The 55,293-nt window shown below is 70.4% G+C and carries 52 protein-coding genes and 1 tRNA gene (1 of these 53 only partly in view); 26 read left to right on the top strand and 27 right to left on the bottom strand.

The window, feature by feature from the left end; translation table 11 throughout:
• On the bottom strand, window positions 1–71 hold the beginning of the coding sequence (locus tag C1M51_RS00515) for a peroxiredoxin (protein WP_011829137.1). It extends 406 nt beyond the left edge of the window; 71 of the gene's 477 nt are visible here — the first part of the coding sequence; it begins with the start codon at window positions 69–71; its stop codon lies off the left edge, out of view.
• Window positions 72–190: 119 nt separating this feature from the next.
• Entirely contained in the window at window positions 191–568 is a 378-nt protein-coding gene (locus C1M51_RS00510; RefSeq protein ID WP_129447762.1) for an Mth938-like domain-containing protein, read from the bottom strand.
• 108 nt (window positions 569–676) lie between these two features.
• Here C1M51_RS00510 and C1M51_RS00505 point away from each other — a divergent pair, with 108 nt between their 5' ends.
• The 10 genes from C1M51_RS00505 (at window position 677) to clpB (ending at window position 12,286) form a co-directional block, all read left to right on the top strand.
• Window positions 677–1,906 (top strand): pyridoxal phosphate-dependent aminotransferase, encoded by a 1,230-nt coding sequence (locus C1M51_RS00505; protein WP_129447761.1) that lies wholly within the window; start codon window positions 677–679, stop codon window positions 1,904–1,906.
• 19 nt (window positions 1,907–1,925) lie between these two features.
• Window positions 1,926–3,242, top strand: coding sequence for a homoserine dehydrogenase (locus C1M51_RS00500; protein ID WP_129447760.1), 1,317 nt, complete (start codon window positions 1,926–1,928; stop codon window positions 3,240–3,242).
• A 49-nt stretch (window positions 3,243–3,291) separates the two neighbouring features.
• A complete protein-coding gene (gene thrC, locus C1M51_RS00495) occupies window positions 3,292–4,704 on the top strand; it encodes a threonine synthase (protein WP_129447759.1) in 1,413 nt (470 codons plus the stop codon).
• Between the two features lie 13 nt (window positions 4,705–4,717).
• A complete protein-coding gene (mobB, locus tag C1M51_RS00490) occupies window positions 4,718–5,341 on the top strand; it encodes a molybdopterin-guanine dinucleotide biosynthesis protein B (RefSeq protein WP_129447758.1) in 624 nt (207 codons plus the stop codon).
• Complete coding sequence (glp, locus tag C1M51_RS00485; RefSeq protein ID WP_207207783.1) at window positions 5,283–6,497, top strand: gephyrin-like molybdotransferase Glp; 1,215 nt, start codon at window positions 5,283–5,285, stop codon at window positions 6,495–6,497. The genes mobB and glp overlap by 59 nt, the downstream gene beginning before the upstream one ends.
• 10 nt (window positions 6,498–6,507) lie before the next feature.
• Complete coding sequence (locus C1M51_RS00480; protein WP_129447756.1) at window positions 6,508–6,762, top strand: MoaD/ThiS family protein; 255 nt, start codon at window positions 6,508–6,510, stop codon at window positions 6,760–6,762.
• Window positions 6,763–6,954: 192 nt separating this feature from the next.
• Window positions 6,955–8,670, top strand: a complete 1,716-nt coding sequence (locus C1M51_RS18935) for a hypothetical protein (RefSeq protein WP_165349620.1) — start codon at window positions 6,955–6,957, stop codon at window positions 8,668–8,670.
• A gap of 44 nt (window positions 8,671–8,714) precedes the next feature.
• Entirely contained in the window at window positions 8,715–9,194 is a 480-nt protein-coding gene (locus C1M51_RS00470) for a molybdenum cofactor biosynthesis protein MoaE (RefSeq protein WP_129447755.1), read from the top strand.
• Window positions 9,191–9,592, top strand: a complete 402-nt coding sequence (gene crcB, locus C1M51_RS00465; RefSeq protein WP_129447754.1) for a fluoride efflux transporter CrcB — start codon at window positions 9,191–9,193, stop codon at window positions 9,590–9,592. Before C1M51_RS00470 ends, crcB begins: the two co-directional genes overlap by 4 nt.
• A 90-nt stretch (window positions 9,593–9,682) precedes the next feature.
• The gene (gene clpB, locus C1M51_RS00460) at window positions 9,683–12,286 is read left to right on the top strand and encodes an ATP-dependent chaperone ClpB (RefSeq protein ID WP_129447753.1); all 2,604 of its coding nucleotides are present in this window, start codon (window positions 9,683–9,685) and stop codon (window positions 12,284–12,286) included.
• A 48-nt stretch (window positions 12,287–12,334) separates the two neighbouring features.
• On the opposite strand, the gene C1M51_RS00455 is transcribed toward clpB, so the two are convergent.
• Window positions 12,335–13,645, bottom strand: coding sequence for a hypothetical protein (locus tag C1M51_RS00455; protein ID WP_129447752.1), 1,311 nt, complete (start codon window positions 13,643–13,645; stop codon window positions 12,335–12,337).
• A gap of 169 nt (window positions 13,646–13,814) precedes the next feature.
• Between C1M51_RS00455 and nadB the strand changes: the two genes are divergently transcribed.
• Window positions 13,815–15,443, top strand: coding sequence for an L-aspartate oxidase (gene nadB / locus C1M51_RS00450; protein ID WP_036235481.1), 1,629 nt, complete (start codon window positions 13,815–13,817; stop codon window positions 15,441–15,443).
• A gap of 19 nt (window positions 15,444–15,462) precedes the next feature.
• Here nadB and C1M51_RS00445 read toward each other — a convergent pair whose 3' ends face one another.
• From C1M51_RS00445 to C1M51_RS00430, 4 genes are all read right to left on the bottom strand, one after another.
• Entirely contained in the window at window positions 15,463–15,747 is a 285-nt protein-coding gene (locus C1M51_RS00445; protein WP_011829151.1) for a late competence development ComFB family protein, read from the bottom strand.
• 85 nt (window positions 15,748–15,832) lie between these two features.
• Window positions 15,833–16,705, bottom strand: coding sequence for a carboxylating nicotinate-nucleotide diphosphorylase (gene nadC / locus C1M51_RS00440; protein WP_129447751.1), 873 nt, complete (start codon window positions 16,703–16,705; stop codon window positions 15,833–15,835).
• On the bottom strand, window positions 16,705–17,820 hold the full coding sequence (nadA, locus tag C1M51_RS00435; protein WP_207207782.1) for a quinolinate synthase NadA: 1,116 nt from the start codon (window positions 17,818–17,820) through the stop codon (window positions 16,705–16,707). Before nadA ends, nadC begins: the two co-directional genes overlap by 1 nt.
• 37 nt (window positions 17,821–17,857) lie before the next feature.
• Window positions 17,858–18,739 carry a helix-turn-helix domain-containing protein gene (locus C1M51_RS00430; protein ID WP_129447749.1) on the bottom strand — a complete coding sequence of 294 codons (882 nt, stop codon included), beginning with the start codon at window positions 18,737–18,739 and terminating at the stop codon, window positions 17,858–17,860.
• Between the two features lie 64 nt (window positions 18,740–18,803).
• On the opposite strand from C1M51_RS00430, the gene C1M51_RS00425 reads away from it, so the two are divergent.
• From C1M51_RS00425 to C1M51_RS00415, 3 genes are all read left to right on the top strand, one after another.
• Window positions 18,804–20,072 carry an MFS transporter gene (locus C1M51_RS00425; protein ID WP_129447748.1) on the top strand — a complete coding sequence of 423 codons (1,269 nt, stop codon included), beginning with the start codon at window positions 18,804–18,806 and terminating at the stop codon, window positions 20,070–20,072.
• Window positions 20,073–20,142: 70 nt separating this feature from the next.
• The gene (locus C1M51_RS00420; protein ID WP_129447747.1) at window positions 20,143–21,837 is read left to right on the top strand and encodes a thiamine pyrophosphate-binding protein; all 1,695 of its coding nucleotides are present in this window, start codon (window positions 20,143–20,145) and stop codon (window positions 21,835–21,837) included.
• Window positions 21,838–22,005: 168 nt separating this feature from the next.
• Window positions 22,006–22,368, top strand: a complete 363-nt coding sequence (locus C1M51_RS00415) for an META domain-containing protein (RefSeq protein ID WP_051495913.1) — start codon at window positions 22,006–22,008, stop codon at window positions 22,366–22,368.
• A 15-nt stretch (window positions 22,369–22,383) separates the two neighbouring features.
• Here the strand turns inward: C1M51_RS00415 and C1M51_RS00410 are convergent, their stop codons facing one another.
• Window positions 22,384–23,307: an EamA family transporter gene (locus C1M51_RS00410; RefSeq protein ID WP_036250315.1), complete on the bottom strand. Its 924-nt coding sequence runs from the start codon at window positions 23,305–23,307 to the stop codon at window positions 22,384–22,386.
• A 103-nt stretch (window positions 23,308–23,410) separates the two neighbouring features.
• Here C1M51_RS00410 and C1M51_RS00405 point away from each other — a divergent pair, with 103 nt between their 5' ends.
• The 4 genes from C1M51_RS00405 to C1M51_RS00390 are packed head-to-tail and all read left to right on the top strand — an operon-like array spanning window position 23,411 to window position 28,524.
• Entirely contained in the window at window positions 23,411–23,902 is a 492-nt protein-coding gene (locus tag C1M51_RS00405; protein ID WP_036235574.1) for an Lrp/AsnC family transcriptional regulator, read from the top strand.
• Complete coding sequence (rraA, locus tag C1M51_RS00400; RefSeq protein WP_129447745.1) at window positions 23,899–24,405, top strand: ribonuclease E activity regulator RraA; 507 nt, start codon at window positions 23,899–23,901, stop codon at window positions 24,403–24,405. Before C1M51_RS00405 ends, rraA begins: the two co-directional genes overlap by 4 nt.
• Window positions 24,406–24,436: 31 nt before the next feature.
• On the top strand, window positions 24,437–27,037 hold the full coding sequence (gene mprF, locus C1M51_RS00395; RefSeq protein WP_129447744.1) for a bifunctional lysylphosphatidylglycerol flippase/synthetase MprF: 2,601 nt from the start codon (window positions 24,437–24,439) through the stop codon (window positions 27,035–27,037).
• Window positions 27,034–28,524, top strand: coding sequence for a virulence factor family protein (locus C1M51_RS00390; RefSeq protein ID WP_129447743.1), 1,491 nt, complete (start codon window positions 27,034–27,036; stop codon window positions 28,522–28,524). The genes mprF and C1M51_RS00390 overlap by 4 nt, the downstream gene beginning before the upstream one ends.
• A 33-nt stretch (window positions 28,525–28,557) precedes the next feature.
• Here the strand turns inward: C1M51_RS00390 and C1M51_RS00385 are convergent, their stop codons facing one another.
• The 3 genes from C1M51_RS00385 to C1M51_RS00375 all read right to left on the bottom strand — a co-directional run bounded on the left by C1M51_RS00385 (window position 28,558) and on the right by C1M51_RS00375 (window position 31,000).
• A complete protein-coding gene (locus tag C1M51_RS00385) occupies window positions 28,558–28,989 on the bottom strand; it encodes a YciI family protein (protein WP_129447742.1) in 432 nt (143 codons plus the stop codon).
• A gap of 93 nt (window positions 28,990–29,082) precedes the next feature.
• Complete coding sequence (locus C1M51_RS00380) at window positions 29,083–29,721, bottom strand: DsbA family oxidoreductase (protein ID WP_129447741.1); 639 nt, start codon at window positions 29,719–29,721, stop codon at window positions 29,083–29,085.
• Between the two features lie 58 nt (window positions 29,722–29,779).
• Window positions 29,780–31,000: a polyhydroxyalkanoate depolymerase gene (locus tag C1M51_RS00375; protein WP_129447740.1), complete on the bottom strand. Its 1,221-nt coding sequence runs from the start codon at window positions 30,998–31,000 to the stop codon at window positions 29,780–29,782.
• 132 nt (window positions 31,001–31,132) lie between these two features.
• Here C1M51_RS00375 and C1M51_RS00370 point away from each other — a divergent pair, with 132 nt between their 5' ends.
• Entirely contained in the window at window positions 31,133–31,792 is a 660-nt protein-coding gene (locus tag C1M51_RS00370) for a glutathione S-transferase family protein (RefSeq protein ID WP_129447739.1), read from the top strand.
• A gap of 63 nt (window positions 31,793–31,855) precedes the next feature.
• Here the strand turns inward: C1M51_RS00370 and C1M51_RS00365 are convergent, their stop codons facing one another.
• The 3 genes from C1M51_RS00365 to mfd form a co-directional block, all read right to left on the bottom strand.
• The gene (locus C1M51_RS00365; RefSeq protein WP_011829166.1) at window positions 31,856–32,278 is read right to left on the bottom strand and encodes a cupin domain-containing protein; all 423 of its coding nucleotides are present in this window, start codon (window positions 32,276–32,278) and stop codon (window positions 31,856–31,858) included.
• 91 nt (window positions 32,279–32,369) lie between these two features.
• Window positions 32,370–33,089, bottom strand: coding sequence for a phosphoserine phosphatase SerB (gene serB / locus C1M51_RS00360; RefSeq protein WP_129452044.1), 720 nt, complete (start codon window positions 33,087–33,089; stop codon window positions 32,370–32,372).
• Between the two features lie 2 nt (window positions 33,090–33,091).
• Window positions 33,092–36,565 carry a transcription-repair coupling factor gene (gene mfd / locus C1M51_RS00355; protein WP_129447738.1) on the bottom strand — a complete coding sequence of 1,158 codons (3,474 nt, stop codon included), beginning with the start codon at window positions 36,563–36,565 and terminating at the stop codon, window positions 33,092–33,094.
• 84 nt (window positions 36,566–36,649) lie between these two features.
• On the opposite strand from mfd, the gene ispD reads away from it, so the two are divergent.
• Together ispD and ispF are read left to right on the top strand one after the other, a co-directional pair.
• Window positions 36,650–37,366, top strand: a complete 717-nt coding sequence (gene ispD, locus C1M51_RS00350; RefSeq protein ID WP_129447737.1) for a 2-C-methyl-D-erythritol 4-phosphate cytidylyltransferase — start codon at window positions 36,650–36,652, stop codon at window positions 37,364–37,366.
• Window positions 37,363–37,851, top strand: a complete 489-nt coding sequence (gene ispF, locus C1M51_RS00345; protein WP_129447736.1) for a 2-C-methyl-D-erythritol 2,4-cyclodiphosphate synthase — start codon at window positions 37,363–37,365, stop codon at window positions 37,849–37,851. Before ispD ends, ispF begins: the two co-directional genes overlap by 4 nt.
• Before the next feature lie 12 nt (window positions 37,852–37,863).
• On the opposite strand, the gene ppk2 is transcribed toward ispF, so the two are convergent.
• The 3 genes from ppk2 to ompR form a co-directional block, all read right to left on the bottom strand.
• The gene (gene ppk2, locus C1M51_RS00340) at window positions 37,864–38,799 is read right to left on the bottom strand and encodes a polyphosphate kinase 2 (RefSeq protein ID WP_129447735.1); all 936 of its coding nucleotides are present in this window, start codon (window positions 38,797–38,799) and stop codon (window positions 37,864–37,866) included.
• An 84-nt stretch (window positions 38,800–38,883) separates the two neighbouring features.
• Window positions 38,884–40,188, bottom strand: coding sequence for a sensor histidine kinase (locus C1M51_RS00335; RefSeq protein WP_011829172.1), 1,305 nt, complete (start codon window positions 40,186–40,188; stop codon window positions 38,884–38,886).
• Window positions 40,189–40,383: 195 nt separating this feature from the next.
• Window positions 40,384–41,121, bottom strand: a complete 738-nt coding sequence (ompR, locus tag C1M51_RS00330; RefSeq protein WP_036235230.1) for a two-component system response regulator OmpR — start codon at window positions 41,119–41,121, stop codon at window positions 40,384–40,386.
• A gap of 209 nt (window positions 41,122–41,330) precedes the next feature.
• Here ompR and C1M51_RS00325 point away from each other — a divergent pair, with 209 nt between their 5' ends.
• Window positions 41,331–42,065, top strand: coding sequence for an SIMPL domain-containing protein (locus C1M51_RS00325; protein WP_310733940.1), 735 nt, complete (start codon window positions 41,331–41,333; stop codon window positions 42,063–42,065).
• A 54-nt stretch (window positions 42,066–42,119) separates the two neighbouring features.
• On the opposite strand, the gene C1M51_RS00320 is transcribed toward C1M51_RS00325, so the two are convergent.
• On the bottom strand, window positions 42,120–42,902 hold the full coding sequence (locus C1M51_RS00320; RefSeq protein ID WP_129447734.1) for a 3-hydroxybutyrate dehydrogenase: 783 nt from the start codon (window positions 42,900–42,902) through the stop codon (window positions 42,120–42,122).
• Window positions 42,903–42,952: 50 nt separating this feature from the next.
• Here C1M51_RS00320 and C1M51_RS00315 point away from each other — a divergent pair, with 50 nt between their 5' ends.
• From C1M51_RS00315 to C1M51_RS00305, 3 genes are all read left to right on the top strand, one after another.
• Window positions 42,953–43,843 (top strand): alpha/beta fold hydrolase, encoded by an 891-nt coding sequence (locus C1M51_RS00315; RefSeq protein ID WP_129447733.1) that lies wholly within the window; start codon window positions 42,953–42,955, stop codon window positions 43,841–43,843.
• The gene (locus tag C1M51_RS00310) at window positions 43,840–46,128 is read left to right on the top strand and encodes a bifunctional (p)ppGpp synthetase/guanosine-3',5'-bis(diphosphate) 3'-pyrophosphohydrolase (RefSeq protein WP_129447732.1); all 2,289 of its coding nucleotides are present in this window, start codon (window positions 43,840–43,842) and stop codon (window positions 46,126–46,128) included. The genes C1M51_RS00315 and C1M51_RS00310 overlap by 4 nt, the downstream gene beginning before the upstream one ends.
• Window positions 46,129–46,187: 59 nt before the next feature.
• Window positions 46,188–46,264 (top strand) — tRNA-Val (locus C1M51_RS00305).
• 85 nt (window positions 46,265–46,349) lie between these two features.
• Here the strand turns inward: C1M51_RS00305 and arsH are convergent.
• From arsH to C1M51_RS18930, 5 genes are all read right to left on the bottom strand, one after another.
• The gene (gene arsH / locus C1M51_RS00300) at window positions 46,350–47,084 is read right to left on the bottom strand and encodes an arsenical resistance protein ArsH (protein WP_129447731.1); all 735 of its coding nucleotides are present in this window, start codon (window positions 47,082–47,084) and stop codon (window positions 46,350–46,352) included.
• The gene (gene arsB / locus C1M51_RS00295) at window positions 47,081–48,154 is read right to left on the bottom strand and encodes an ACR3 family arsenite efflux transporter (RefSeq protein WP_129447730.1); all 1,074 of its coding nucleotides are present in this window, start codon (window positions 48,152–48,154) and stop codon (window positions 47,081–47,083) included. The genes arsH and arsB overlap by 4 nt, the downstream gene beginning before the upstream one ends.
• 7 nt (window positions 48,155–48,161) lie before the next feature.
• Window positions 48,162–48,656 (bottom strand): arsenate reductase ArsC, encoded by a 495-nt coding sequence (locus C1M51_RS00290; RefSeq protein ID WP_129447729.1) that lies wholly within the window; start codon window positions 48,654–48,656, stop codon window positions 48,162–48,164.
• A 35-nt stretch (window positions 48,657–48,691) separates the two neighbouring features.
• Window positions 48,692–49,018, bottom strand: a complete 327-nt coding sequence (locus C1M51_RS00285) for a helix-turn-helix transcriptional regulator (RefSeq protein ID WP_129447728.1) — start codon at window positions 49,016–49,018, stop codon at window positions 48,692–48,694.
• Window positions 49,019–49,247: 229 nt separating this feature from the next.
• The gene (locus C1M51_RS18930) at window positions 49,248–49,388 is read right to left on the bottom strand and encodes a hypothetical protein (protein ID WP_165349619.1); all 141 of its coding nucleotides are present in this window, start codon (window positions 49,386–49,388) and stop codon (window positions 49,248–49,250) included.
• 387 nt (window positions 49,389–49,775) lie between these two features.
• Between C1M51_RS18930 and C1M51_RS00280 the strand changes: the two genes are divergently transcribed.
• Window positions 49,776–50,279, top strand: a complete 504-nt coding sequence (locus C1M51_RS00280) for a heme-binding protein (RefSeq protein ID WP_165349618.1) — start codon at window positions 49,776–49,778, stop codon at window positions 50,277–50,279.
• 51 nt (window positions 50,280–50,330) lie between these two features.
• Here the strand turns inward: C1M51_RS00280 and C1M51_RS00275 are convergent, their stop codons facing one another.
• The 4 genes from C1M51_RS00275 to C1M51_RS00260 all read right to left on the bottom strand — a co-directional run bounded on the left by C1M51_RS00275 (window position 50,331) and on the right by C1M51_RS00260 (window position 54,722).
• On the bottom strand, window positions 50,331–50,819 hold the full coding sequence (locus C1M51_RS00275) for a cytochrome c (protein WP_207207781.1): 489 nt from the start codon (window positions 50,817–50,819) through the stop codon (window positions 50,331–50,333).
• Window positions 50,820–50,836: 17 nt separating this feature from the next.
• The gene (locus C1M51_RS00270) at window positions 50,837–51,625 is read right to left on the bottom strand and encodes an ABC transporter substrate-binding protein (RefSeq protein WP_129447726.1); all 789 of its coding nucleotides are present in this window, start codon (window positions 51,623–51,625) and stop codon (window positions 50,837–50,839) included.
• Between the two features lie 49 nt (window positions 51,626–51,674).
• A complete protein-coding gene (locus tag C1M51_RS00265; RefSeq protein ID WP_129447725.1) occupies window positions 51,675–53,432 on the bottom strand; it encodes a methanol/ethanol family PQQ-dependent dehydrogenase in 1,758 nt (585 codons plus the stop codon).
• A 138-nt stretch (window positions 53,433–53,570) separates the two neighbouring features.
• Complete coding sequence (locus C1M51_RS00260) at window positions 53,571–54,722, bottom strand: porin (protein ID WP_129447724.1); 1,152 nt, start codon at window positions 54,720–54,722, stop codon at window positions 53,571–53,573.
• Window positions 54,723–55,293 lie beyond the last annotated feature (571 nt).

The raw sequence follows: 55,293 nt of genomic DNA, 5'->3' as shown, positions 1-55,293 counted from the left end.
GGCGTGAACTTCACGCCACCGGTGGCCTGCGCTTCAAATTCCGGGAGGGCTTTATTGAGGGCGGGCGTCATGAAGGGTGCTGCTGAGTGAGGCGCCTTGAGTAAGGCTAACTATTGATTATAAAGGCGCTGTCAAGCGATGCCGCCACCCCAAACACTGCGGTTGCCGCGCCGCGGCGGCGCGATCGGGCTCACGGCGGATCGATCAGCAAGGCGGCGATCACGCTGCGTCCCTCGGCCGCCAGCAGGTTGTAAGTGCGACAGGCGGCGGCAGTGTCCATGGTCTCGAAGCCGATGCGCCGCTCGATCAGCGGGCGCAGCCATTCGGGGCGCGGGAATCGCAGCGCGTTGCCGCTGCCGAACAGCACCAGCTCCGGGCCGAGGACCGCGAGCGCCTCGAAATGCTGGGGGCCCAGCGTGTCGAAGCGGGCGTCCTGCCAGGGCGTCACCTCACCTTGCCAGGGCAGCACCACACTGTCGCGCCAGGTGCGCTCGCCGATCTGGACGCTGCTGCGTGTGTAGCCGCTGATCACGTTGGCGACGGCGATGCGATCGGGCTGCAGTTTCATGGGGCGCGGGAGAGGGGCGGGGCCGGCTCGGAGGCGAGCGCTGTGGTCTAATTTTAGGCTCTGCGCCCAGCGCAGCCGCGGTCATTCCATTGAGATCCAGGAGTTCTCGTGCCCAAGCCCATCGCCAAGTCCAGCAAGCTCGCCAACGTGTGCTACGACATCCGTGGTCCGGTGCTGGACAAGGCCCGCGCCATGGAAGAAGAGGGCCAGAAGATCATCAAGCTCAACATCGGCAATCTGGCGGTGTTCGGCTTCGATCCGCCCGACGAGATCGTGCAGGACATGATCCGCAACCTGTCCCAGACGGCGGGCTACACCGACAGCAAGGGACTGTTCGCACCGCGCAAGGCGGTGGTGCATTACGCGCAGGAGAAGGCGATCTCCGGCGTGACGGTCGACGATGTCTATCTCGGCAACGGTGCGTCCGAGCTGATCGTGATGGGCCTCAACGCGCTGCTCGACAACGGCGACGAGGTGCTGGTGCCGGCACCCGATTACCCGCTGTGGACTGCGGCCGTGTCGCTGTCGGGTGGCAATCCGGTGCACTACCTGTGCGACGAGGCGAGTGACTGGTACCCGGACATCGACGACATCCGCCGAAAGATCACGCCGAACACGCGCGCCATCGTCGTCATCAACCCGAACAACCCGACCGGCGCGCTGTACCCGGAGAGCCTGCTGCGCGAGATCGTCGAGTTGGCCCGGCAGCACCAGCTGATCATCTTCGCCGATGAGATCTACGACAAGACGCTGTACGACGGCAACACCCATACCAGCATCGCGTCGCTGGCCGACGACGTGCTGTGCGTGACGCTGAACGGCCTCAGCAAGAACTACCGTGCCTGCGGCTACCGCGCCGGCTGGATGGTGGTGTCGGGCGACAAGCGCTGCGCGAAGGACTACATCGAGGGGCTCAACATGCTCGCGTCGATGCGCCTGTGCGCCAACACGCCGGGGCAGCTGGCCATCCAGACGGCGCTCGGCGGCTACCAGAGCATCAAGGACCTGGTGGCGCCGGGCGGCCGGCTGACGCGCCAGCGCGACATGGCCTACGAGCTGCTGAGCCAGATTCCCGGCGTGAGCGTGGTGAAGCCCAAGGCGGCGCTGTACATGTTCCCGCGGCTCGACCCCAAGCTCTATCCGATCCAGGACGACCAGCAGTTCGCCTACGAGCTGCTGGCCGAGGAGAAGGTGCTGATCGTGCAGGGCACGGGCTTCAACTGGCCGCGGCCGGACCATTTCCGAGTCGTGTTCCTGCCGAACTCCGACGACCTGAGCGACGCGATCGGCCGCATCGCCCGTTTCCTCGACCATTACCGCAAGCGCCACAGCGTCTGACACCGTGTCCGAACCGAAGATGAAACCGATCCAAGTGGGCCTGCTCGGCGCGGGCGTGGTGGCTGGCGGCGTGGTGCAGGTGCTGCAGCGCAACCGGGCCGAGATCCAGCGCCGCGCCGGCCGCGGCATCGAGGTCGCCGCGGTCGCCGCGCGCGACGTGGCCAAGGCGCGTGCCACGCTCGGCAGCGAGGTGGTGCTGACCGACGACTTCGACGCACTGGTGCGCCGCCCCGACATCGACGTGGTCGTCGAGGTGATCGGCGGCACGACACGGGCCCGCGAGCTGGTGCTGGCCGCCATCGCCGCCGGCAAGCCGGTGGTCACCGCCAACAAGGCGCTGCTGGCGGTACACGGCACCGAGATCTTCGCGGCGGCGCGCGAGCGCGGCGTGGCGGTCGGCTTCGAGGCGGCAGTGGCCGGCGGCATTCCGATCATCAAGGCGCTGCGCGAGGGCCTGACCGCGAACCGTATCAACTGGATCGCCGGCATCATCAACGGCACCACCAACTTCATCCTGTCGGAGATGCGCTCCAAGGGCCTGGACTTCGGCACCGTGCTGAAGGAAGCCCAGCGCCTGGGCTACGCCGAGACCGACCCGACCTTCGACATCGAAGGCATCGACGCCGCGCACAAGGCGACGATCATGAGTGCGATCGCCTTCGGCACGCCGGTGCAGTTCGAGCACGCCTACATCGAAGGCATCACCAAACTGCAGGCGGCCGACATCCGCTACGCCGAGCAGCTGGGCTACCGCATCAAGCTGCTGGGCATCACCAAGCGCCGCGAAGATGCGCAGGGCATCGAGCTGCGCGTGCACCCGACGCTGATCCCGGGCACGCGCCTGATCGCCAATGTGGAGGGTGCGATGAATGCCGTGGTGGTGCAGGGCGACGCGGTCGGCTCCACGCTCTACTACGGCAAGGGCGCCGGCGCCGAGCCGACGGCCTCGGCCGTGGTCGCCGACCTGGTCGACGTGACGCGGCTCATCACCGCCGACCCCGATCACCGCGTGCCGCACCTGGCCTTCCATCCCGATGCGGTGGCAGCCACGCCCATCCTGCCGATCGAGCAGGTCGTCACCGCCTTCTACCTGCGCCTGCAGGTCGCCGACAAGGCGGGCGTGCTGGCCAACATCACCCGCATCCTGGCCGACCACGCGATCTCGATCGACGCCGTGCTGCAGCGCGAGTCGGCCGAGGGCGAGAGCCAGACCGACCTGATCATCCTGACCCACGACACGCTCGAAGGGAAGATGAACGCGGCGCTGGCGCAGATGCAGTCGCTGCCGACCGTGCTGGCGCCCATCGTGCGCATCCGCAAGGAAGAACTGTCCTGATGCCCCACCCCCGTTGCGGCATGCTGGTTGTTGTGAATCCGAATCGTCCATGAACTACCTCAGCACCCGGGGCGACACCACGCCGCGCGGCTTCTCCGACATCCTGCTCGAAGGCCTGGCACCGGATGGGGGCCTCTACCTGCCGGAGCGCTATCCGCGCATCGATGCGGCCACGCTGACCCGCTGGCGCGGCCTGTCCTATGCCGACCTCGCCTGCGAGATCCTGTCGCTCTACATCACCGACATTCCGGCCGACGACCTGCGCACGCTGGTCCGCAGGACCTACACGCGCGAGGTCTTCGGTACGACCGAGATCACCCCGCTGAAACCGCTGGAGCCTGGCGTCGCGCTGCAGGCTCTGTCGAATGGACCGACGCTCGCGTTCAAGGACATGGCCATGCAGCTGCTGGGCCAGCTGTTCGAGTACGAGCTGGCGCGCCGCGGCGAAACGCTCAACATCCTGGGTGCGACCTCCGGCGACACCGGCAGCGCGGCCGAGTACGCGATGCGCGGCAAGCAGGGCGTGCGCGTCTTCATGCTCAGCCCGCACGGCCGCATGAGCCCGTTCCAGCAGGCGCAGATGTTCAGCCTGCCCGACGCCAACATCCACAACCTCGCGGTCGAGGGCGTGTTCGACGACTGCCAGGACATCGTCAAGGCCGTCTCCAACGACCTCGAGTTCAAGCGCCGCTGGCGCATCGGCACGGTCAACTCCATCAACTGGGCGCGGCTGCTGGCCCAGGTGGTGTACTACTTCGCCGGGTACTTCCGGGCCACGAAGACGAATGACGAACGGGTGAGCTTCGCGGTGCCCTCGGGCAACTTCGGCAACGTTTGTGCCGGCCATGTGGCGCGCATGATGGGCCTGCCGATCGAGCAACTGGTGGTCGCCACCAACGAGAACGACGTGCTCGACGAGTTCTTCCGCACCGGCAGTTACCGCGTGCGCGGCGCGGCCGACACGCACGAGACCTCCAGCCCGTCGATGGACATCTCCAAGGCCAGCAACTTCGAGCGCTTCGTGTTCGACTTGCTGGGGCGCGATGCTGCGCGCACCCGCCAGCTGTTCGGCGATGACATCGCCCGGCACGGCGGCTTCACGCTGACGCCCGCCGAGTTCGCGCGGGTGCGCGAGTTCGGCTTCGTGTCCGGCAAGAGCACGCACGCCGACCGCGTGGCGACCATCCGCGACACGCAGCAGCGCTTCGGCGTGACCATCGACCCGCACACCGCCGACGGCCTGAAGGTGGGCCGTGCGTACGCGAAGCCCGGCACGCCGCTGCTGGTGCTGGAGACCGCGCTGCCGATCAAGTTCGCCGCCACCATCCTCGAGGCGCTCGGCCACGAGCCGCCCCGGCCGGCCGGGCTCGAGGGGCTGGAGCAGCTCCCCAGGCGCTTCAAGGTCATGCCGGCCAGTGCGGCGACGGTGCAGGCCTACATCGTCGAGAATTGTTCGACATGAGGGTTGTCGCCGGATGAAGGTCGTCGGTTTCTGCGGGTACTCGGGCTCGGGCAAGACCACGCTGGTCGAGCAGCTCGTGGCGCGCCTGCGCCTCGCCGGGCACCGCGTCTCCGTCGTCAAGCACGCCCACCACGAATTCGACATCGACCAGCCCGGCAAGGACTCGCACCGCCACCGCGCCGCCGGTGCCTACGAGGTGGTGATCGCCTCGAACCGGCGCCTCGCGAAGATCCGCGAATACGACGTCGAGGCCGATCCGAATCCGCACCAGTTGATCGCCGAGCTGTCCGACGCCGACTGGGTGCTGGTCGAGGGCTTCAAGCACGCCGACCTGCTGAAGATCGAGATCTGGCGTGCCGAGACGGGGCAGCGCGTCCAGTACCCGCACGATCCGTTCGTGGTCGCGATCGCGACCGACAGCCCCGAGGCCCTGCCGTCGCCGACGCAGCTGCCGGTGCTCGATCTGAACGACGCCGACGCGGTGACGGCCTTCCTGATCCGCCAAGCCGCACGCCACGACTACCGGTCCCCCTATGACGACGCCGACAACGAAGCCGCCTATGTCGCCCCCGCGGCCGATGCTGAGCCTGCCCGACGCGCTGGCGCGGCTGCTCGCCGGCACGACGGCGCTGGCTGAGACCGAGACGGTCTCCACCTTCGAGGCCCTCGACCGCGTGCTCGCGGTCGACGTGGCCTCGCAGCTCGACGTGCCGCCGCACGACAACAGCTCGATGGACGGTTACGCGCTGCGGGCGGCCGACGTGCTGGTGCCGGGCACGCTGCTGGCCGTCAGCCAGCGCATCGCGGCGGGACAGGTCGGTGCGGTGCTGGCGCCGGGTACGGCCGCACGCATCTTCACCGGGGCGCCGATGCCGGACGGCGCGGATGCGATCGTGATGCAGGAGCAGTGCGAGGCGGTCGATGGCGGACGCGTGCGCGTCCAGATCCAGCCGACCGCCGGCCAGTGGGTGCGCCGCCGCGGCGAGGACGTGCGTGCCGGCAGTGTGGTGCTCGCGCGCGGCAGCCGGCTCACGCCTCAGGCTCTCGGGTTGGCGGCCTCGGTGGGTGCGGCGACGCTGAGCGTGGTGCGCCGGCCGCGCGTTGCGCTGTTCTCGACCGGCGACGAACTGGTGATGCCCGGCGAGCCGCTGAAGCCCGGCGCCATCTACAACTCCAATCGCTACACGCTGCGGGCGCTGCTGCAGTCGGCCGGCTGCGAGGTCAGCGATCTCGGCATCGTGCCGGACCGGCTCGATGCCACCCGTGAGGCGCTGCGCCGGGCTGCCGATGGCCATGACCTGATCCTCACGTCCGGCGGGGTGTCGGTCGGCGAGGAAGACCACCTGAAGCCGGCCGTCGAGGCCGAAGGCCGGCTCGACCTGTGGCAGATCGCCATCAAGCCGGGCAAGCCGCTGGCCTTCGGCGAGGTGCGCACGAGCGGAGCCGACCGGCCGGCGCTCTTCATCGGCCTGCCCGGCAACCCGGTGTCCAGCTTCGTGACCTTCCTGCTCGCGGTGCGCCCGGTGCTGCAGGCCCTGCAGGGTCTGTCGAGTGCGGAGCCGGCCGGCTGGCCGGTTCGTGCGAACTTCGACTGGCCACGGCCGGATGCCCGGCGCGAGTTCCTGCGGGCCCGGCGCAATGCCGATGGCGGGCTCGAGCTGTTCGGCAACCAGAGCTCAGGGGTGCTGACCTCGGCGGTCTGGGCCGAGGGCCTGATCGACAACCCACCGGGCCGGGCCATCGCGCGGGGCGACATCGTTCGTTTCCTGCCGTTTGCCGCGTTGCTTGCATGACGGGCCGCGCATGAAGGTGCAGGTGCGCTACTTCGCCTCGGTCCGCGAGGCCCTCGGTCCCGGCGAAACGGTCGAGCTCGCCGCGGGTACGTGCCTGTCCGAGCTGCGGGACCAACTCATCGCACGGGGCGGACGCCATGCCGAGGCACTGGGCCGCGGTCGTGCCCTGCGCATGGCTCTGGACCAGGCGATGGTCGACGATGAGGCCATGACGGTGCATGAAGGCGCTGAAGTGGCCTTCTTCCCGCCGGTCACGGGCGGCTGAGCGGACCGCCGCCCTGCGGCGTGGCCTTCGAGGGATGGCGGGGCGTTCAGGATGCGCTGATCCTGCGCGCAGTCACCGGGTATACGCTTTGCAACCAGAACGCAGGGAACTGCGGTCTATGCTGCAGACTCTGCCTCTCAGCCGTCCATGATTCCCATCTCACGCCCTTCCGACCCCGCGAGTCCCCCCGCGGTGAGCGCCCGTCCGACGGTCGTGGAGCCCCAGCGGCTCCCGTCCGGTACGGCCGTGGGCAGCTTCGTGCTGCAGAAGCTCCAGGTGCGTGACGAATTCGGCCTGCGTTACCTGGCCACGGCCAGTGCGTCGGGTGGCGAAGTCACGATCGAGGAGTTCGCGCCGGCCGGCATCTCGCTGCGCGACACGACCGGCCTGCTGCGTCCCCGCTCGCCGGCCCATGCGGCCTTGTGGGAGGAGGGCTTGCAGGCCTTCCTGCAGGAGTCCGAGCTGCTCGCGAAGCCCCTGCATCCCGCGCTGATGCGCATCGGCGCGGTGTGGCAGATGCGCGGCACCGCCTACCGGCTGTGGCCGCGCGTCGAAGGGCGCACGCTCGCCGAGGTTTGCGCCGCGATGACCGAGGCGCCGAGCGAGGATTGGCTGCGTCGGATGATCGGGCCGGTGCTCGATGCGCTGGAGAGCCTGCACGAGGCTGGATGGGTGCACGGCAATGTCCGGCCCGGTCAGATCCTGGTGCAGCCGGACGGCACGCCGATGCTGCTGGACACCGCTGCGGTGCGGACGACGATCGGTGCGCGCCTGCCGCAGCACCCCGCCTGGCCGGAGCCCGGCTTCCGGCCTCCCGAGCTGGCCGAGCCGCCGAGCGAGCACGCGCCGGGACCCTGGTCCGATCTGTACTCGCTGGCCGCGGTGGTGCAGTTCTGCATGAACGCGCCGCGACTGGGCGATGGTGCCGCCACGCAAGCTGGCAGCGCACCGGCGGTGGGGCGCTATGCGCACGGCTTCGTGTCGGTGCTCGAACGTTCGCTGGCCGCCGACCCGCGTGAGCGGCCGCAATCGGTATCGGCCTTCCGTCGCCAACTGCAGGCGGCGGGTGGCGGCGTGGCCGCCGCGGCACGCGAGCCGCTGGTCGCGCCGGAGCGTCGGGGGCTGGCGCTGTCGGACATCCCGGTGCTAAAGACGCCGTTCCCGGAGCGCGAGGTGCTGTGGTCGGTGTCAGGGCCGGCGGAGCTCGGACGCGACAGCCGGCCGCAGGCGCTGCCCAGCCTGCGCTCCGACCCCATGCTTCACGGCGCCCCGCGGTCGGCCCGACCCGCATCGCCACCCCCACCGCGCCCGCGCCGCTGGCCGTGGGCGGTGGCCGGCGTACTGGGGACGCTGCTGGTCGCCGGACTGGTCACCTACGAGCTCACCGGTGATGCGAGTTCCCGGCTCGCGAGCATGGCCCCGTTCCAGGCTGCGTCGCCGTCGTCGGAACAGGCCTTGCTGCAACGCGATCCTTCCGCGGCCGGCACGGTGGACCCGGCCGCCTCCGAGCCGGTGCCGGCGCCGGCCGCGCAGGCGGCCAGCAGACCCGTGACACCGCTGCAGGCGGCGAACGTCCAAACGGGTCGCGGTGCCGTCACGGCGGCCCCTTCCGCCTCAGCCGCGACGGGGGGTGACCGGGCGACGGCGGCGGCAGCGGCGGCAGCGGCGACGGTGCGGCCGGAGCGCGCGGCCTCCGCGCCTTCCGCCGTCAGTGCGGCGCCGCCATCACAGGCGCAGGCCGCCGAACCGGCGCGCCGCGAAGCCGTGCCCGGCACGCCGGCCGAGGCCTGTGCGCCGCGGACCAATTTCTCGCTCTACCGCTGCATGCAGGTGCAGTGCGAGCAGAGCCGCTTCTACGCGCATGCGCAGTGCGTTCGGCTGCGCCAGAACGACGAACTGCCGAGCTGAACGCTCACGCGGCCAGGGGGCGGGCGGTGCGAGAATCCCGTGCCATGACGACCGGACGCGTGACCATCCAGACGGAGGACTTCGATCTGTCCGCCGAAGTGGCCGCGTTGCGCGCCCATCAGCGCGGTGTCGGTGCAGTCGCCAGCTTCGTCGGCACCGTCCGCGACCGCAATGACGGCGCCGAGGTCAGCCGCATGGAGCTCGAGCACTACCCCGGCATGACCGAGCGTGCGATCGAGGCCATGATCGACGCGGCCTTCGCGCGCTTCGACCTGCTGGGTGCCCGCGTCATCCATCGCATCGGCCCGCTGGAGGTGGGCGAACAGATCGTGCTGGTGGTGGTCAGTTCTGCGCACCGCGGCCAGGCCTTCCAGGCCTGCGAGTTCCTGATGGACTACCTGAAGACCCAGGCGCCGTTCTGGAAGAAGGAGCAGACGCCGCAGGGCGCCCGCTGGGTCGATGCCCGCGTCGCCGACGACGACGCGCTCCGACGCTGGGGCATCGCAGCGAGCGGCAACGCATGAGCGCCGCCGCGGCGGCGCCACTGCTGCAGGCGCTGTGCGTGGCGGCCGGCTCGGCGGTCGGCGCTCTGCTGCGCTGGCGTGTCGGTCTGTGGCTCAACCCGGCGTGGGGCGGTTTCCCGCTGGGCACGCTGCTGATCAATGCATCGGGCGGCCTCGTGATCGGCGCCGCCGCGGCCTGGCTCTCGCAGCGGCCCGATGACCTGCTGCGCCTGCTGCTGATGACCGGTCTGTGCGGCGGGTTCACCACCTTCTCGGCGTTCTCGCTCGAATCGCTGGTGCTGCTGCAGCGCGGAGCCTTCGGCATGGCGCTCGGGCATGCGCTGGCGCACGTGCTGGGCTCGCTGGCCTGTGCCGCGCTCGGCTGGGCGCTGGCGCAGGCCTGGCTCGCGGCCCGCTGAGCGGGCCCGCTTGATGCAGGTCAAGCCGGCCCATGCTTGAAAAGTCGCAGCGCCGGGCCCATCTTCGGTGCAATCCGGAGGAATTCCCCCATGCGTATCGACAAACTCACGACCAAGTTCCAGGAAGCGCTGGCCGACGCCCAGAGCCTCGCCGTCACGCGCGACAACCCCTACATCGAGCCGGCCCACGTGCTGGCCGCGATGCTGGCGCAGCCCGACGGCCCCAAGGCCCTGCTTGAGCGGGCCGGCGCCAACACCGCGGCCCTGCGGACCGCGATGGACGTGGCCCTCAACGGACTGCCGCAGGTGCAGGGCGGCGGGCAGGGCGTGCAGCCCGGCCGCGATTTCGTCACCCTGATGCAGGCGGCAGAGCGCGATGCCGCGAAGCGCGGTGACCAGTTCATCGCCAGCGAGATGTTCCTGCTCGCCCTCGCCGATGCCAAGACCGACCTCGGCGGCATCGTGCGCGGCCACGGCCTGACCCGCAAGGCGCTGGAGACCGCGATCGACGCGGTGCGCGGCGGCCAGAAGGTCGACAGCGCCGAATCCGAGGGCCAGCGCGAGGCGCTGAAGAAGTACACGCTCGACCTCACCGAGCGCGCCCGCGCCGGCAAGCTCGACCCGGTGATCGGCCGCGACGACGAGATCCGCCGCGCGATCCAGGTGCTGCAGCGGCGCAGCAAGAACAACCCGGTGCTGATCGGCGAGCCCGGCGTCGGCAAGACCGCCATCGTCGAGGGCCTGGCGCAGCGCATCGTCGCTGGCGAGGTGCCGGAGTCGCTCAAGAGCAAGCGCGTGCTGGTGCTCGACATGGCCCTGCTGCTGGCCGGTGCCAAGTACCGCGGCGAGTTCGAGGAACGGCTCAAGAGCGTGCTGAAGGAAGTGGCGCAGGACGAGGGCCAGACCATCGTCTTCATCGACGAGATCCACACCATGGTGGGCGCCGGCAAGGCCGAGGGCGCGATCGATGCCGGCAACATGCTCAAGCCCGCGCTCGCGCGCGGCGAGCTGCACTGCATCGGCGCCACCACGCTGGATGAGTACCGCAAGTACGTCGAGAAGGACGCCGCGCTCGAGCGCCGCTTCCAGAAGGTGCTGGTCGGAGAGCCCAGCGTCGAGGCCACCATCGCCATCCTGCGTGGCTTGCAGGAGAAGTACGAGGTCCACCACGGCGTCGAGATCACCGACCCGGCGATCGTGGCCGCGGCCGAGCTTTCACACCGCTACATCACCGACCGCTTCCTGCCCGACAAGGCCATCGACCTGATCGACGAGGCCGCGGCCAAGGTCAAGATCGAGATCGACTCCAAGCCCGAGGTGATGGACAGGCTCGACCGCCGGCTGATCCAGCTGAAGATCGAGCGCGAGGCGGTGCGCAAGGAGAAGGACGAGGCCTCGCAGAAGCGCTTCGGCCTGATCGAGGAGGACATCGCCAAGCTCGAGCGCGAGGCGGCCGACCTCGACGAGGTGTGGAAGGCCGAGAAGGCCACCGCCCAGGGCTCGGCCCACTTGAAGGAAGACATCGACCGCATCCGCACACAGATCGAGGAGTTCAAGCGCAAGGGCGACTTCAACAAGGTCGCCGAGCTGCAGTACGGCAAGCTGCCGGAGCTGGAGAAGAAGTTGAAGGACGCGCAGGCCAAGGAGGCCAAGGGCGGGGCGGACGGCAAGCCCACGCTGCTGCGCACGCTGGTCGGTGCCGAAGAGATCGCCGAGGTGGTGGCGCGCGCCACCGGCATCCCGGTCGCCAAGCTGATGCAGGGCGAGCGCCAGAAGCTGCTCGACATGGAAGTGAAGCTGCATGAGCGCGTGGTGGGGCAGGACGAGGCGATCCGCGCCGTGTCCGACTCGATCCGCCGTTCGCGTGCCGGCCTGTCCGACCCGAACCGCCCGACCGGCTCCTTCCTGTTCCTCGGCCCCACCGGCGTCGGCAAGACCGAGCTGTGCAAGGCGCTGGCCGGTTTCCTGTTCGACACCGAGGACGCCATGATCCGCATCGACATGAGCGAGTTCATGGAGAAGCACTCGGTCGCGCGCCTGATCGGCGCGCCGCCCGGCTACGTGGGCTACGACGAGGGGGGCTATCTCACCGAGGCAGTGCGCCGCAAGCCCTACAGCGTGCTGCTGCTCGACGAGGTCGAGAAGGCGCACCCCGACGTGTTCAACGTGCTGCTGCAGGTGCTGGACGACGGCCGCCTGACCGACGGGCAGGGCCGCACGGTGGACTTCAAGAACACGGTGATCGTGATGACCAGCAACCTGGGCTCCCACCTCATCATGCAGATGGCGGGGCAGGACCCGGAGCTGATCCGCGAGGCGGTGTGGGGCGAGCTGAAGACGCACTTCCGGCCGGAGTTCCTGAACCGCATCGACGAGACCGTGGTGTTCCATGCGCTCGACGCGCAGCACATCGAAGCGATCGCCGGCATCCAGCTCAAGGCGCTGGAGGCGCGTCTGGCCAAGCTGGACATCCGCCTCGAGGTGTCGGCGGCGGCGCTGTCGGAGCTGGCCAAGGTGGGCTTCGATCCGGTGTTCGGCGCGCGGCCGCTGAAGCGGGCGATCCAGCAGCGCATCGAGAACCCGCTGTCGAAGCTGCTGCTGGAGGGCAAGTTCGCGCCGAAGGACGTGGTGCCGGTCGACGTGGACCCGATCCGCTCGCCGGGCGAGTTCCACTTCGGGCGCGTGGTGCACTGAGACACACCCCACGCAGCCCGTCCTGTCGGGCCGCGTGGGGCGGATGACTCAGCCCCGTGGTGGTGCGGAGCCCGGCAACCGGGCCGCAAGCAGCAGCGCGTCGTCGAGCCGGCGCAACTGCAGCAGCATCAGCGCCAGCGAGACGTGGGGCTTGTCGAGCACGACGTGCAGCGCCGCGCCCGGGTGCGCCGGCAGCGGACGCAGCAGCAGATGGTGTTGGCCGAGGGTGACCGACATGTCGGGCACTGCCGCACCCAGCCCGAGGGCGCGGCTGGCACTCATCATCGTGGCCAGCACGGAACTGCCGTGGCGCCCCAGCTCTTCGGGGCCGGGCCGTGCACCTGCGTGGCCGATCGGCTGGCCGGTCATGATGTCGAAGGCGCAGGCACTCACGACGCCTGTGAGCTGGCTCAGATCGTGAAGATAGCGTTCGAGCGGCTCGTCGTGCGCCGGCGAAGGCGCGCCGACCACCGGCATCGGCGTCGGCACCGATGCAGCCCGGGCGGCCACGGCATTGGCCGCCGTGGCGGCGGCAGCGGCCGTGGAGCCGGTGCCCAGCAGCGGCAGCGTGGCCACGTCCTGACCCGGCTTGGTCTGGCGTTGCCAGGCATTCCACGCCAGGCAGAGCTGGCCCCACACGTCGGCCGGGCGGGTGACCTGGGCGGTGGGTGTGGCGTCCAGCGCGGTGGCCGCGCGGAACTTGGCCACCTCGGCCGGCAGTGCGGCACCGGCGGTCAGCGGCAAGAAGAGCATGCGGCGGCAGATCCAGCCTCCGCGCAGCACCGCCTCGCGCCACGGCGCCAGCGCCGTCGTCAGCGCATGGGCCGGCAGGTCGCCGACCATCATGATGCCCAGCCGCGCGCGGCCCAGCAGCACGCGCGCGAGGGTCTGGCGGGTGTGGGTGTCGGCATCGACCTCGGTGCTGTAGAGCCTTACGCTGCGGCCATTGGCGGCTGGGCAGTCGACGTACTCGATGGTGGCCAGCACGGTGCCGGCGCCGTTGCGCCGCACCACCAGCCGCTGCACCGCACGCTGGCTGGCCGCTGCGATGCCGCCCAGCAACTTGCGCGAGGCCGAGGTGCCCAGGTCGTGCACCGACACGAACTCCGGTTGAAGGTGGTCGAACTGCTGCGTCATGGCATCGGCCGGCTCGCAGGCGACGAACAACTCGCGCACGCCATTGCCGACCGCGCGACCGATGTCCTGCGCGTCGTCCGCCTGCTCCGCGGCGCCTGCCTGTCCATTGGGGAAGCGCGGCGAGATCTGGGTCAGCACGCGCGTCGATTCCCAGTCGTGCGCGGCCGGCGGCGACGTCGGGGGTCGGCTGGATCGGCTGTGGGGGTCGGAGGAAAAACTCATGGACAACGCCAGGCTGGACGGCCATCCGGAGCGAATGTCACCAAGTGTAATGCGCGCCCCGAGGGCGATCGGGCCGCACTTTCCGCCGGGGCGGTGCGGCGGGGGGCGTCGATAGAATCCGAGCCAGATGTCGCGCCGCTGCGGTGCGTCCGGTCCTGAAACTGCCGACATGCCGACCCGCCACGAAGCTGCGTCCCCGTCCCCCGTGGTGATCATCGGCGCGGGTCTGGCCGGCCTGACGGTGGCGCTGCAACTGGCTCCGCGCCATCCCGTCGTGGTGCTCGCCAAGCGCAACCTCGACGAAGGCGCCACGGCCTGGGCGCAGGGCGGCATCGTCGGTGTGCTCGGCAGCGACGACAGCATCGAGAGCCATGTGCGCGACACGCAGGAGGCGGGAGGTGGCCTGGTCGACGAGCACACCGCGCGCTTCATCGCCCAGCACAGCGCAGAGGCGGTCGAGTGGCTGGTCGAGCGCGGCGTGCCGTTCTCGCCCGATCCCGAGGGCCCGCTCGGCCTGCACCTCACCCGCGAGGGCGGGCATGCGGTGCGGCGCATCGCGCACGCCGCCGACGCCACCGGCAAGGCCATCCACGACGTGCTGCTCGACGAGGTGAGGCGCCATCCGAACATCACGCTGCGCGAGCGCTGGATGGCGGTCGACCTGATCACCTCGCGGCATCTCAAGACCGACGGCTCGCCGCGCTGCTACGGCGTCTACGCGCTCGACATCGACCGCCAGCGCGTCGAGACGCTGCCGGCCGCGGCGGTGGTGCTGGCCACCGGCGGCGCCGGCAAGGTCTACCGCTACACGACCAACCCCGACACCTCCACCGGCGACGGCATCGCCATGGCCTACCGAGCCGGCTGCCGCGTCGGCAACATGGAGTTCGTGCAGTTCCACCCCACCTGCCTCTACCACCCGCAGGAGCGCAGCTTCCTGATCACCGAGGCGCTGCGCGGCGAGGGCGGCCAGCTCAAGCTGCCGGACGGCACCCGCTTCATGGCGGCGCACGACGAGCGGCTCGAACTCGCGCCGCGCGACGTGGTCGCCCGCGCGATCGACTTCGAGATGAAGAAGCACGGCCTCGACCACGTGTGGCTCGATGCCACGCACCTCGGCGAGGCCTTCCTGAAGGCGCACTTCCCGACCATCTTCGCGCGCTGCCTTGCGCTCGGCATCGACATCTCCAGACAGCCGATCCCGGTGGTGCCGGCCGCGCACTACACCTGCGGCGGCGTGGTCACCGACCTCGACGGCCGCAGCGACCTGCCGGGGCTGTATGCGGTGGGCGAGACCACCTACACCGGCCTGCACGGCGCCAACCGGCTGGCCAGCAACTCGCTGCTCGAATGCGTGGTGCTGGGCAAGACCTGCGCGGAGCACATCCTCTCGCAGCACGAGAGCGGGCTCCCCCTCCTGCCGGCCTGGGACGAGAGCCAGGTCGAGAATGCCGACGAGCAGGTCGTCATCTCACACAACTGGGACGAGCTGCGGTTGCTGATGTGGAACTACGTCGGCATCGTGCGCACCACCAAGCGGCTGGAGCGGGCGCTGCATCGCATCAAGCTGCTGCGCAGCGAGATCGACGACTACTACGCCAACTTCCGCGTCACGCGCGACCTGCTGGAACTGCGCAACCTGGTCGATTGCGCCGAGCTCATCGTGCGGTCGGCACTCAGCCGCCACGAGAGCCGCGGGCTGCACTACAGCCGCGATTTCCCGCAGACGCTGCCGGTCAGCTTCCCGACCATCCTGACGCGCAAGCCCAAGCGCAAGGCCGCGCCCTGGGCGGCCTGAGCCGCGTTCGGCCCGTGCTTCAGGCGCGCGCCCGCATCGCGGTGCGCGCCTGGACGAATTCGAACGCGAAGCCGACCGCGCTGGCCACCAGGCGCTCGGCCATCAGACGCTCCTTCTCGCTCTGGTAGAAGACCAGATCCACCTCGTGGCGGATGTAGCGCGCGGGCAGTCGGTTCAGCGCCACGCAGGCCACGTCGGGCAGCAGGTCGTCGCTGATCAGCGGGTAGTGGTCGCGCCACGTGCGCACGGCGTCGAACACCGCGCGTTCCTGGTAGTTGCGGATGCCCGCGAATTCGGAGCTCATGCGGTCGATTGTCGCGAGCATGCAGCGCCGGCAAATCCCGAATTGCGCGGCAGAGCGCCCGCTTTTCGCCCGGCGAGGCCGGTGCTCAGGCGTTGCCGAGCACGCGCATCGAGTAATCGGTCGCCGTGACGTCCTTGGTCAGCCGGCCGATCGAGATGCGGTCCACGCCGGTGGCGGCGATGTCGCGCACCTGATCCAGCGCGACGCCGCCCGACACCTCCAGCAGCGCGCGGCCCGCGTTCGCTGCCACCGCCTCGCGCATCTGCGGCAGGTCGAAGTTGTCGAGCAGCACGCTCACGGCGCCGTGGTCCAGCGCCTCGCGCAGTTGCGCGAGGGTCTCCACCTCGATCTGGATGTCGACACCCGCGTTCAGCTCGCGCGCCGCCGCCAGCACCTGCGCAATGCCGCCAGCGGCCGCGATGTGGTTCTCCTTGATCAGGATGCCGTGCCACAGCGCCAGCCGCTGGTTCTGGCCGCCGCCGGTGCGCACCGCGTACTTCTGTGCCTGGCGCAGGCCGGGCAGGGTCTTGCGGGTGTCGAGGATGGCGCAGCCGCGCGGGTTGGGCGAGGCGCCGGCGATCGCGTCGACGTGACGGCGCGTCAGCGTCGCGGTGGCGGACAGCAGCTGCAGGAAATTGAGCGCCGGGCGCTCGGCGGCCAGCAGCGCGCGGGCGTCGGCCTCGATCTCGCAGACCAGCGTGCCGGCGTCCATGCGCGCGCCCTCGGCGTAGTGCCACTGCACGTCGGCCTGTGGGTCGAGTGCGACCATGCAGTCGAAGAACCAGTGCCGGCCGCACAGCACCGCCGCCTCGCGCACCAGCACGCGCGCGCGCACACGGCGCCCCTCGGGGACCAACCGGCCCGTCCAGTCGGCGCGGCCGATGTCCTCGAACAGCGCGTCGCGCACGTTGCGCGCGCGAGCTTCGTCGAGCGTCTCGTTGGTTTCGAAAGTGAGCATCACGCGGCACCGATGTTGGGAACGAAGCCGCGAGCCGGCTGGCTGATCGCGCCGGGATTCGCCTTCACGAAATCCAGCATGCGCTCGATGCAGCCCAGCGCCTGCGTGCGGGTCGGTTCGGGCACGGTGATCGCGCCGCGGCCGTGTTCCAGGCAGTCGACCACGCCCTGCAGCGCGTTCATCGCCATCCACGGGCAGTGCGCGCAGCTCTTGCAGGTCGCGCTGTTGCCGGCGGTCGGCGCCTCCAGCAGCGTCTTGCCGGGCGCGAGCTGGCGCATGCGGTGCAGGATGCCGTTGTCGGTCGCGACGATGAAGGTCTGGCGGTCGCTGCCGGTCACGGCGTTCAGTAGCTGCGAGGTCGAGCCCACCACGTCGGCCAGCTCGACCACGCGCTTCGGCGACTCGGGGTGCACCAGCACCAGCGCGTCGGGGTGCTCGCGCTTCATCAGCTCGAGCTCCAGGCCCTTGAACTCGTCGTGCACGATGCACTCGCCCTGCCACATCAGCATGTCCGCGCCGGTGTGCTCGGCGATGTAGCGGCCCAGGTGCCGGTCCGGCGCCCACAGCACTTTCTTCCCCTGCGCGTGCAGGTGCTCGACGATCGCGACCGCGCAGGAGCTGGTCACCATCCAGTCGGCGCGCGCCTTCACCGCGGCGCTGGTGTTGGCGTAGACCACCACGGTGCGGTCGGGGTGGGCGTCGCAGAAGGCCGCGAAGTCGTCGGGCGGGCAGCCCAGGTCGAGCGAGCAGGTCGCGTCGAGGTCGGGCATCAGCACGGTCTTCTCGGGCGACAGGATCTTGGCGCTCTCGCCCATGAAGCGCACGCCGGCGACCACCAGGGTCTGCGCGGCGTGGTCGCGGCCGAAGCGCGCCATCTCCAGCGAGTCGGACACGCAGCCGCCGGTCTCCAGCGCCAGGTCCTGCAGGTCGCCGTCGACGTAGTAGTGCGCCACCAGCACCGCGTTGCGCTCGGCCAGCAGCTGCTTCGCGCGCGCCTTCAGCGCGTCGCGGCGCGCCGGCGTCAGCGGTTCGGGCACCTTGGCCCAGGCCTGCGAGGTGCAGCTGGCGCCGCTGGCGTCCTGCTTGGTGAAGTCGTAGAGGATCTGTTCGCTCATGAGGGCTCCTGGGCGCATTTTCGCCGAGCCGGCCCGCTCACGCCGACGCGAAGAAGCGGCTTGGCGGCGCGCCGACCGAGCGCCGCACCATCGCGCTGAAGGCGCTGGGGCTGGCGTAGCCCAGCTCGGAGGCGATCTGGCCCATCGGCGTGCCGCGCGCGGCCAGCGACAGCGCGCGCGCCAGCAACACCTGCTGGCGCCACTGCACGAAGCTCGTGCCCAGGTCCTGGCGGAACAGCCGGGCGACCGTGCGCTCGCTCGCGCCGACGTCGCGCGACCAGTCGGCCAGCGTGTCGTGGCGCGTCGGATCGTCGAGCACCGCCTCGCACAGCGTGCGCAGCCGCTTGTCCTGCGGCAGCGCGACGCCCAGCGGCACCGGCGCGGCGCGCTTCAGTTCGTCGGCCAGCAGCGGGGCGATCAGCTTCTCGCGCGCCAGCGCGTCGGCGCCCGGCGGCTCGCCGTCGGGCGCGGTCGGCAGCGCCAGCAGCAGCGCGCGCAGCAGCTCCGACACCTCCAGCACGCGGCAGTGCCGCCAGTCGCCGCCCGCCGCGTCGGCGCGCGCGCCGCAACCCGGACCGCAGCGGCCCGGCCGCTGGTGCAGGTAGAGCGTGCGCAGCTCGGCGGTCTCGACCACGGTGATCGCGTGCTCGACGCCGGGCGGCACCCACACCGCGCGCGACGGCGGCACGAGGTAGGTGCCGCGCGCGGCGGTGAGCCGCATCACGCCGGTGGCCGACCAGGCAAGCTGGGCCCAGGCGTGGCTGTGCGGTTCGACGCGCGAGTCGGTGGCGAGCGTGTGTCGCTTCGCGCGCAGCGGCCGCTCGGCGGTCGGCGTGAACAGGTGCGGCGTCAGCGGGCCGACCCGCGTCGCGGCGGGCGTCGCGCGAGCCTTCGGAGGGGGCGAGGGGCGTCTTGGCATGATCTCGACAGAAATTGTCCCGCTATCGTAAGCGCGCCGAGACGTCCCCACCTAGCATCGGGGCATGTCACGCTCCACGCTCTCTCCCCAGGCCGCCGCCGGCGGCCACTCGCTGCGCCAGGACGCCCGCACCATCGGCCTGATCGGCCTCGCGCACGGCACCTCGCACTTCTTCCACATGGTGCTGCCGCCGCTGTTCCCGGCCTTCATCCGCGACTTCGGCTTCAGCTACGCCGAGCTCGGCCTGCTCGTCTCGGTGTTCTTCGTGATCTCCGGCATCGGTCAGGCGCTGGCCGGCTTCCTGGTCGACCGCGTCGGCGCGCGGCCGGTGCTGTTCCTCGCGCTGGCGCTGTTCGCCGCCTCGGCGCTCGCCACCGCCACGGCCACCGGCTACGGCGGCCTGATGCTCGCCGCGGCGCTGGCCGGGCTGGGCAACTCGCCGTTCCACCCGGTCGACTTCACCATCCTCAACAAGCGCGTGTCGCAGCCGCGCCTGGGCCACGCCTTCTCGGTGCACGGCATCACCGGCAACCTCGGCTGGGCGGTCGGCCCGGTGTTCATGGCCGGGCTCTCGGCGGCCGGCGGTTCGTGGCGCGTCGCCGCGGCCGGGGCCGGCGTGCTGGCGCTGGTCGTGCTGGCGATCCAGTGGTTCAACCGCGACGCGATCGACGACCGCGCCGGCACCTGGGAGCACGAGGCGCGCGGCCCGTCCGCCGGCGCCGCGGTCGAGCACCCGATGGCCTTCCTGAAGCTGCCCTCGGTGTGGCTGTGCTTCGCGTTCTTCTTCTGGACCACCGCCGCGCTGACCGCGATCCAGAGCTTCGCCAGCCCGGCGCTGCAGCAGATGTACGAGCTGCCGCTGGCGCTCACCGCCTTCGTCGTGACCGGCTACATGCTGTGCGGCGCGGCCGGCATGGTGATCGGCGGCTTCCTGGTGTCGCGCGTCGAACGCCTGGAGCGCACGATCGGCTTCGCGATGGCGGCCTCGGCCGGGCTGCTGCTGCTCACCGGCACCGGCTGGCTGCCGGGCCTGGCGGCGGCCGGCGCGGCCGCGCTGGCGGGTTTCGGCACCGGGCTCGCCGGGCCGTCGCGCGACATGCTGATCAAGCGCGCCGCGCCGCCCGGCGCGACCGGGCGGGTCTACGGCACCGTGTACTCGGGCCTGGACCTCGGCTTCGCGCTCGGCGCACCGATCTTCGGCGCCTTGCTCGACCACGGCCAGCCGAACGGCGTGTTCTACGGCGCCGCGCTGATGATGGCGCTCGGTGTCGGCTCGGCCTCGCTGGTCGGCCTGCGCATCGCGCGCACCCGCGTGCCGGCGCTGGCGGCCTGAGCCCGCACCGCGGGCCCCGCGTCAGCGCGCGGCCCGGCGGCGCGCGGCCGGCGCGGCTACAGTGCCGGCCATGCACACTCCCGCACCGCGTCTGGCCGGCCATGCGCTGGTCGAGGCATTGATCGCGCAAGGCATCGGCACCTGCTTCGGCGTGCCGGGCGAGAGCTTCCTGCCGGTGCTCGACGGCTTCCTCGAGCACGCCGGGCGCATCCGCTTCGTCAGCTGCCGCCAGGAGGGCGGGGCGGCCTTCATGGCCGAAGCCCAGGGCAAGCTGACGCGCCGCCCCGGCATCTGCTTCGTCACGCGCGGACCGGGTGCGGCCAATGCCGCCGTCGGCCTGCACACCGCCTTCCAGGACAGCACGCCGATGGTGCTGTTCATCGGCCAGGTGGGGGCCGAGGTGCGTGACCGCGAGGCCTTCCAGGAGCTCGACTACCGCGCGGTGTTCGGCCCCAACAGCGGCGGCTTCGCCAAATGGGTGGGCGAGGTGGCCAGCGCCGATCGCCTGCCCGAGTACGTGGCGAAGGCCTTCCACCTGGCGATGCAGGGCCGCCCCGGCCCGGTGGTACTGGCGCTGCCCGAGGACATGCTGCGCACGCCGACCGCCGCACCGGTGCTGCCGCGCGTGGAGCCGGCCCAGGCCTGGCCCGCGCCCGGCGCGCTGCGCGAGGTGCGCACCCGGCTGCTCTCCGCGCAACGGCCCGTGTTGATCGCCGGCGGCAGCGGCTGGGACGCCGGCGCGGTGCAGGCACTGCAGCGCTTCGCCGAGAACTGGCAGCTGCCCGTGGCGTGTGCCTTCCGCTTCCAGGACCTGTTCGACAACCACCACCCGCTCTACGCCGGCGACGTGGGCATCGGCGTGAACCCGAAGCTCGCCGCGCGGGTGCGCGATGCCGATCTGGTGCTGGCCCTCGGCCCGCGGCTGGGCGAGATGACCACCGGCGGCTATGCACTGCTGGCCGCGCCGCGTCCGCGGCAGACGCTGATCCACGTTCACGCCGGCGCGGAGGAACTGGGCAGCGTCTACGCCGCCGACCTGCTGCTGCAGTCTTCGATGGCGAACGCGGCGCGCGCGCTGGAAACGCTGGCGGCACCGGCTGCCGTGCCATGGTCGGCCTGGGCCGCCGCAGCGCAGGCCGACTACCAGGCCAACCTCCTGCCGCTGCCGGTGGCGCCGCTCGACCTGGCCGAGGTCGTGAAGACCGTGCAGCGGCTCGCGCCGGCCGATACCGTCGTCACCAACGGTGCCGGCAACTTCAGCGGCTGGCTGCACCGCTACTGGCGCTACCGTGGCCTCGGCAGCCAGCTCTCGCCGACCTCGGGGGCCATGGGCTACGGCATCCCGGCTGCCGTCGCAGCCAGCCTGCTGCTGCCGGGCCGCTGCGTCGTTGCCTTCACCGGCGACGGCGACGGGCTGATGACGGTGCAGGAACTCGCCACGGCACGGGCGCACGGGGCCCGGCCCATCGTGGTGCTGGTCGACAACGCGAGCTACGGCACGATCCGCATGCACCAGGAACGCGAGTTCCCGGGCCGCGTCAGCGGCAGCGATCTGGTGAATCCCGACTTCGTGGGGCTGGCGCGGGCCTTCGGCTGGGCGGCCGAGCGCATCGAGCGCACCGAAGGCTTCGCACCAGCCTTCGGCGCCGCGCTGGCGCGCGACGAACCGACCTTGCTGCACCTGATACTCGACACCGAGATCAGCACCACGCGCAGCACGCTGAGCGCGATCCGCGCCACCGCACTGCAGCGGCGTCACCCCTGAATCCCGAGGAGCTCTGCCATGCACCCCCTGCGATCGAACCTTGCCGTGATGGCGTGCCTCAGTCTCGGCGCCTGCGTGGTGCCCATTCCCGTTCCGACGCCGGCGCCTTCCCAGCCTTCGCCGCCCGCGTCCGCCCCGGCACCGGTCCCCGCGCCCACCCCGCCGAACGTGGCTGCAGCGCCCGACCCGGCCGTGCTCGGGGCCTGGCGCATCGAGCAGGCCCGCAGCGAGCCGTTGCTCGACCGCAGCGCGGCCCGCGTCGACTTCGGCCCCGACGGCCAACTGGCCGGCAACGGCAGCTGCAACACGCTGCGCGGTCGCTACACGCTCACCGGCAACACGCTGAAGATCGGCCCCATCGTCACCACGCGCATGGCTTGCGCCACCCAGGCCATGGAGCAGGAGGACCGCGTGCTCACGGCGCTGGAGCGCGCGGCCAGCGCGCGCGTGCCGCCGCATGGCTTCCTGACGCTGGCCGATGCCGACGGCGCGGTGCTGCTGCGCGCATCGCGCATCGACGCCAAGCCCTGAACGTCCGCGCCGGACTCAGGCCGCCGCGGGCCGCCGTCCGGCGAGCAGCAGCACCACGCCGACCAGCACCACGCCGGCCGCGGCCCACTCGTAGCCGCTGACGGTTTCACCGCCGAGCCACACGCCGAGCAGCAGCGCGATCACCGGGTTCACGAAGCAGTAGCTCGACGCCAGCCCCGGCGACGCCTTCGCGAGCAGCAGCATGTAGGCGTTGAAGGCGATCAGCGACCCGAACACCACCAGGTAGAGCCAGGCCGCCAGGGCCAGTGGTGCCGGCGCCCCCTGGCGAGCGAACGTGGCGTATTCGCCATGCAGCGCGGCCATCGCCAGCAGCACCACGCCACCGCACAGCATCTCGCTCGCGAAGCCCATCGCGCCGGGCGCCAGCGGCGTGCGGCGCTGGCTCAGCAGGCTGCCGGCGGTCCAGGTGAGGCAGGCCAGCGCGATCGCCGCCAGGCCGGACGTCGAGGCCTGGAAGCCGGCGCCCCGGGTCAGCATCAGCACCCCGGCCAGGCCGATGGCGATGCCGGCCGCCTCGAGCCGGCTCGGGAACACGCGCCACAGCATCAGGCCGGCCGCCATCATCACCGGCACCACGGCGATGAAGGCGACCACGAGGCCGGAGCCCACGCTCTGCTCGGCATAGGCGGTGCCGCCCATGCCGCCGCCCAGCATCAGCGCGCCGACCAGCAGTGCGTGCCGCCACTGCCGGGCGCTCGGCCACGGCACCTGCTTCACCCAGCGCATCCACGCCGCCAGCAGCGCGCCGGCGACGAGGAAGCGCGAGCCCATCTGCAGGAAGGGCGGGAAGCTGACCAGCGCGAACTTGATCGCAAGGTAGGTCGAGCCCCAGACCAGCCAGGTGGCGGCGAGGCAGGCGAGCACCAGCGGCGACAGCGCAGGGTGCGGTGGGCTCAGGGGAGGGGCCAGCGAACTCATGCGCAGATGCTAGGGAGCGGCGCGCGGGGGTTGAAGAGAGCAATCAAGGAAAGACGGCGTCGCGGCCTTCGATTCGCAGGAAAATCGCGTGCTAGGCTTCATCATGTCCGCCGCGATGAGTCTCGACGCCTACGACACGCGCATCCTGGCCGAACTGCAGGCCGAGGCCCGGCTGAGCATGGCCGAGCTGGGCCGGCGCGTCCACCTGAGCCAGCCCGCCGTGACCGAGCGCGTGCGCAAGCTCGAGGCGGCCGGCGTCATCACCGGCTACCGCGCCACGGTCAACCTGCAGGCGCTGGGCTACGGCATCCGCGCGATGATCCGCGTGGGCCGCGCCGAGTACGCACGCGTGGTGAAGCTGGTGCAGCAGACGCCCGAGGTCATCAATGCCTACAACGTGACCGGCGAGGACAGCTGGATCCTCGAGATCGCCGTGATCGACGTGGCGCATCTCGACGCGGTGGTCACCAGGTTCTGCATCCTCGCCGAGACCTCGACCGCCATCATCCTCAACCCCGCGCGCGAGCACCAGCCGATGCTGCCGCCGCGCCGCGAGGACGTGAAACCCCCGATCAGGAAAGTGGAGAACGCATGAGCCGCCCGGCCCTCGAATTTGCAGTTTGCGACCTGTGCGACGCGCACAAGAACGACACCGACGGTGCCTTCCGCGTGCTGCCGCCGGTGTTCCACGACTACGGCGGCATCGGCAAGTTCGCCGGACCGGTGAGCACGGTGAAGTGCTTCGAGGACAACAGCCTCGTGAAGCTCGCGCTCGACGAACCCGGCCGGGGCCGCGTGCTGGTGGTCGACGGCGGCGGCTCGCTGCGCCGTGCGCTGGTCGGCGGCAACATCGGCGCGGCCGCCGCGAAGAACGGCTGGGCCGGCGTGCTGGTGAACGGCTGCGTGCGCGATGCAGCGGAGCTCGCGGCCAGCGCGGTGGGCATCCGCGCGCTGGCGCTGATGCCGCTGCCGACCGAGAAGCGCAACGAGGGCCAGCGCGACGTGGCGGTGCAGGTGCAGGGCGTGTGGGTGAGGGTGGGAGACTGGCTGTATGCCGATGCAGACGGCATCGTCGTGATGCCGCCGCCGGCCGGTTGAGCGCGATCGCCTGCCGCAGGGCCGCTGCCCCGTGACCGAGCCCCGCCCCGCGTCCCTGCTCGGACCCCGACCGCCCGCACCCTGGCTGGGCGAGTGGTGGCCGCGCCTGCGGCCCTGGGTGCTCACGGCACTGGGCATGCTGCTGGCGGGTGCCGTGGCGCTGGCGCTGCATGGCCTGCTGCGCGAAGTGCGCTATGCCGACGTGATGGCCGCGATGCACGCCACGCCGCCGTCGGACATCGCGTTCGCGCTGCTCGCCACCGCGGCGAGCTACCTCGCGCTGGCCGGGTACGACGCGTCGGCGCTGGTCTATGCAGGCGCCAGGGTCGGGCGCAGCACGGTGCTGCTGACCTCGTTCGTCGCCTACGCGCTGGCCAACACCATCGGCCTCGGCCCGCTCACCGGCGGCGCGGTGCGGATGCGGCTGTACGCCGCGGCCGGACTGGCGCCGCCGCAGATCGCGCGGGTGATCGCCTTCAACGCTGCCGCGTTCACGCTGGGCATCACCGCCTTCGGCGCGCTCGGGCTGTTGTGGGGGGCAGACGACGTGGCGTCGCTGCTGCACACCCGGCCAGGAGGGTTGCGCGCGGGCGCCGCGGTGCTGCTGCTGGCGCTGGCTGTCTTCCTGGTGCTGTGCCTGCGGCAGCGCGTGTTGAGCCTGGGTTCGCGCTGGACGCTGCGGCTGCCGTCGGCGGGCCTGGCGTTGCGCCAGCTGGTGATCTCGGCGCTCGAGCTCGGCGCGTCGGCCGCGGCACTGTGGTTCCTGCTGCCCGATGACCGCATCGCGCTGCCGACCTTCATGGCCTTCTATGCCATCGCCATCACCGCCGGCATCCTGAGCCATGTGCCCGGCGGCGTGGGGGTGTTCGAGGCGGTGATGCTGCTGGCCAGTGGCGCGCACGTGCCCACCGAGGCGATGCTGGGCGCCTTGCTGCTCTACCGCGGCCTCTACTACGTGCTGCCGCTGGTCCTCGCCACGGCGCTGCTGGCGTCGTACGAACTGCACTCCGGCGTGGCCGCGCCGGTCGGCCGCCTGGCGGTGCGCCTCAGCCCTCGCTTGATGGCGGCGCTGACGCTGGTGGCCGGCCTGTGGCTGCTGGTCTCGGGCGTCACGCCGGTGACCGAGGATGCGCGGCAGATCCTCGCCGCGCTCGACCTGCCGCTGCCGCTGATCGAGGCCTCGCATTTCCTCGGCAGCGTCGCCGGCCTGGGGTTGCTGCTGGTCGCGCGCGGGCTGCTGCACCGGCTCGACGCGGCGTGGTGGGCGGCGCTGGTGCTGGCGGTCGTGGCGGCGGTGCTGGCGCTGCCCAAGGGCATTGCGCTGCACGAGGCAGCGCTGCTGTCGTCGCTGGCGCTGCTGCTGCTGATCTCGCGCCGGCAGTTCGACCGCCGCTCCTCGCTGTTCGCGCAGCGTCTCGAGCCCGGGTGGCTGCTGGCGCTGGGCGGCGTGATCGCCGCTTGCGCGTGGGTGCTGTTCTTCGCCTACCAGGAAGTCGCCTACAGCAACCGCCTGTGGTGGCAGTTCGAGCTCGACGCGCATGCGCCGCGCTCGCTGCGCGCACTGATGGGCGTGGCGCTGATGGGCCTGGCGTTCGGCCTGTGGCAGCTGCTGCGCCCGCCGGCCGGCGGCGCGGCACCGGCCACGGCCGAGGAGATCGCGCGGGCGGCGGCGGTGGTGCGGAGCAGCCCGTCGTCCGACGGCTGCTATGCGCTGGTCGGCGACAAGCACCTGCTGTTCTCGCCGTCGGGCCGCAGCTTCCTGATGTTCGGCAAGCAGGGGCGCTCCTGGGTGTCGCTGTTCGGCCCGATGGGTGACGCGCGCGAGTGGCCCGACCTGGTGTGGCGCTTCGTCGAACTGGCGGCGGCGCACGGGGGCCGCGCGGCCTTCTACCAGGTCCGGCCGGTCGCGCTGCCGCTCTACCTGGACTGCGGTCTGCAGGCGTTCAAGCTGGGCGAGCATGCGCATGTCACCTTGCCCGACTTCGACCTCAAGGGCGCCAAGCGCGCCAACCTGCGCTCCGGCGTGAACCGTGGCGAGCGCGAGGGCCTGAGCTTCGAGGTGCTGCCGCCGGCGGCGGTGGGCGCGGCGCTGCCGGAACTGCGCGCCGTGTCCGATGCCTGGCTCGGGCAGCAGAAGTCGCGCGAGAAGGGCTTCTCGGTCGGCCGCTTCGACGAGGACTACCTGCAGCAACTGCCGGTCGCGGTGGTGCGGCGCGAAGGCCGCATCATCGCCTTCGCCAACCTGCTGGCGACCGACGCGAAGGACGAGACCAGCATCGACCTGATGCGCCATCTGCCGGAGTCGCCGCCCGGCACGATGGACTTCCTGTTCGCCAAGATCATGCTGTACCTGCAGGCCCAGGGCTATCAGCGCTTCGGCCTGGGCATGTCGCCGATGGCCGGCATGGCCGAACGGCGCCGCGCGCCGCGCTGGCAGCGGCTGGGACGGCTGCTGTTCGAGCACGGCGAGCGCTTCTACAACTTCCGCGGCCTGCACAGCTTCAAGGACAAGTTCGAGCCGGTCTGGGAGGCGCGCTACCTGGCCGCGCCCGGCGGCGTGGCGCCGCTGTTCGTGCTGGTCGACGTGGCCGCGCTGATTGGCGGCGGCGTCAAGGGCGTGATCGCCAAATGAGCATGGGGCGGGCACTCGCGTTCGCGGTGGCGCTGGCTGCCGCGGGCATGGCGTCGGTGGCGGCCGCGGCCCGGCCGGCGCTGCCGGCGTCGGCTCCGGTGCAGAAGCCGTCCGCCGCGGCCGCGCAGACGGTGTCGCACGGCCTGTTCACCGGCGTGCAGGTCTTTCGTCCCGCGGGCGAGGTGAAGCAGTTCGTGCTGTTGCTGACCGACGAGGCCGGGCCCGACGCGACCGAGCGGCAACTGGCGCAGTCCATGACGAAGGCCGGCGCCCTGGTGGCGGCCGTGCCGCTGGCGCCGTTCCATCGCCGGCTCGAGGCGCAGGGCGGCAGCTGCCTGTACGCAGCGGGCGCCTTCGAGAACCTGGCCCACCAGGTGCAGGCCATCGAGAAGCTGCCGACCTACCTGGAGCCGATGCTGGTCGGTGCCGGCGCATCGCGGGCCGCCTTCGCCTACGGGGTGATGGCGCAGGCGCCGGCCGGCAGCTTCGTGTCGGCGCTGTCGCTGGGCTTCTGCCCGCGCCTGGACGACAGGACCCCGCTGTGCGCGACCAACGCGCTGCGCTGGCAGGCGGTGGCCGGCGGTCGCGGCGTGGAACTGCAACCGGCAACGCAGGCGATCGCGCCCTGGGCGGCGGTGCAGAGCGGCAACGAGACCGCCGCCTGCGGCGCGAGCGCGGCCCAGGCCTTCGTCGCGCGCGTCCCGCAGGCCAGTTGGGTGCCGCTGCCGTCGGGGGCGCCAGCCGCCACGGCGGGCAGGGAAGGCACCGCGGGCTTCGATGCGGCCTATGCGCGCCTGGCCACCCACCGCGTGTCGCTCGGTGCGCCACCGGCCCAGCTCGCCGACCTGCCGATCGTCGAGGTGCCGGCGACGGCGGCGGCCGGCGGCGATGCGGGCAACGCACGGCGCTTCGCGGTCCTGCTCTCGGGAGACGGCGGCTGGGCCGGCATCGACAAGAGCATCGCCGCCGCGCTGGCGAAGCAGGGCGTGCCGGTGGCCGGCTTCGATTCGCTGCGCTACTTCTGGAGCGCGCGCACGCCCGAGGGCCTGGCCGCCGACCTCGACCGCCTGATCCGCTACTACGCCGCGCGCTGGCAGCGCAGCGAGGTGCTGCTGATCGGCTACTCGCAGGGTGCCGACGTGCTGCCCTTCGCGATCAACCGCCTGCCGGCCCGCACGCGCGCGAGCGTGCAGTTGACGGCGTTGCTCGGCCTGGGCCAGAAGGCGGCCTTCGAGTTCCACGTGACCCACTGGATCGGCGCCAGCGGCGACCGACCGATCGCCCCCGAGGCCCAGAAGCTGTCGGCCGCGGGCACGCTGTGCATCCACGGCAGCGACGAGCGCGATTCGCTGTGCCCCCAGCTCGCACCGAAGCACGTGCGCGCGCTGGCGCTGCCGGGCGGGCACCACTTCGGCGGCGACTATGACGCGCTGGCCGGCCGGATCCTGGAGGCGGTGCCGTCCGCAGCCCCACCGCCGCCGCGCTGAGGCCGCCGGCTCGGCTCGGGGGGCCGGCGATCGTCAGGTCGCCGGGCGGCTCGCGATCTCCGCGCGCAGGCGCTCTTCCTGTTCACGCAGTTCCGGCGTGAATTCCGCGCCGAAGTCGTCGGCCTCGAAGACCTGCCGGATCTCCACTTCCGAGTCACCCGGCATCGGGTTGGGGCAGCGCTTGACCCAGTCGATCGCCTCCTGCAGCGATGCGCATTGCCAGATCCAGAAGCCGGCGATCAGCTCCTTTGTTTCGGCAAACGGCCCGTCGATCACCTGGCGGTCGCGGCCGGAGAAGCGCACACGGGCGCCCTTGGAACTGGGTTGAAGGCCTTCACCGGCCTGCATGACGCCGGCCTTCACCAGTTCCTCGTTGAAGCGGCCCATCTCGGCGAGCAGTTGCTGGCTGGGCATCTCGCCCGCTTCGCTGTGTCGGTCGGCCCTGATCATCACCATGAATCGCATGTCGGTCTCCTTGCGTGCCGTTGGGGAAAGTCGGTTTCCACGCCCACGACGAACGGGTGGGACCGATCTCGACAAGGCCGCGCAAGGTGCCGATCAGATCTTGCCGGACAGCTCCCGCAGCACCTGCTCGAACACCTCGACCGGCTGGCCGCCCTGGATCAGATGCCGGTCGTCGATGACGATCGAAGGCACAGAATGGATGCCACGGTCGAGCCAGAGCTGCTCCTGTTCGCGCACCTCGGTGGCAAACTCGTCCGACCCCAGCAGAGCCTGCGCGCGCTGCGGATCGAGCCCCGCCTCGCCCGCCACGCGCACCAGCAGGCCGGGGTCGGCGACGTTCTCGCCGTCGGTGAAGTAGGCGCGCAGCAGCGCGTGCTTCAGTTCGCGCTGGCGGCCTTCGAGGCCGGCCCAGTGCAGCAGCCGGTGGGCGTCGAAGGTGTTGTAGGTGCGGCTTCGGCGGCCGAAGCGGAAGCCCACGGTCTCACCGCGCACGCGGATCATCTCGGTGTTGCGCGCGCAGTCCTCCGGCGTGATGCCGTACTTGCGCGTGAGGTGGGCGACGATCTCTTCGCCTTCGGGCGGCATCTGCGGGTTCAGCTCGAAGGGCTGGACTTGCAGTTCGACGGACAACTCGCCGTCCAGGCGCTGGATCGCCTGCTCCAGCGCGTTCAGGCCGATGGCGCACCAGGGGCAGACCACATCGGACACGAAATCGATCTTCATCCTCTTCATGGAGGATCAGTCTAGCGGCGAAGCCCGGGCTGCGGCGCCGCAGGCCCGGAACGGGCCGTCACTGGCTCACGTGGATCAGCTCGCGCACCCGCGGGTAGATCTGCTGCTGCCAGCGCCGGCCGCTGAACACCCCGTAGTGGCCCACGCCGAGCTGCACGTGGTGGGTCTTGCGGAACGGCGCAAGGCCACCGCACAGGTCGTGCGCGGCGACGGTCTGGCCGATCGAGCAGATGTCGTCGCGCTCGCCCTCGACGGTGAAGAGGGCGGTGCGGCGGATCGCCCGGGTGTCGACGGTGCGGCCGCGGTAGTTCAGCTCGCCCTGCGCCAGCGCGTAGTCCTGGAACACCAGTTTCACGGTTTCCAGATAGAACTCGGCGGCCAGGTCGTTGACGGCGAAGTACTCCTCGTAGAACTGCCGCGTGGCCTCGGCCTTCTCGATGTCGCCGGTGGCGATGTGGTGGTACAGGTCGGCGAAGGCCTTGCGGTGCCGGTCCGGGTTCATGCTCATGAAGGCCGTGAGCTGCAGGAAGCCGGGGTACACGCGCCGCATCGCGCCGGCATAGCGCAGCGGCACGTCGTGCACCAGGTTCTTCTCGAACCACTCGATCGGCTTGCTGGTCGCGAGCTTGTTCACCTCGGTCGGGTTGATGCGGCAGTCGATCGGGCCGGCCATCAGCGACATGCTGCGCGGCTGGGCCGGGTGGTCGTCCTCGCTCATCAGCGCCACCGCGGCCAGCGCCGGCACGCAGGGCTGGCAGATCGCCATCAGGTGCGAGCCGGGGCCCATGGTCTCCAGGAACAGGATCAGGTGGTCGATGTACTCGTCCAGGCCGAACGGCCCCTCGGCCAGCGGCACATGGCGGGCGTTGTGCCAGTCGGTGATGTAGACGTCGTGGTCGGCCATCATCGTGCGCACCGTGTCGCGCAGCAGCGTGGCGAAGTGGCCCGACAGCGGCGCGGCGATCAGCACGCGCGGCTGGTCGGCCGGAGCGTCCTCGCGCACGAAGCGCAGCAGGGTGGCGAAGGGCGTGCTGGTCACCACCTCCTCGCGCACCTTCAGCTCGCGCTCGCCGACCCGCACGGAGCTGATGCGGAAGTCGGGCCGCTGGTGCGTGAGCCTGGCGAGCGAGAACACCTCGCAGGCGGCGGCCAGCTTGCGCACCGCCGGCAGCTGCTTCAGGACGAACCACTCGTGGCTGAGGTAGCTCGCGGCGGTGCTGGCCGCCGTCTGGAGCGGCGCCAGCAGATCGGTGTGGTTCTGGTAGGCCTGGTACATCATGGGCTGCCTCATCCCCCGTCGACAGGCGGGGTCCTGCGGGGCACTGCAGGCAAGTTGCAGGCCATGCGGAGTCGCCGCCCCAGGCTGGCACAGCGATTGCGGGTGGGAGCGCTCCTGGAGGATGGAGGCACCATGGCCAAGGCCACGCTCACGATCAGCAGCAAGAACTATTCGTCGTGGTCCCTGCGCGGCTGGCTGCTCGCGCGCTTTGCGGGGCTGGATTTCAGCGAGCATGTCCTGCCGCCCGACGATCCGGGCGTGAAGGCCGAGATCCTGCTGCTGGCGCCGTCGATCCTGGTGCCACGGCTGCGCCACGACAAGGTCGACGTGTGGGACACGCTGGCGATCGCCGAGTACCTGCACGAGATCAAGCCCAAGGCCGGGTTGCTGCCGGCCGATCGTGCGGCGCGCGCGCACTGCCGGGCTGTCTGCGGCGAGATGCACTCGGGCTTCAGCTCGCTGCGTTCGGCGCTGCCGATGAACCTGAAGGGCAGTTTCCCGGGCTACAAGGTGTGGAGCCGGGCGCAGTCGGACATCGAGCGCGTGGTCGAGATCTGGTCGGACTGCCTGAAGCGCTACGGTGGCCCGTGGCTGTTCGGCGAGCACCGCACGATGGCCGATGCGATGTACGCGCCGGTGGTCACGCGGCTCAAGACCTACGACGTGCGCATCAGCGACCGCGCCTGCATCGAGTACTGCCTGCGGGTGATGGCGATGCCCGAGATGCAGGAATGGATCGCGGCCGCGAAGACCGAGCCGGAGTCGATGGAGGAACTCGAAGTCGAGTTCTGACCGCCTACTGTCACCGCCGGCCCGCTCCCGCCCCGGCGGGGAAGGAAAACGGGCCTGGCGTTCTCAGAACCAGGCCTTGGGCGCCGGGATATCGCAGACCGGATCGACGTCGATGGTCTTGAAGTCGGCCGGGCCGACCACTTCCAGGTATTCCATGTCGGGCGAGTAGTCGAACAGGAAGTGGCGGACACCCGGGCGCTGGTGCACGCAGTCGCCGGCAGAGACCAGCGTCTCCTGGTCCTCGTACATGAACTTCGCCCAGCCCCGGAGCATGATCACGATGTGGAACTCCGCCTCATGGCGGTGCCATCCCGTGCCTTTCTCCGGTGCATTGTTCGCGATCACCAGCTGCGCGATCACCTTGCCGTTGGTGGCCTCGGCGATGCCCAGATCGCGGTAGAGGAAGAAATCGCGCAAGCCGTCGCTGCGAAAGTGGGTGTCGGTCGGCTTGACGTGGGAGAACTTCGTGGCGGTGCGATCGAGCATGGCGGGGCCCTCCGGGGTTGGTAGTGGATTGCTGCTATGCACAAACCATTCCTGCCGGAGCGATCCGGCCTGCCCCGGGACAGGGCAGCGCTCAGTGCGGCGACACCACCTCGAGCAGACGGTCCAGCCCGCCCTGCTCGATCGATACCATCGCCTGCGCCCGCACCGCGGGCTTCGCGTGGTAGGCCACCGACAGGCCGGCAGCGCCCATCATCGGCAGGTCGTTGGCGCCGTCGCCCATGGCGATCGCGCGCGAGGGCGCGAGGCCCAGCTGCGCGCAGGTGGCGAGCAGCATCCTGCGCTTCTCCTCGCCGTCGCAGATGTCGCCCCAGTCCTGGTCGACCATCCGGCCGGTGAGGGCGCCGTCGGCCACCTCGAGCACGTTGCTGCGGGTGAAGTCGAGGCCCAGCCGGTCGCGCACGTGGTCGCTGAAGAAGGTGAAGCCGCCCGAGACCAGCAGCGTCTTGAGGCCCGCGGCCCGACAGGCGCGCACCAGCGTCTCGGCGCCGGGGTTGAGCTGCAGGCGCTGGGAGAGCACCTGCTGCATCGCCGCCACCGGCACGCCCTTCAGCAGCGCCACGCGCCGGCGCAGGCTGTCCTTGTAGTCGGCGATCTCGCCGCGCATCGCGGCCTCGGTGATGGCGGCGACCTCGGCCTTGCGGCCGGCGGCGTCGGCGATCTCGTCGACGCACTCGATGTTGATCAGCGTCGAGTCCATGTCGAAGGCGATCAGGCCGAAGTCGGACAGCCTCAGCGGCGGCGTGAGGCCCCGCAGGGCCAATCCCGGGGCGAACTCGGTCGGTGGCGTCATGCTCATGCGGAAAGGGCGGGGGTGGGCGTGCCGAGCGAGCGCAGCACGTCGCGGATGAACTGGGCGCGGGCCATCGGGTCGGGCAGGGCCTTCTCGATGCGCAGCTTGTCGTTGCCGGCCAGCTTGATGTGCCGGTTCTTCTGCACCAGCTCGATGATGCGCAGCGCGTCGACCGGCGCGTCGGGCCGGAAGCCGATGCTCATGGCCTGCGGGCCGGCGTCGATCTTGAGCACGCCGTAGGCGCGCGCCTGCACGCGCAGGCGGTGCACGTCGAACAGCGTCTGCGCCTGCGCCGGCAGTTTGCCGAAGCGGTCGACGATCTCCTCGAGCATGGTGTCGATCTTGTCCAGCCGGTCGGCTGAGGCCAGCCGCTTGTAGAGCGACAGGCGCACGTGCACGTCGCCGCAATAGGCGTCGGGCAGCAGCGCCGGCGCATGCAGGTTGACGTCGGTGGCCACGTTCACCGGGTTGAGCAGGTCGGGCTCGCGGCCGGCCTTCATCTCGCGCACGGCGGTGGCCAGCATCTCGTTGTAGAGCTGGAAGCCGACCTCCATCATGTTGCCGCTCTGGTTCTCGCCCAGCACCTCGCCGGCGCCGCGGATCTCCAGGTCGTGCATCGCGAGGTAGAAGCCCGAGCCCAGCTCCTCCATGTCCTGGATCGCCTGCAGGCGCTGCGCGGCCTGCTTGGTGAGGCCTTCCACGTCGGGCACCAGCAGGTAGGCGTAAGCCTGGTGGTGCGAGCGGCCGACGCGCCCGCGCAGCTGGTGCAGCTGGGCCAGGCCGAACTTGTCGGCGCGGCTCATCACGATGGTGTTGGCGGTGGGCACGTCGATGCCGGTCTCGATGATGGTCGAGCACAGCAGCAGGTTGTGCTTCTGCGCGACGAACTCGCGCATCACCCGCTCCAGCTCGCGCTCGGGCATCTGGCCGTGAGCGACCGCGATGCGTGCCTCCGGGAGCAGTTCCTCCAGCGCGCGGCGGCGGTTCTCGATGGTCTCCACCTCGTTGTGCAGGAAGTACACCTGACCGCCACGCTTCAACTCGCGCATCACCGCCTCGCGGATGGTGCCGTTGGACTCGCCGCGCACGAAGGTCTTGATGGCCAGCCGGCGCTGTGGCGCGGTGGCGATCACGCTCAGGTCGCGCAGGCCCTCGAGCGCCATGCCCAGGGTGCGCGGGATGGGCGTGGCGGTGAGCGTGAGCACGTCGACCTCGGCGCGCAGCGCCTTCATGGCCTCCTTGTGGCGCACGCCGAAGCGGTGCTCCTCGTCGATGATCAGCAGCCCGAGGTTGGCGAACTTCGTGTCTTGGCTCAGCAGCTTGTGGGTGCCGACCACGATGTCGATCGTGCCCTCGGCCAGTCCGGCCATCGCCGCCTTGATCTCCTTGGCCGAGCGGAAGCGCGACATCTCGGCCACCTTGACTGGCCACTTGGCGAAGCGGTCGGCGATGTTCTGGTAGTGCTGCTCGGCCAGCAGCGTGGTCGGCGCCAGCAGCGCCACCTGCTTGCCGCCGGTGACCGCGACGAAGGCAGCACGCAGCGCCACCTCGGTCTTGCCGAAGCCGACGTCGCCGCACACCAGCCGGTCCATCGGCTTGGGACTGACCAGGTCCTGGATCACCGCGTGGATCGCGGCGCGCTGGTCGGCCGTCTCCTCGAAGCCGAAGCTGGCGGCAAAGGCCTCGTAGTCCTGCGGCGAGAAGCGGAACGCGTGGCCCTCGCGGGCGGCGCGGCGCGCGTACAGGTTCAACAGCTCGGCGGCGGTGTCGCGCACCTGCTCGGCCGCCTTGCGCTTGGCCTTCTCCCACTGGCCGGAACCCAGCCGGTGCAGCGGCGCCTCCTCGGCGCTGACGCCGGTGTAGCGGCTGATCAGCTGCAATTGCGCGACCGGCACATAGAGCGTCGCCTTGTCGGCGTACTCGAGGTGCAGGAACTCGCTCGGCCCGTCGCCGAGGTCGATGTTGACCAGCCCGACGTAGCGGCCGATGCCGTGGTTGGCGTGCACCACCGGGTCGCCGACCTTGAGCTCCGACAGGTCCTTGATCAGCGCGTCGACGTCGCTGGTCTGCTCCTGCTTGCGGCGCCGGCGCACCGTGGGTGCGGCGTCGAACAGCTCAGTCTCGGTGACGAACTGGATGCCGGGCGTGCCCGCCCCGCGGACCCAGAAGAAGCCGCTTGCCAGCGGTGCGACGGTGATCGCGTAGCGTTGATCGCCGGCCTCGAAGTCCGCGAGCGAAGCGACCGTCGGCGGCTCCAGCTGGTGGTCGCGCAGCAGCTCGAGCAGGCTCTCGCGCCTGCCCTCGCTCTCGGCGACGAGCAGCACGCGCGGGCCGGCGGCGTCGGTGCTGTTCTTTGCGAGGTGCTGCTCCAGCTTGCGCAGCGGGTCGGGTGTGCCACGCTCGACGGCCAGGTCGGGCAGCGGACGGGCCCATTCGAGCGGGTCGCTGCCGCGCAGCGACAGCTGCGCATGGTCGTTGCAGCGCGCGAAGAAGGCCTCGGGCGGCAGGTAGATCTCCTGCGGCGGCAGGATCGGCCGCTCGGGGTCGTGCTGCAGGAAGCGGTGGCGCTCGCGCGTCTCGCCCCAGAACTTGTTCAGCGCTGCATCGACCTCGCCGTGCAGCACCAGTTCGGCCGTGGCGCCGAGGTAGTCGAACACCGTCGCCGTCTCGTCGAAGAACAGCGGCAGGTAGAACTCGATGCCGGGACCGGCCAGGCCGGTGCCCATGTCCTTGTAGAGCCGCGAGCGGCTCGGGTCGCCGTCCATCTTCTCGCGCCAGCGGGCGCGGAAACCGGTGCGGGCCGCCTCGTCCATCGGGAACTCGCGGCCCGGCAGCAGCCGCACCTCGGGCACCGGGTAGAGGCTGCGCTGGCTGTCGGGGTCGAAGGTGCGGATCGAGTCGACCTCGTTGTCGAACAGATCCACGCGGTAGGGCACTGGCGAGCCCATCGGGAACAGGTCGATCAGCCCGCCGCGCACCGCGTACTCGCCGGGCGACACCACCTGGCTCACGTGCTGGTAGCCGGCCAGCGTGAGCTGGGCCTTCAGCGCCGCCTCGTCGAGCTTCTGCTTCTGCACGAAGTGGAAGGTGTAGGCCGCCAGGAAGGACGGCGGCGCGAGCCGCAGCAACGCCGTGGTCGCCGGCATCAGCACCACGTCGATCGCGCCCTCGCTCCGCGCGTGCAGGATGCGCCACAGCGTGGCGAGGCGCTCGGAGATCAGGTCCTGGTGCGGCGAGAAGCTGTCGTAGGGCAGCGTCTCCCAGTCGGGGAACACGGCGATGCGCAAGCCTGGCGCGAAGAAGGCCAGTTCGTCCTGCAGCCGCTGCGTGTCGGCCGGTTCGGCACTGATGACGGCGGTGATCTGCCCTTGCGCGGCGCGCTGCTCGGCGAAGCGCGCGAGCAGGAGCGCGTCGGCCGAGCCGAACGGGCGGGGCAGGGTGTAGCGCTTGCCGGGGGCGAGGGCGGGGAGGTCCATGCGGTGAAGAAAGTCGAAAGCAGATCGCCCCGCCGCGGGAGCAGGCGGGGCGATCCACGGAGTGAATTCTAGAATCGGCACCCGATGACCCCGAATCCTGCTCCCGAGCCACCCCGGTGCTATGCGCTCGTGCCCTGTGCGGGCGTCGGTGAGCGGGCCGGTGTGGGAGGACCCAAGCAGTACCGCGAGATCGCCGGCCGCAGCGTCGTCGCGCACACGCTGGCGGCTCTGGCGCGCGTACCGCGCCTCGCCGGCACGCTGGTCGTCGTGGCGCCGGAGGATCGCGTGTTCGAGGCGCATGTGCCCGCGGTGCAGGCCTGGGTGTCGCGCGTTGGCGGCGCCACGCGGGCGGCCAGCGTGCTCAACGGGCTGCAGGCGCTGGCCGGGCGCGGTGCACGCGACGACGACTGGGTGCTGGTGCACGACGCGGCGCGCTGCCTGCTGCAACCCGCGGACGTGGAGCGTCTGATCGCCGCCTGCGAAGGCGACGCCGTCGGTGGCCTGCTCGCGCTGCCGGTGGCCGACACGCTCAAGCGCGAAGGCACGGGCTCCGGCGAGGGCCGTGTCTCGGCCACCGTCGAGCGGCGCGCGATGTGGCAGGCGCAGACGCCGCAGATGTTCCGCCTGGGCCTGCTGCGCGAGGCGCTGCGCGCAGCCGGCGACGCCGTCACCGACGAGGCGAGCGCGATCGAGGCGCTGGGCCACGCGCCGCGGCTGGTGGCGGGATCGCTGGAGAATTTCAAGCTCACCTGGCCGGCCGATTTCGCGCTGGCCGAACGACTGCTGAGGACACGCTCATGAACCCCGTTCCGTTCCGCATCGGCGAGGGCTGGGACACGCATGCGCTGGTCACCGGCCGCAAGCTCGTCCTCGGCGGCATCGAGATCCCGCACAGCCACGGCCTGCTCGGTCACTCCGATGCCGACGCGCTGCTGCACGCGATCACCGACGCGCTGCTCGGCGCCGCGGCGTTGGGCGACATCGGCCGCCATTTCCCCGACACCGACGCGCGCTTCGCCGGCGCCGACTCGGGCGTGCTGCTGGCCGAGGCGGCGAAGCGGGTGCGCGAGGCGGGCTGGGCGGTGGGCAACGTCGACGCCACCATCGTCGCGCAGGCGCCGAAGATGGCACCGCACATCCCGGCGATGGTCGAGCGCATCGCCGCCTGCCTGGGCGTGGCGGCGTCGCAGGTCAACGTGAAGGCGAAGACGGCCGAGAAGATGGGCCCGGTGGGCCGCGGCGAGGCCATCGAGGCACGCGCCGTGTGCCTGCTGCTGCCGGCCTGAACGGCCGGAGGTTCAGTAGATCTCGGGCACGATCATGTGCTCGGGCACCGGGTGGCGCAGGTAGTCCGCATGCCGCACGCGCTCGGGCAGCGTGACCATCGGACGTTCGACCTCGTGGTAGGGCATCTGGCCCAGCAGGTGCGCGATGCAGTTGAGCCGCGCGCGCTTCTTGTCCACCGCCTGCACCACCCACCACGGCGCCTCGGGGATGTGGGTGCGTTCCAGCATTGTTTCCTTGGCCTTGGTGTACTCCTCCCAGCGGCGGCGTGACTCCAGGTCCATCGGGCTGAGCTTCCACTGCTTCAGCGGGTCGTGGATGCGGCCGAGGAAGCGCAGGTGCTGCTCCTCGTCGGTGATCGAGAACCAGTACTTGATCAGCTGGATGCCCGAGCGCACCAGCATCTTCTCGAACTCCGGCACCGAGCGGAAGAACTCCTCCACGTCGGCCTCGCTGCAGAAGCCCATGACCTTCTCGACGCCGGCGCGGTTGTACCAGCTGCGGTCGAACAGCACGATCTCGCCGCCGGCCGGCAGGTGCGACACATAGCGCTGGAAGTACCACTGCGTGCGCTCGCGGTCGTTGGGTGCCGGCAGCGCGACCACACGGCACACCCGCGGGTTGAGCCGCTGCGTGATGCGCTTGATGGCGCCGCCCTTGCCGGCCGAGTCGCGCCCTTCGAACAGGATGACGACGCGGTGCCGGGTGGCGGCCACCCAGTCCTGCAACTTCACCAGCTCGCTCTGCAGGCGCAGCAGCTCGCGGAAATAGCGGCTGCGCTCCAGGCGCTGGGCCTCGCGCTCGGCATCGCTCGGCGCGCCGGACGGCGATACGAGGTCGCGGTCGTCGATCTCCATCTCGAGCTCTTCGTCGTAGCTGTCGACGAGGTCGCGGTGGAGGCGCTGCATCAGGTCGTTGTCGTCGTGGTCGGTCCGGTCGTTCAGGCTCATGGGCGGGGCAGGCGAGGGGTTGCGGGAGGACGCAGGCGTCCCGACCGAGCGTGCCCGGTTCGCGTGACCGTTTCGTGACGGGCCCTACGGCGCCCGCTTCAGCCGGATGTGCGCCACGAAGCCGCCGTCGGCCGCGTTGGCGATCTCGAAGCTGCCGCCCATGCGCTGCACCGCCTTCTCGACGATGGCCAGCCCCAGCCCGGCGCCGGTGGCGGCGGTGCGGGCCGCGTCGCCGCGGTAGAACGGCGTGGTCAGCTGCGTGAGCTTCTGCGGCGGCACGCCCGGTCCGTGGTCGCGCACGCTGACGATCACCCATGGCCCGGTGCGCGCGTAGCTGACCACCACGTAGGCGATGCCGTCGGTGGAGCGGCCGTAGCGTCGGGCGTTCTCGAACAGGTTGCCGAGCACGCGGCCGAGTTCGGTGTCGTCGGCCATCACGCGGGTGTCGATCGCCACGCGCGACTCGATGCGGATCTGCGTCGGGTCACGGAAGGCCGAGATCTCGCGGTCGACCACGCTGCTCAGGTGCACCGGCACCAGCTTCACCTCGCCGGGCCGCGCGTAGTCCATGAACTTGTCGATGATGGCGTCGAGCTGGTCGATGTCGGCCGCCATGTTGCGCTTGGCCTCCTCGTCGACGACGCTCATCTCGGCTTCCAGCCGCATGCGCGCCAGCGGCGTGCGCAGGTCGTGGCTGATGCCAGCCAGCATGACCGCACGGTCTTCCTCCACCTTGGCCAGCTCGCGCGCCATGCGGTTGAAGCCCATGTTGACCTCGCGGATCTCGCTGGTCATGGTCTGCTCGTCGAGGCGCGACTCGAACTCGCCGTCGCGGATGCGGCTGGCCGCGAACGACAGCTCCTTCAGCGGCCGGTTGATCAGCCCGGCGATCACCGCCGACGCCAGCAGCGTGGCGATCAGCGCGATGCTGGTCCAGACGAAGTAGGTGCTGCCCGCGACGGCCTCCACACGCTTCGGGTCGGCCTGCAGCCAGTAGGGATCGTGCTCGATGTTGAAGCCGACCCACAGGCCCGAGACGCCGTTGACGCTGTTGGCCACCAGCGTGTCGGGCCCGAGCCGCGACCGCAGCTCCTGGCCCACGGCGCGGCTGAAGCGGTCGACCTCGAAGGGCTCGTACTTGTCCTTGGGCTCGCGCGGCACGATCTTGACCGACTCCTGGTCGCTCATCGTCTTGACGAGCGTCACGCGGTTGATCGCGTCGGCGTAGCGCATCGCCGCGCGCGACAGGTTCACCAGGCTGGCGATCTGCCGCGCCGCCTGCACCGCGCGCGGCTCGAACTCCAGCGCGCGGAAGGTCTGCATCCACGCGAAGATGCCGCCGCACAGCAGCAGGGCCAGCAGGATGAAGGTGCGCCAGAACAGCGTCATCGCAAAACGCGGCAGCAGGTGCCATTCGTCCGCCGACGCTTCCGCCGCGGCGCGCTCCGCCGACGGCCGCGCACGGTGTGGCTGGGGTGCCCGCGCGGTGCCGCGCGAGGCCCGCCGCACCCGTTCATTCGAGATGAGCGGGTCAACCATGGCCAGGGCTCACCGGGGGTCGGGTGACGGCGCGTGTTGGGTGCTTCAAGCTGCGCCGTCCGGCACGAACACGTAGCCCACGCCCCACACGGTCTGGATGTAGCGCGGCTGGGCCGGGTCGGGCTCGATCATCTTGCGCAGGCGGGAGATCTGGACGTCGAGACTGCGATCGAAAGGTTCGAACTCGCGGCCACGGGCCAGCTGCGCCAGCTTGTCGCGCGACAGCGGCTGGCGCGGGTGTCGCACCAGCGCCTTCAACATGGAGAACTCACCGGTGGTCAGCGCGATCTGCTCGCCGTCCTTGGTCAGGCGGCGCAGCGCCAGGTCGAATTCGAACGGGCCGAAGCTGACGGTCTGCGCCTCCTTGGCCGGCGCGCCGGGGGCTTCCAGCGTGGGGCGGCGGCGCAGCACGGCGTTGATGCGGGCCAGCAGCTCCCGCGGGTTGAAGGGCTTGGGCAGGTAGTCGTCGGCGCCCACCTCGAGGCCGACGATGCGGTCCACATCCTCCACCTTGGCCGTCAGCATGATGATCGGCGTGGTGTCGTTGTTGGCGCGCAGCCGGCGGCAGATGGACAGGCCGTCCTCGCCGGGCAGCATGAGGTCGAGAACGATCAGGTCGATGGTGTCGCGCGTCATCACGCGGTTGAGCGCCTTGGCATCCTCGGCCAGCAGCACCTCGAAGCCTTCCTGCGTCAGGTAGCGGCGCAGCAGGTCGCGGATGCGGGCATCGTCGTCGACGACGACGATGCGGTCCGGACGTTGGCTGTTGGCGGTTGCATTCATACGCTCTCCTGCATTTGTAACAGCGGCATTGTGCGCAACGAAACCGAGTGAAACGGACCGGCTTTCCCGCTGTTACATATCTTGCGCCTTGCCGAATCGAGGGCGCAAGCGGGGTTGCGAGCAAGCCGCCGACGCTGTGCCACAGTGGCGTCGACGCGCCCGTGCAGCCGCCGGGCCGCGCCCACTCACCCGCCCTGAAAGGACTCTCCGTGATCGATCGATTGATGCGCCGGCGCCCGAGCCCGAGCGCCGCACTGGCCGTCGCCGCGCTGGCGCTTGCGTTACCCGCCGCGCATGCGGCCGACGCGCCGCCGCGCGAGAACCTCGTCAGCTTCACCACCACCGCGAGCATCGAGGTCACCAAGGACCTGCTCGGCATCACGCTGCAGGCGGTGCGCGACGGCAACGACGCTGCAGCCGTGCAGGCGCAGCTGAAGAAGCTGCTCGACGCGGCGCTGACGGAAGCGAAGAAGGCCGCCCAGCCCGGCGCGCTGGAGGTGCGTACCGGCAACTTCTCGCTCTATCCGCGCTACGGCAAGGAAGGCCGCATCAGCGGCTGGCAGGGGCAGGCCGAGCTGGTGCTGGAAGGCAAGGACAGCGAGCGCGTGGCGCAGACCGCCGGCCGCCTGACCGGCATGAACATCAGCAGCGTCGGCTACAGCATCTCGCGCGAGCTGGCCGAGAAGCACGAGAGCGAGGTCACCGGCCAGGCGATCCAGAAGTACCGTGCCAAGGCCACCGAACTGGCCCGGCAGTTCGGCTATGCCGGCTATGCGCTGCGCGAGGTGAACGTGCAGACGGCCGACAGCGGTGGCGGCCCGCGCCCGGTGCTCTACCGCGCCAAGAACGAGATGTCGATGGCCTCGGACGCGCCGGTGCCGGTGGAGCCCGGCAAGGGCACGATCAGCGCGACGGTGAGCGGGAGCGTGCAGCTCACGCGCTGAGCGGCCTGAACTCCCTCTCCCCGCGCGCGGGGAGAGGGCCGGGGTGAGGGGCCGCTACTGGGCGGTCCACCCACCATCCATCGCCCACGCCTGGCCCTTGACGTTGGCCGCGGCGTCCGAGCACAGGAAGACGGCCAGCTCGCCCAGCTGCTCGGGTGTGGTGAACTGCAGCGAAGGCTGCTTCTCGCCCAGCAGCTCCTCCTCGGCCTGCGAGACCGGGATGCCCTCGCGGGCCGAGCGGTCGTCGATCTGCTTCTGTACCAGCGGCGTCAGCACCCAGCCCGGGCAGATCGCGTTGACGGTGATGCCGGTGGTCGCGGTCTCGAGCGCGATCGACTTGGTGAATCCCACCAGCCCGTGCTTGGCGGCCACGTAGGCGCTCTTGCCGGCCGAGGCCACCAGGCCGTGGGCCGAGGCGATGTTGAGCACGCGGCCCCAGTTCTTCCTGCGCATCTGCGGGATCGCCAGGCGCGTGGTGTGGAAGGCCGAGCTCAGGTTGATCGCGATGATCGCGTCCCACTTGGCGACGGGGAAGTCCTCGACGTTGGCCACGTGCTGGATGCCGGCGTTGTTGACCAGGATGTCGACGCCGCCGAAATCGGCCGCCGCGTAGGCCATCAGGGCCTCGATCTCGGCCGCCTTGCTCATGTCGGCGCCGTGGTAGCCCACCTTGATGCCGTGGGCCTTGCCGGCCGCCAGCACCTCGGCCTTCGGCGCCTCGCTGTCGCCGAAGCCGTTGAGGATGATGTTCGCGCCCTGGCGCGCCAGGACGATCGCGATGCCGAGGCCGATACCGCTGGTCGAGCCGGTGACGAGTGCGGTCTTGCTGTTCAACATGATCCGGGTGCTCCTTGCGTTGGGTAGGATCATTATCGAGAGGAAACCCTATGACCGAACCACGACTCGACTTTGTTCCGTGCCTGGACACCCAGGGCCTGCACCGCATGGCCTACTGGGAGTGGGGCGAACGCGACAATCCGCGGGTCGTCGTCTGCGTGCACGGCCTCACGCGCCAGGGGCGCGACTTCGACACGCTGGCCCGGGCGCTGGCGACCGACTACCGCGTCGTCTGTCCCGACGTGGCGGGCCGCGGCCGTTCCGACTGGCTGGCCGATCCGGCGGGCTACCAGGTGCCCGCCTATGTGGCCGACACGGTGGCGCTGCTGGCGCGCATCGGCGCGCCGCAGGTCGACTGGGTCGGCACCTCGATGGGCGGCCTGATCGGCCTGGGCGTGGCCTCGCTGCGAGACGGCGCTGGCGGTACGCTGGTGCGCCGCCTGCTGCTCAACGACGTGGGGCCGGCGCTGGGCGCCGACGCGATCCAGCGCATCGGCACCTATGTCGGGCTGCCCAAGCGCTATGCCAGCCTCGACGAGGCGGCCGACTATCTGTGGAGCATCTCCAAGGGCTTCGGCCCGCACAGCCGCGAGCAATGGCTGGCGCTGACGAAGCCGCAGCTCAAGCCGGTGCAGGACGCGCAGGGCGAGGGCTACGTCTCGCACTACGACCCGCGCATCGGCCTGCCGTTCAAGGCCGTCACGCCGGCGCTGGCGGCGGCCGGCGAAGCGATGCTGTGGCAGCGCTACGACAGCCTGCGCTGTCCGACGCTGGTGCTGCGCGGTGCCGAGTCCGACCTGCTGTCGCACGAGACCGCACTGGCGATGACGCAGCGGGGGCCGAAGGCACGCCTGGTGGAACTGGCCGGCGTCGGGCACGCGCCCACGCTGATCGCCGCCGACCAGGTGGCGCTGGTGCAGGAGTTCCTCGCCTCGCCATGAAGACCGTGCCCGCGGACGCGGCCCTCGAGACCGCGCCCATCGTGCTGCTGGCTGGCGACGTGGCTGGCGAGGAGGCCCTGGCGCCCGGTCAGCCGGCCGGCGATGCCGCGTCGCAGGACGCGGTGCTGGCCCGCGCGCGGGCCTTCGCCGAGCCGCTGCTGGCCGGCGAGCGCTTCGACACCGGCGAGGACGCGCTGGCGCACGCCGACGGCGTGGCGGCCATCCTGCAGGCCATCGGTGCGGCGCCCACGATGCGGGCCGCGGCCTACCTGGTCTACGCCGGCGACTACCTCGCCAAGCCCGAGGAGGTGATCGCCAAGGCCTACGGCGAGAGCTATGCCAGCCTGGTCGCGCACACCCGCAAGCTGGTGCAGGTGCAGCGCAGCGCGCGCGAGGCGCTCGGCGACGCGGCGCTCGACGCCGCGCAGCAGGCCGCGCAGGTGGAGCGCGTGCGCAAGATGCTGCTGGCGTTCTCTCGCGACCTGCGCGTGGTGCTGCTGCGCCTGGCCTCGCGGCTGCAGACGCTGCGCTACTACGCGGCCAGCAAGCAGGCCTGCCCGCAGGCGCTGGCGCGCGAGTCGATGCAGGTGTTCGCGCCGCTGGCCAGCCGGCTCGGCATCTGGCAGATCAAGTGGGAGATCGAGGACCTGGCGTTCCGCTTCCAGCAGCCCGACGAGTACCGGCGCATCGCCAGGCTGCTCGACGAGAAGCGTGTCGAACGCGAGCAGGTGGTGGAGGCCGCCCGGGCCCGTCTCGGCACGGTGCTGGCCGAGGTCGGTGTGCGCGCCGAGGTGCAGGGACGGCCGAAGCACCTGTACAGCATCTGGAAGAAGATGCGCGGCAAGCACCTGGACTTCGAGCGCGTGCTCGACGTGCGGGCGCTGCGCGTGATCGTCGACGACGTGCCGGCCTGCTATGCCGCGCTCGGCCGCGTACACGAACTCTGGCGCTCCCTGCCCGAGGAGTTCGACGACTACATCGCCCGTCCCAAGGCCAACGGCTACCAGTCGCTGCACACGGTGGTGCTGGACGAGCAGGACCGACCGATCGAGATCCAGATCCGCACGACCGCGATGCACGAGCACGCCGAGAGCGGCATCGCCGCCCACTGGGCCTACAAGGAAGCGGGCGCCCGCGGCTATGCCGGCGTCAGCGCCGGCGGCGACTTCGAGGAGCAGGTGGCGCAGGCCCGCAAGGCCGTGCTGCGCCAGCTGCTGGCCTGGGAGCGCGAGCTGGTCGAGCCGGGCGGAGACAGTGCGGTCGGAGCCGGGCAGGGCCTGTTCGACGACCGCATCTACGTGTTCACCCCGCAGGCGGCCATCATCGAGCTGCCGGCCGGCGCGACGGCGATCGATTTCGCCTACACGCTGCACACCGACCTGGGCCACCGCTGCCGCGGCGCGCGCGTCGACGGCGCGATGGTGACGCTGAACACGCCGCTGCAGAGCGGCCAGACGGTGGAGATCGTGGCGGTGAAGGAGGGCGGGCCGTCGCTCGACTGGCTCAACGGCGAGCTCGGCTACCTGCGCAGCTCGCGCGCCAAGACCAAGGTGCGTGCCTGGTTCAACGCGCTGACCCAGCAGCACACCATCGCGCGCGGCCGGGAGGCGGTGGAGAAGCTGCTGCAGCGCGAAGGGCGCACCGCGATCAAGCTCGACGAGCTGGCCTCGCAGCTGGGCTTCCGCAACGCCGAGGCGCTGTTCGAGGTGGTGGGCAAGGACGAGTTCTCGCTGCGCAACATCGAGACGCTGCTGCGCCCGCCCGAGCCGCTGCCCGACCCCGACGAGGCACTGGCCCAGCGCCTGCGCCGCGGGCCGAGCAGCGACGCCACGCCCAAGGGGGGCGTGCTGGTGGTCGGCGTGGAGTCGCTGCTCACCACGCTGGCGCGCTGCTGCCGTCCGGCCCCGCCCGACGCGATCGGCGGCTACGTGACGCGTGGCAAGGGCGTGGCGATCCACCGCACGGGCTGCTCCAATTTCCGGCAGATGGCCGGCCGCTCACCGGAGCGCGTGATCGGCGTGGCCTGGGGTCGCCCGCGTGGCGATGCGCCGGCGGTCTACCCGGTCGACGTGGCCGTCGAGGCGGCGGACCGACAGGGCCTGCTGCGCGATATCTCCGAACTGTTTGCGAAGGAGAAGATGAACGTGGTGGGTGTGCACACGCAGTCGCTCAGGGGCACGGCGTGGATGACCTTCACCGTGGAGATTTCCGATTCCGCGCGGCTGCAGGCCGTGCTGGGCTCGGTGTGCCAGGTGAGCGGCGTGCGCAGTGCGCGCCGTCGCTAGCGTGAGGTCCGGTTGCCGGGCGTCAGCCCGTTCGGGCCATGCTAGACTCTCGGCTCCTCAGGCGCGTAGCTCAGCTGGTTAGAGCACCACCTTGACATGGTGGGGGTCGTTGGTTCGAGTCCAATCGCGCCTACCAAATTCGGTAGAGAGAACAAGCACCTGGCGGAGACGCCAAGTGCTTTTTTCTTTGCGGAGCGACCCGCCAAGTCGCGGATCGCGCCTCAGATCGCGCGCTGGTTGACGCGCGAGGACAACGCGTCCGCGCTCTCCTTGCGCTCGCTGTAGCGGTCCACCAGGTAGGGCGCCACATCGCGCGTCAGCAGCGTGAACTTCATCAGTTCCTCCATCACGTCGACCACGCGCTCGTAGTAGGCCGACGGTCTCATCCGGCCCGCGTTGTCGAACTCGAGGTAGGCCTTCGCGACCGAGGACTGGTTCGGGATCGTGATCATGCGCATCCAGCGCCCGAGCACGCGCAGCTGGTTCACCGCATTGAAGGACTGCGAGCCGCCCGACACCTGCATCACCGCGAGGGTCTTGCCCTGGGTGGGGCGCACCGCGCCCACGCTCAGCGGGATCCAGTCGATCTGCGCCTTCATGATCGCGGTCATGGCGCCATGGCGTTCGGGGGAGACCCACACCATGCCTTCGGCCCAGGCTGCGGCCTCGCGCAGCTCCTGCACCTTGGGGTGGCTCTCCGGTGCACCGTCGGGCAGCGGCAGGCCGGCGGGATCGAACACCCGCACGTCAGCGCCCATGGCGATCAGCAGGCGCGCGGCTTCCAGCGCGAGCAGCCTGCTGTACGAGCGCTCGCGCAGCGAACCGTAGAGCAGCAGGAAACGCGGCGCGTGGCTCGACGTGCCGGCGCCGCTCAGGCGCGCGCCGGTGGGCGTGTCGAAGAGCGTTGCGTCGATGTTGGGCAGGGTCAGGTCGAGGGGTGAGGGGTTCGTCGTCATGGTTTCAGTCCTGCCTCGTACCAGCCCTTGCTGGCGTTCACCCAGCGCACCACCAGCAGCATCACCGGCACCTCGATCAGCACGCCCACCACGGTAGCCAGCGCCGCGCCCGATTCGAAACCGAACAGGCTGATCGCCGCCGCCACGGCGAGCTCGAAGAAGTTGCTGGCGCCGATCAGCGCCGACGGGCAGGCAACGGCGTGAGTTTCGCCGAGACGCCGGTTCAGCCCATAGGCGAGGCCGGCGTTGAAGAACACCTGCAGCAGGATCGGCACCGCCAGCATCGCGATCACCAGCGGCTGCTGGAGAATCGCCCGGCCCTGGAAGGCGAACAACAGCACCAGGGTCGCGAGCAACGCGGTGATCGACCACGGGCCGATGCGGGCCAGCAGGACCTCCAGCGCGCCCGCACCGCGCCGCAGCAGCGAGCGGCGCCACAGCTGCGCCAGCACGACCGGGATCACGATGTAGAGCACGACCGACGTGACCAGCGTGTCCCACGGCACGCTGATGGCCGACAGGCCCAGCAGCAGCGCCACCAGCGGCGCGAAGGCGAACACCATGATGGCGTCGTTCAGTGCCACCTGCGACAGCGTGAAGAGCGCATGCCCGCCGGTCAGCCGGCTCCACACGAACACCATCGCCGTGCAGGGCGCGGCGGCCAGCAGGATCAGGCCCGCCACGTAGCTGTCGAGCTGATCGGCGGGCAGGTAGGGTGCGAACACATGGCGGATGAAGATCCACCCGAGCAACGCCATCGAGAACGGCTTGACCGCCCAGTTGACGAACAACGTGACGCCGATGCCGCGCCAATGCCGTCGAACCTCGGTCAGTGCGCCGAAGTCCACCTTCAGCAGCATCGGGATGATCATCACCCAGATCAGCAGGCCCACCGGCAGGTTGACCTGCGCGAACTCCATGCGCCCGATGGCCTGAAAGGGCCCTGGCAGCCATTGCCCGAGCGCGATGCCGACCACGATGCAGAGGAAGACCCAGACGGAGAGATAGCGCTCGAACGTGCTCATCGGCGCAGGCGCCGCCGCCGGAGCCGGCGGGGTGAAGGTGGACATGGTGGAATCAGCGCGTGCCGATGGCCCGGATCTCGCGCTGGATCGCCAATCGGTCCAGCGACGCCATCGGCAGGGTCAGCATCAGGTCGATGCGCCGCTTGAGGATGACCGCGGTGTCCCAGAAGGCGCGCGCCTTCTCTTCATCGCTTCCCTGCACCGCCGAAGGATCCGGCACGCCCCAATGGCCCGTCATCGGCTGGCCGGGCCAGACGGGGCAGACCTCGCCCGCGGCGTTGTCGCAGACGGTGAACACGAAGTCCATCTCCGGCGCCCCGGGCCGGCTGAACTCCGACCAGTCCTTGCTGCGATAGCCGTCCGCGGGGATGCCCATCCTGCCCAGCGTGAGCAGGGCGAACGGGTTCACGGCGCCGGCCGGCTGGCTGCCGGCGGAGTAGGCCTTGAAGCGTCGGTCTCCGGCGTGGTTGAGCAGCCCTTCGGCCAGGATCGAGCGGGCAGAGTTGTGCGTGCAGACGAAGAGCACGTTGTGGGGCTTGTCGGGCATGGTCGGGTCCGTTTCGGAAGAGTGGGTTCGAGGTCTCAGCAGGTCGTGCAGCCGGCGGCCGGCACGAGATCGCAGGCTTGGCCCTGGCAGCAGTGGGCGGTCAGGTAGGAGAGCAGTTCGTTCATGTGGGCCAGTTCTGGCCGGTAGATCAGATGGCGGCCGTCCCGCTCCTGCGAGACCAGGCCCGACACCAGCAGTCCCTTCAGGTGAAAGGACAGCGTGGAGGCCGGCACGTCGAGCGTGGCCGACAGGGCCCCCGGCGTCATGCCCTGGGGCCCCGCACCCACGAGGGCCCGGAAGACGCGCAGGCGCATCGGTTGGGACAGCGCGGCGAGTGATGCGACGGCGGTGTTCTCGTTCATCGGTCGGCCTTTCGGGCGCGGGCTCGCTCGAGGAGCATTTGGAGGGGAAGTCATCCAACATTTCGATAATTATGGAATTGTTGGATGACAACTTCGTGACGGCGCAGCGGAACGCCGGGACATCGCCGGGGAAGCGAAGGCGGCCAGGAGGCCGCTGGCTGCGACCGAGCCCGGACGCCCGAGGTTGGGAGCCGGTACCGTGGGCACCGGCGGCGGCGCGCTGGAACGGCTACTCGAGCATCAGGTAGACGCCGAAACAGGCGACGACTGCAGACATCAGCCACTCGACAACCCGGCGCAGGCGCACGGGACGGTGCAGCGGCAGAGACAGGGGCAGCGGCGCAGAGGCGTCGGTTGTCGTGGTCTTCATCGGCGTGGCCTGTCTGGGGAGCGGAGCACGTGCGGGAGCACGCTCCCGGTCGCCGGCGAAACGCGGGGACTGCGGCTCGCCTGTGGCGCAGGCTACGTTCCGATTCTTAAGCTTTCATGAAGCGGATCAGCGTTGCGCCTGGCCGCGCCACAGGTGTTGCATCGGCTCGCCCGGTGCGACACGCGCCGAGCCAGGGCCATGTCGCACCGCAAGGCCGTCGCGGCCCGCCCGGCCTTTGTTTTCGCGGGGTCCGGTGACATCACCGCACGGCGGGCACGCGCCGTCGCGGCACGGCACGGTCATTGCACTGTGAGGGTGGGGCGGTGTCGCAACGCGCGAGCGTGCGACGGTCCGCCGCAGGAGACAAACCCCAACACAGGTTCCCCCATGAAGATTCGAATCACCACCCTGGCCGTTCTGACGAGCGGCCTGTTGTTGTGCGGCGCCTCGGGCCAGGCGCTCGAGAAGGCGCCGGTGCTGTCGCTCGACGCGGCGCAGAAGGCCGCTGCAGCCTGCCGGACGCTGGCCGTGCAGAAGAACTGGCGCATGGCGATCGCGATCGCCGATGCCGGCGCCAACACCATCCTGTTCGAGCGCATGGACCGCAGCTTCCTCGGCAGCTCCGACATCGCGGTGCGCAAGGCCAAGACCTCGGCCAACTTCCCGTTCCCCACCGGCACCGCGGCCGAACTGAGCCATGGCAAGGACGGTAGGCCCGGCGTGGTGCCCGGCTTCGCCTGGACGCCCGGCGTGGTGACCTACGGCGGCGGGCTGCCGATCATGGCCGGCGGTGCGCACATCGGCGGCATCGGCGCCAGCGGTGGCTCGCCCGAGGAGGACGAGCAGTGCGCGAAGGCCGGGCTCGACGCGATCAGGGACCTGCTGAAGTGAGGCGCGCCTGATCGAGCGGTGGCCGGGCGGCGCGATGCCGCCCCGGCCTGCTTACCAGGGCACGTAGTCCGCGTCGGCTGCCTTGCGTTCGGCGGCCTTCACGCGCACCGACTCGGCCCGCAGGAAGGCGATGATCACGCGGATCTCGCCATCGCTCAGCGCACCGCCGAAGCCGCCCATCTGCGTGTTGGGCCGGCCGTTCTTGATGATGCCGAACATGTAGTCGTCGCTGTTCGCGCCGCCCGGGCCCCAGGCCCCCTTGATGAGCTGCGGCCCCTTGCCGCCCTTGCCGCGAGAGTTGTGGCAGAGCTGGCAGTTGCGGCCGAACAGTTCGCTGCCCTGGCGTTCGAGGTCGGCGGCACCGAGTTCGGCGGGCGCCGTCGTGGCCGCAGGCGTGCCGGCGGCCGGGGCCGAGGCGCCCGGGCCGCCGGGGCCGAAGGCGGGTGCGGCGCAAGGCAGCGCGGTGATGAGCAGGGCGGCGAGCGCGCGCCGCAACGAAGGAAGACGCATGGGGGTCAGGACGGTCGGAAACACGGTCATGGGGAGGCAGTTCGGGGTCAGGGCGGGGTGATCTTCGGCAGGTCGTGGCCTTGTGCGATCGCGTCGAAGCGACCTTCGCCGCGCAGGGCATCCACGGCGGCCGCGATGTCGCGCGTCAGCGCCTCGTCGGCGCGTCGCGTCGCGACGGTCAGGCCGGTCACCAGGTCGGCGTCGCCCAAGGATTCGGTGCCGCGCACGTAGCCCTTCGCGGCGTCGTCGGCCAGCCAGGGCGACCAGATCAGCGCCACGTCGATCTCGCCGGACTTCAGGCCGGCCAGCAGGGCCGCGCTGCCGGGGAAGGGCGCGCGCGGCAGGCTCATGCGGTGCAGGTAGAGATCGGCCGGCGTGGCCGAGACCGCGCCGATCTTGCGTGCACGGCGCAGGCTGGCGGCGGTCGGCGCCGGACGGCCCGGCGCTGCCACCGCGACGTAGCCGAGCAGCAGGTAGGGGCCCGACTGGGTGAGCTTGCGCTCGGCCAGCTCGCCGGCCATGTCGGGGCCCTGCGGAATGCCGAGGTAGGCGTCGCACTGGCCGGCGGCGAGCGTCTGACGCAACGCCTTGCCGATGCCGCCGCGGTTGGGCACCTGCACCCACACCAGCCGCAGCGGGCGGTTCAGCTGTTTCGCCAGCGCCTGGGCCACCTCGACGTCGATGCCGCGCTCGGGCGTGGCCTCGGCGGCGAACGGCGGGTCGTCCTGGTCGACGCAGACCTTGAGCGCGGCGATCGCGGGCGCATCGGCGGCGCCGGCGATGCCGGCCACGGCCATCAGCGCGGCGAGCGCAAGAGGTCGGATAGAGGTTGTCATGATCGATGCGGTCGGCGGGACGCGGCAGCCGCCGCGCCCCGCCGTAGGCTCAGTCGGACAGGCCGAACACCATCATCCCGCCACCGCGGTTGTTGCGCTTGAACAGCTCGTCGTAGACCAGCGGCCACAGGCTGCCGCCGCCGGGACCGTAGACGATCGCGACGTACTGCTTGCCGTCGGCCGTGAAGGTGGTCGGGTTGCCGTGGATGCCGGAGCCGACGTTGAAGCGCCACAGCTCCTCGCCGGTGTCGTCCTTCAGCGCGCTGAAGTAGCCTTCGGCGTCACCCGAGAACACCAGCTTGCCCGCCGTGGCGAGCAGGCCGCTCGTGGCCGGCGTGCTCTGCGGGCGCGTCCAGACCTGTTCGCCGGTGGTGGCGTTGAAGGCCTTCACGCCACCCGTGTAGGGGTTGGCCTTCAGCACCTTCGACGACAGGAACCACTCGCCCTTCTTCCACTCGGACTTCTTCGCCTGCACGTCCATCGAGCTGTCGATGAAGGGCACGTAGACCAGCTTGGTTCGCAGGCTGTAGGCGGCCGGGTGCCATTCCTTGCCGCCGTCGAGGATCGGCGCGATGTCGGTCGCGATGCGGTCGTAGCCGGGCACCTTGTCGGGGTTCACGATCGGGCGGCAGTTGTCGCCGAAACCGGTGACCCAGTTCACCCGCGCGATCGGCACCACCCAGTTGCACTTGCCGTTGGTGCGGTCGATCGAGTACAGATGGCCGTTGCGGTCGCCGTGCAGCCAGACCTTGCGACCCTTGTCGTCGTCGACGAGGATCATCTCGTTGTTGCCGTCGTAGTCCCAGGCGTCGTTCGGCGTGTACTGGAAGTGGTACTTGATCTTGCCGGTGTCGGCGTCGAGCGCGACCGTCGAGTTGGTGTACAGGTTGTCGCCCTTGCGCACGCTGGGGTCGAAGTCCGGCGCCGGATTGCCCACGCCCCACAGCACGGTGTTGGTCTTCGCGTCGTAGGTGCCGGTGAGCCAGGCCGAGCCGCCGCCGGTCTTCCACGAGTCGTTGGCCCAGGTCTTGGCCTGCGGGTGGTCGGCGCTGGTGGGGCGCGTCTTGAATTCCCAGATCGTGTTGCCGGTGGCCGGATCGAGTGCGGTGATGCGACCGACGTTGGCGCCGACGTCCCCGCCGGAGTTGCCGACGATCACCATGCCCTTGGCGACCAGCGGCATCGAGGTGTAGATCTCGCCGGTCTGGTAGTCGCCCATCTTGCGTTCCCACACCACCTGGCCGGTGGTGTTGTTCAGCGCGACGACGTGCGTGTCCAGGGTGGCCATGAAGACCATGTCCTTGTAGACGGCCACGCCGCGGTTCACCGCGTCACAGCACAGCTTCGGGCCCAGGTCGCCGGGCAGCGAGCGCTCGTACTTCCACAGCATCTTGCCGGTCACGCCGTCGAGCGAGAACACCTTGTTCTGGCTCGCCGTCACGTAGATGCGGCCGTTGACCACGGTGGTCTGGCTGTCCTGCGCCTCGTTGACTCCGAACGACAGGTTCCACTTCGGCACCAGCTTCTTCACGTTGTCGGTGGTGATCTGCGTGAGGGCGCTGAAACGCGTGTTCTGGTAGTCCTTGCCGTAGTGCAGCCAGTTGTTGGCGTCCTTGTCGGCGTTGAGCAGCATGTCGTTGCTGACGTAGTTCGGGCGCCACTTGAAGGTGGCTTCGAGCACGTTGACGCCGAGCGGCGGCTCGGCGTCCTGCGCCTGGCCGATCGAGACAAGGGCGAGCAGGCCGAGGCTGACGCAGGCGGCGCGCGTGCGCAGCCCGGTCGCGCGGGAGGGGGTGAAGCGGATCATCGTTGAGTCTCCTGGTCGCGTACGCGTAGGGGTCGGTACGTCGTGTTGTTCGCCAAAAAAATGGCCCGGGTTCCCACACAGCCGGAGCGGTGCGTGAACGCGGGCCTCAAGACACTGACGAAAGTGTTCTTTGGAAGATCAGAAGTTGTGGTTGATGCCGACGTTGATGAACGTCGTCTTCGCGTCCGGCTTGAAGCTGCCGTCGGCCACGATGCTGGTCTTCAGAGCGGCGGCCCCGGTGGCGCCGGCGTCGGCGTCGACGAACGCAGCCTGCGCGTAGATCGTGGTGCGCTTGGAGATGAAGTAGTCGTTGCTGATGACGAGGTTCTTCGTGTGGTTGGACTTGTTTTCCTTGTCCTTGTTGTCGTAGTAGGCGACGGTGGCGTTGTTCATCGGGTGCCACTTCCAGTCCACACCGACGCCCAGGCCGTTGACCTTGGAGCTGGTCGTGCCGTCGGCGTTGTTGTTCTCGCCGCGCAGGAAGTTCGCCTTGAACGTGAAGTCGCCGAACGGCACGGCGGCGCCGACGCCGGTGTGCTTGACCACCTTCTCACCGGTGATCTGGTCCTTCATGAACTCGTGCGAGAACGACAGCGTCACCGGGCCGCTGTAGCTCAGGCCCAGCGCGAGGATCGAGTTGTTCGACGTGCTGCCGGCCTGCTCGCCCAGCGAGTACAGCACGCCGGCCGTCACCGGGCCGAAGGTGTTGCGGTAGTGGATCGAGTTCTTGAAGAAGATGCCGACGTCGTTGTTGCTGTTGACGCTGCCCGCACCGGCGATCGGCTCGAGCTGGTTGTAGGCCCAGGCGTAGAGGTTGGAGAACTGCTCCTTGAACGCGCGCGGCTCGGTGCCGATGTGCGCCAGCAGCGCGGGGCCGTATTGGCGGCCCAGGATCAGCGTGCCCCAGTCGCCGGACAGGCCGACGTTGGCCTGACGACGGAAGAGCACCGTGCCGACTGCGGGCGTGCCGTTGTCGCCGGTGCCGTGCAGTCCGCCGGTGTCGGTGTCGAAGTGCGACTCGAGGTTGAAGAAGGCCTTCAGGCCGCCGCCCAGATCCTCGGTGCCCTTGAGGCCCCACACGCTCTGGCGCAGGCCGCTGGTTTCGAGCCGCGTGAGGCGGCCGCCCGCGGCGGACTTGGATTGGGTCAGGACGCCAGCGTCGATGATGCCGAAGATCTGGACCGACGAGGCGTCGGCGGCTGCGGCTGCGCCGGAGTCCAGCGCGAGGACTGTTGCAGTGGCGGCGAGACGCCGCTGCTTTGCCGAGATGCCGGTGGCTTTCTTGTCCATTGTGTCTCCTGGTTTTGTTAGGTAAGGGCAGTCCCTGCCTTGTGGATGGCAGGGCTCGCCTGTCGTGAACGGTCGACTTCCTGCCGTGTCGCCGTGCGGCCTCTTCTGCAGCATCCATGCCATGCGTCACGACACCCCGCTGCATGAGGGCGTGCTCTCGTACGCAACGGGAAAAGCCGGGTGTGCGCGGTGTTTCGATGGCGCATCTGCCGCATCACAGTTGTCGCTCGTGCGACAAGCGTCGAAGTCCTGCTCCCGAGTGAATGCGGTGTGCTGCAGGTGCGCCCGACGTGCCGACGGGACACGCGTCGGCAGGCGTCTTTCCAGGGTTTGTACGTGTCACTGCAGCGACAGTTGATGCAGCACACCTGTCGCTGCGCACGGCGTCTTGCTGCGATGCGTCGAGCGCGGTCGCCGCCGCGCGGCGAGCATGCGGAACGCGCGGTCGGCGTGGCGTAGGCGACAGATGTCGCGTGTCCGGGCACGTGCGTGCGAAGCGGCCTGCCCGTCGCGGGCAGGTCCGGTGACGAGGGGCGAACGACGCCAGCGCCTATATCGACCCGGCGGTCGA

It is taken from the genome of Methylibium sp. Pch-M, assembly GCF_004136295.1.
Taxonomy (GTDB): Bacteria; Pseudomonadota; Gammaproteobacteria; order Burkholderiales; family Burkholderiaceae_C; genus Methylibium; species Methylibium petroleiphilum.
Note: the sequence above shows the minus strand (reverse complement) of the source record. Positions and strands in the feature narration are given on the sequence as shown.

Excerpts from the sequence above, each read along its gene's own strand:
- C1M51_RS18930 (WP_165349619.1), bottom strand. The coding sequence starts at position 49,388 with ATGAAGACCACGACAACCGACGCCTCTGCGCCGCTGCCCCTGTCTCTG.
- nadC (WP_129447751.1), bottom strand. The coding sequence starts at position 16,705 with ATGCTCACTTTCGAAACCAACGAGACGCTCGACGAAGCTCGCGCGCGC.
- mfd (WP_129447738.1), bottom strand. The coding sequence starts at position 36,565 with ATGGACCTCCCCGCCCTCGCCCCCGGCAAGCGCTACACCCTGCCCCGC.
- C1M51_RS00365 (WP_011829166.1), bottom strand. The coding sequence starts at position 32,278 with ATGCTCGATCGCACCGCCACGAAGTTCTCCCACGTCAAGCCGACCGAC.
- C1M51_RS00380 (WP_129447741.1), bottom strand. The coding sequence starts at position 29,721 with ATGAAGAGGATGAAGATCGATTTCGTGTCCGATGTGGTCTGCCCCTGG.
- C1M51_RS00335 (WP_011829172.1), bottom strand. The coding sequence starts at position 40,188 with ATGACGCTGTTCTGGCGCACCTTCATCCTGCTGGCCCTGCTGCTGTGC.
- C1M51_RS00510 (WP_129447762.1), bottom strand. The coding sequence starts at position 568 with ATGAAACTGCAGCCCGATCGCATCGCCGTCGCCAACGTGATCAGCGGC.
- C1M51_RS00420 (WP_129447747.1), top strand. The coding sequence starts at position 20,143 with ATGCACACTCCCGCACCGCGTCTGGCCGGCCATGCGCTGGTCGAGGCA.
- C1M51_RS00385 (WP_129447742.1), bottom strand. The coding sequence starts at position 28,989 with ATGCGATTCATGGTGATGATCAGGGCCGACCGACACAGCGAAGCGGGC.
- C1M51_RS00370 (WP_129447739.1), top strand. The coding sequence starts at position 31,133 with ATGGCCAAGGCCACGCTCACGATCAGCAGCAAGAACTATTCGTCGTGG.
- C1M51_RS00260 (WP_129447724.1), bottom strand. The coding sequence starts at position 54,722 with ATGGACAAGAAAGCCACCGGCATCTCGGCAAAGCAGCGGCGTCTCGCC.
- rraA (WP_129447745.1), top strand. The coding sequence starts at position 23,899 with ATGAGCCGCCCGGCCCTCGAATTTGCAGTTTGCGACCTGTGCGACGCG.
- C1M51_RS00480 (WP_129447756.1), top strand. The coding sequence starts at position 6,508 with ATGAAGGTGCAGGTGCGCTACTTCGCCTCGGTCCGCGAGGCCCTCGGT.
- arsB (WP_129447730.1), bottom strand. The coding sequence starts at position 48,154 with ATGTCCACCTTCACCCCGCCGGCTCCGGCGGCGGCGCCTGCGCCGATG.
- C1M51_RS00265 (WP_129447725.1), bottom strand. The coding sequence starts at position 53,432 with ATGATCCGCTTCACCCCCTCCCGCGCGACCGGGCTGCGCACGCGCGCC.
- ompR (WP_036235230.1), bottom strand. The coding sequence starts at position 41,121 with ATGAATGCAACCGCCAACAGCCAACGTCCGGACCGCATCGTCGTCGTC.
- C1M51_RS00455 (WP_129447752.1), bottom strand. The coding sequence starts at position 13,645 with ATGAGTTTTTCCTCCGACCCCCACAGCCGATCCAGCCGACCCCCGACG.
- mobB (WP_129447758.1), top strand. The coding sequence starts at position 4,718 with ATGAAGGTCGTCGGTTTCTGCGGGTACTCGGGCTCGGGCAAGACCACG.
- serB (WP_129452044.1), bottom strand. The coding sequence starts at position 33,089 with ATGACGCCACCGACCGAGTTCGCCCCGGGATTGGCCCTGCGGGGCCTC.
- C1M51_RS00320 (WP_129447734.1), bottom strand. The coding sequence starts at position 42,902 with ATGTTGAACAGCAAGACCGCACTCGTCACCGGCTCGACCAGCGGTATC.
- C1M51_RS00275 (WP_207207781.1), bottom strand. The coding sequence starts at position 50,819 with ATGACCGTGTTTCCGACCGTCCTGACCCCCATGCGTCTTCCTTCGTTG.
- glp (WP_207207783.1), top strand. The coding sequence starts at position 5,283 with ATGCTGAGCCTGCCCGACGCGCTGGCGCGGCTGCTCGCCGGCACGACG.
- C1M51_RS00425 (WP_129447748.1), top strand. The coding sequence starts at position 18,804 with ATGTCACGCTCCACGCTCTCTCCCCAGGCCGCCGCCGGCGGCCACTCG.
- thrC (WP_129447759.1), top strand. The coding sequence starts at position 3,292 with ATGAACTACCTCAGCACCCGGGGCGACACCACGCCGCGCGGCTTCTCC.
- C1M51_RS00470 (WP_129447755.1), top strand. The coding sequence starts at position 8,715 with ATGACGACCGGACGCGTGACCATCCAGACGGAGGACTTCGATCTGTCC.
- C1M51_RS00375 (WP_129447740.1), bottom strand. The coding sequence starts at position 31,000 with ATGATGTACCAGGCCTACCAGAACCACACCGATCTGCTGGCGCCGCTC.
- C1M51_RS00405 (WP_036235574.1), top strand. The coding sequence starts at position 23,411 with ATGTCCGCCGCGATGAGTCTCGACGCCTACGACACGCGCATCCTGGCC.
- C1M51_RS00445 (WP_011829151.1), bottom strand. The coding sequence starts at position 15,747 with ATGAGCTCCGAATTCGCGGGCATCCGCAACTACCAGGAACGCGCGGTG.
- ispF (WP_129447736.1), top strand. The coding sequence starts at position 37,363 with ATGAACCCCGTTCCGTTCCGCATCGGCGAGGGCTGGGACACGCATGCG.
- C1M51_RS00280 (WP_165349618.1), top strand. The coding sequence starts at position 49,776 with ATGAAGATTCGAATCACCACCCTGGCCGTTCTGACGAGCGGCCTGTTG.
- nadB (WP_036235481.1), top strand. The coding sequence starts at position 13,815 with ATGCCGACCCGCCACGAAGCTGCGTCCCCGTCCCCCGTGGTGATCATC.
- C1M51_RS00285 (WP_129447728.1), bottom strand. The coding sequence starts at position 49,018 with ATGAACGAGAACACCGCCGTCGCATCACTCGCCGCGCTGTCCCAACCG.
- arsH (WP_129447731.1), bottom strand. The coding sequence starts at position 47,084 with ATGACGACGAACCCCTCACCCCTCGACCTGACCCTGCCCAACATCGAC.
- C1M51_RS00410 (WP_036250315.1), bottom strand. The coding sequence starts at position 23,307 with ATGAGTTCGCTGGCCCCTCCCCTGAGCCCACCGCACCCTGCGCTGTCG.
- ispD (WP_129447737.1), top strand. The coding sequence starts at position 36,650 with ATGACCCCGAATCCTGCTCCCGAGCCACCCCGGTGCTATGCGCTCGTG.
- C1M51_RS00310 (WP_129447732.1), top strand. The coding sequence starts at position 43,840 with ATGAAGACCGTGCCCGCGGACGCGGCCCTCGAGACCGCGCCCATCGTG.
- clpB (WP_129447753.1), top strand. The coding sequence starts at position 9,683 with ATGCGTATCGACAAACTCACGACCAAGTTCCAGGAAGCGCTGGCCGAC.
- C1M51_RS00290 (WP_129447729.1), bottom strand. The coding sequence starts at position 48,656 with ATGCCCGACAAGCCCCACAACGTGCTCTTCGTCTGCACGCACAACTCT.
- C1M51_RS00270 (WP_129447726.1), bottom strand. The coding sequence starts at position 51,625 with ATGACAACCTCTATCCGACCTCTTGCGCTCGCCGCGCTGATGGCCGTG.
- C1M51_RS00315 (WP_129447733.1), top strand. The coding sequence starts at position 42,953 with ATGACCGAACCACGACTCGACTTTGTTCCGTGCCTGGACACCCAGGGC.
- ppk2 (WP_129447735.1), bottom strand. The coding sequence starts at position 38,799 with ATGAGCCTGAACGACCGGACCGACCACGACGACAACGACCTGATGCAG.
- nadA (WP_207207782.1), bottom strand. The coding sequence starts at position 17,820 with ATGAGCGAACAGATCCTCTACGACTTCACCAAGCAGGACGCCAGCGGC.
- C1M51_RS00390 (WP_129447743.1), top strand. The coding sequence starts at position 27,034 with ATGAGCATGGGGCGGGCACTCGCGTTCGCGGTGGCGCTGGCTGCCGCG.
- C1M51_RS00430 (WP_129447749.1), bottom strand. The coding sequence starts at position 18,739 with ATGCCAAGACGCCCCTCGCCCCCTCCGAAGGCTCGCGCGACGCCCGCC.
- C1M51_RS00500 (WP_129447760.1), top strand. The coding sequence starts at position 1,926 with ATGAAACCGATCCAAGTGGGCCTGCTCGGCGCGGGCGTGGTGGCTGGC.
- crcB (WP_129447754.1), top strand. The coding sequence starts at position 9,191 with ATGAGCGCCGCCGCGGCGGCGCCACTGCTGCAGGCGCTGTGCGTGGCG.